This is a genomic window from Cupriavidus malaysiensis (genome assembly GCF_001854325.1).
In the GTDB taxonomy this organism is placed as follows: domain Bacteria; phylum Pseudomonadota; class Gammaproteobacteria; order Burkholderiales; family Burkholderiaceae; genus Cupriavidus; species Cupriavidus malaysiensis.
In genome coordinates, this window is the sequence record NZ_CP017755.1 from 1,365,165 (window position 1) to 1,418,403 (window position 53,239).

Here is a 53,239-nt window from a genome sequence, read left to right on the forward strand (position 1 = left end):
GGTGCGTGCATTCGCTGGCGACGAAGGCTCCCGCGTAGCCGCACCAGTCGCCCTCGGGCTCGGTGCGGAAACCGAAGCGGCCCCGCAGGGCGATGGCGATCTGGTGCGCATGGTGGCGGTGCCACTGCGTGCGGCCCCGGCTTTCACCGATCCAGAGGCTGCCGCCATGCCAGAAACAAGGGCGGCCGATGGCCGCGATGGCCGAGAAGCCGGCGCGTGCGGCGGATGCTTGCGCGGATGTGCCCTGCTTCGCAGCCACTGCGTTCTCCTTCAGGTCAGCCGTTTCGTTCAAGTGCCGGATGCCGGCGGCCGGGACAATCGCGCCATCCTAACAGCCTCTTGATTCCGCATGATGTACCGCTCTGCTTTTGCCCGGCACGCCCGTCCCTGCCGCCAGGCGGAACCCGACGCCGCCCGCCACCAGCGCTGGTCCGCTGGATGATTGAAATGGCTGGCGCCGACCGATTTCAGTGATTCAGTGGACTCGCTGTCGCGCGCCGTGCCCTGTCGCAATGCGGTGCTCCCGGCCAGTGCTTCGGCCGGGGGCCCCCCTCCGGGTCCCATCGACGCGGATTCGTTTCTCATCCCTCACCCAGGACACTATCCATGTTCAAGCCATTGGCGCAGACCGTGCTGGTCTCGCTCGCGACCGCTTGTCTCGCTGCCTGCGGGACGCCACCCGCCGATCTCGATCTTTCGCTCCAGCATCCGACTGCCGAGGGCAGGTTCATCGTCAGCATGGTGCCACCCGCCGCGGGCGCGGCCATCCGCCAGATGCATGCCTGGCAGGTGCGCGTGGAAATGCCCGACGGGCGGCCTGTGCAGCATGCCGCCATCGGCTTCGACGGCGGCATGCCGCAGCACGGCCATGGCTTTCCCACCGCGCCCCGCGTCACCGGCGAGCTTGCGCCGGGCGTCTATGCGCTGGAAGGCGTGAAGTTCAGCATGTCCGGCTGGTGGGACATGCGCCTGGCGATTCGCGCCGGTGACCTCAGCGATACCGCGGTGTTCAACGTCATCGTCGGCGATGACGGATTGCGCCGCTGAGCCGCATCGGCCAGGAGACCGTTTGATGGACCCGATTGTTGGAATCAAGGGGCTTGCGCTGCCGCGCGCGGGCCGGCGTGCGCGGCGGCTGCGGGCGCCGGCCGCGGTGCTCATCTGCCTCGCGGCGCTTGTGCGGATCGCGCCCGGCCTTGCCGGCGATGGTGCCGATGCTGGCGATCCCTGGACGAAGGGGGAGCGTGCCGTCCTGTCTACGATGCACCTGAGGCAGCTGCCGTCGCCGTCGCCCGATCCCTCGAATGCGGTGGCCGATGTGCCGGCGGCGGCGGCGCTCGGCAAGCGGCTCTTCTCGGATGCACGCCTGTCGCGCAACGGCGCGGTGTCGTGCGCCACCTGCCATGTGCCTGAGCGGCAGTTCCAGGATGGCCTGGCGGTCGGCAGGGGGATCGGCGACGGCCGCCGCCGCACCATGCCGGTTGCCGCGACGGCGCATAGTCCTTTCCTGTTCTGGGATGGCCGCAAGGACAGCCAGTGGTCCCAGGCCCTGGGCCCGCTGGAAGATGGCGTCGAGCATGGCGGCAACCGGCTGCAGCTGGCCCGGGTCGCGCTGGCCCACTACCGGCGTGAATACGAGTCCTTGTTCGGGCGCCCGCCGGAGCTGCCGTCATGGCCGGCCGATGCCTCGCCGCTGGGCAGCGAGCGCGAGAAGCAGGCGTGGTCGTCGCTCGCGCCCGCGCAACGGGATGCCATCAACCGCGTATTTGCCAATCTCGGCAAGGCCATCGCAGCCTACGAGCGGACCGTGGCCTACGGCGAATCGCGCTTCGACCGCTACGTCGAAGCCGTGCTCGCCGGAGACCGCGAGGGCAGGCGCATGCTTTCGGCGCAGGAGATCAAGGGCCTGCGCTTGTTCCTCGGCAAGGCGCAATGCGCGACATGCCACAACGGTCCGCTGCTGACCGACCAGGCTTTTCACAATACCGGTGTGCCGCCGGGAGCGCGGCGGCTTCCCGACCCCGGGCGCGCGGCGGCCACGGCAGGCGTGCTGGCCGACGAGTTCAATTGCCTGGGGCGCTATAGCGATGCGCCGCCGGAGCACTGCCGCGAACTGCGCTTCATGGCCGCAGGCGGGCCGGACCTGGCGGGCGCCTTCAAGACGTCGGGCCTGCGCAACGTGGCCTTGCGGGCCCCTTATATGCATGGCGGGCAGCTCGCCACCCTGGATGCCGTGATGGCGCACTACATGCGATCGCCGGCCGCGGCGGTGGGACATTCCGAGTTGTCGGCGGAGGAGGGGGGCCACGCCGGGCACCTGCGTATCCGCTTGACGGAGACCGAGGCAGGCGACGTGGTGGCGTTCCTGGGCAGCCTGTCGGGGCCCATCGTGGAGCGTCCCGTCGGCGCGAGGCCGGCGGAGCCGGTGCGCTGAGCGGGCCGGGCACAGGCCGGGTTCCATGGCTGCGCGAGGCAGTGGACTAGCCTTCGACCTCGATCCGCCGGTAGACCCGGTAGCCCTGTCCGCGCACCGTGGCGATCGGCAGCCGCTGGCCGCTGGCCTGTTCGATCTTGCGGCGCAGCCGGTGCATCTGCGTATCCAGGCGGCGCTGGTCGTAGTGCAGGTAGTCCTCGCCGAGCGCCTTGACGATGCTCCTGCGGGTCACGTACTGCGCGCCGTGGGCGCCGTCGGCGAGCGCGCGCAGCACCGTGTAGTCCTGCGCCGACAGCGGCACGGGCGCGCAACCCGGCGGCATCAGCGCAGGCGGCGCGGCGGACAGGCGCCATGCCGCGGGCGCATCGGCCGGCGCGGCCTGCAGTGCTTCGTCGGGCAGCGCCTGCTGGCGCGCGGAGATGTCGCGCGCCACTGCCACGCGGTGTGTCTTGCACTCGGACAGGCGCGCCGACCACTCGATGGTGGCGAGGCTGCCGTCCTTGCGGACGTAGCGGTTCTCGAAGTGCCGCTGCTGGTAGCCGGCCTCGATGCGCGCGACCGCCTGCAGCGTTCGGTCGAGGTCCTCGGCGTAGAGGAAGTCGAGCATCGATCTGCCGACCATCTCCTCCGGCCGGTAGCCGAAGATGGCTTCGCAGGCGCCGCTGATGGACAGGAAGCGGCCTTGCCGGTCGACCACGCAGATTGCGTCGAGCAGCAGGTCCATGACGTGCTTGGGTGGCTGGATCGCCATCTTCGTTCTTGCAGGCATCTTGCAGACATCGGGTGCCACCACCGCCGGCGGCCCCGTTCCAGGCGCCGATTTTAACCGGCGGCGCGCAACCCCGCTGCCGGGTGGGGCGCCGCGGGCGCGGTTGTCTCGCTTGCTAGGCGCCGTCCCCGCCGCCCCCGCCGCCCCCGTTGTCCCCGTCATCGTCGTCGCGCGCTCTGCGCCCGCCCGGCCTGGACGTGGGGCGCCCCTGGCGACCGAGCGGCAGTTGCGGGTATTGCATGGCGGCGTATTGCAGTGCGGCGTCCTCGGAGGCGAACGGCAGCGGGCTGTCGGTGGAGTCGTCCTCGTAGACCGGAGTCAGGTAGACCTTGCCGCGGATCACCTTGCTGAGATTGAGTCGCTTGAGCGCTTTCATGCCGGACGGAATGGATTGGCCTGCCGCGCCGCAGGCAGCCCGCAGGAGGCGCCGGGATGGCGTCATGCGGGTGAGGTGCCGGCGTTGGCGTGCACGTGGGCGTCGCAGCTTGAGCCTACGACGCAGTAGCGTGCGTCGCATGCCCCTTTCGGGGGGCGCGGGTGCGCTGGCGCACGCAGGTGGGCGGGCCGGCGGCGCCGGGTTCAGTCGGGCCGCGGCAGGTCGCCCGGGGCGGCGTGGCCGATGGCCGGAGACTTGATGTGGCGCAGGGCGTCGCGGAAATGCTCGTGCCGGGCGCTGCGCAGCCATTCGAAGGCCACCATCTCGACCGTGGCCGGCAGCGCGCCGGCGGCGGCCAGGCGTGCCACCGCGGTGTCGTGGTCGATGGCCTTGCGCGAGCCGGTGGCATCGACCAGCAGGGTGACCTCGCGCCCGTGCCCGAGCAGGCCGAGCGCGGTCTGCAGCACGCAGACGTGGGCTTCGCAGCCGGCCACGATGACGCGGCGGCGTGTCGCCGGCAGGATCTCGCACAGGCCGTCGGCGCAGGCATCGAAGCTGTCCTTGGCGAAGGTGCGGTCGCACAGCGCCGTGACTTCGGCGAGGTTGGCGCCCAGGCTGCCGGGGCTCTGTTCCGTGCCGATCACCGGCACGCCGAGGCGGCGCGCGATGGTGGCCAGGCGCACGCATTCCCTGACCACCTGCTCGCCATGGCGGATGGCCGGCATCAGGCGGGCCTGCAGGTCGACCAGGACCAGTATGGAATCGGCGGCATCGTGCAGCATCGTCATTCTCCTGTGGGGCCGGCATGGGGCCGGCATGGGGCCGGCATGGGCGCGAGGGCACAGCGCCAAGGCTGCCAGTGCCGCGCCGGGATGGCAAGCGCGCCGCCGCTCGTGCCGGCCGGGCGCCAGGCCCCTGGAAGGCGGATGCCGGACGTTGGGCGTTAGACATTCGGCGTTAGACGTTAGACTTGAGCCCTTCGAAGCCAAGCCAGACAGCGTTGTTCACCATGAGCCTGCAATCCGTCAGCGATTTCCTTGCCCGCCACGCCCCCGACATCCGCATCGTCGAGAAGGACACCAGTACCGCCACCGTGGCCGAGGCGGCGACGGCCCACGGGGTGGAGCCGGCTCAGATCGCCAAGACCCTGTCGTTATGGCTGAAGGACGAGGTGGTGCTGCTGGTGATGGGCGGCGATACCCGCATTGACAACCGCAAGTACAAGGATCGTTTCGGCGCCAAGGCCAAGATGCTGAACGCGGACGAGGTGCAGCAGTGGACCGGCCACCCGGTCGGCGGGGTCTGCCCTTTCGGCCTGCCGCGCGATCTCCGCATCTTTGCCGACGTGTCGCTGCAGAAGTTCGAGGAAGTGCTGCCAGCCGCGGGTGCCACCCATGCCGCGGTGCGGATCGCGCCGGCGCACCTGGCGCAGTTGGTCAAGGCCGAGTGGGTGGACGTGGCACAGGAGCAAGCGCAGGCGCCTGTGCCGGCCTGAAGCGCGGCCGAGGCCGCGCGCCCGCAGCGCGCCGGCCTAGCCGCGAGGCGTCGTGCGGGAGCTTCCGTCGTCCGCTCGCTTGCGCCCGTGGATCATTGCCGCCACGAGGTTCTCACCGTGCATCCGCCCCATGACGATGGCCGCCACGACGTGCACGCCCACCAGCACCATCAGGCAATCGGCCAGCGCGGCATGCAGGTCTACCGGCCAGTCTTCGCCCCAGAAGGCGTCGAGCCGGGACAGCCATCCGGTCGCGGCAAGAGCGAGGATCAGTGTCCACATCGTCACCATCATCAGGGCGCCCAGCGGCGTGTGGCTGAGATAGCGCGGCGCGCGCCCGGCGAGCAGGGCGCGGCTGTAGGCAAGCGCGCCCGATGGCGACGGCAGCCACGCCGAGAAGCGCGCCGGCGGGCTGCCGACAAAGCCCCACAACAGGCGCAGCAGCACCAGGCCAGCGGTGGCATAGCCGAGTGTGCGATGCAGCGGGCCGCCGGAGTTTTCCACCAGTTCCCACAGCACCAGTGCTGCTACGCTCCAGTGAGTGAAGCGGACCACGGCATCCCAGACGCGCACCGTGGCCTGCGTGCCTGCCGGCATGCTCGGCTTCTTCATCGCTGCTTCATGTGAGGCTTCTTACTTGCCGATCTCCGACTTCACCACCTCCAGGGTCTTGGTGTCGTAGTAGATCTCGGCCTTCTTGCCGTCCTGGGTCGTGCCGTAGATCTCGTAGCAGTTGCCGTCGACCTTGAATTTCTTGATCTTGTAGCCTTCGGCTTCGATCTTCGCCCTGGCATCCGCTTCCTTCATCCACTCGGCTTTCGGGTGGGCGGTGCATTTGGCACTGGCGAAGGCGCCAGTGGAAAACAGGCCGGCCAGGACAAACAGGGTAATACGCTGCATGGGTTGTCTCCCTATCGGATAGATCAGTGGCGGAGAGGCTAATGCAAGCGAGAACGATTTGCAATTCTGGAATGTTCCTGCGCGGCCTCAGCCGGGAGCTCGCAGGGCCGCGTCGAGTCGATCCACTACCTCGGCCCAGTCCGCGTCTTCGAGAATCTCGTCGCGCAGCAGGGCGGCCTGCGCCGGGGTCCAGAAGGGCGCGTCGGCGAGGGCGATGCCAGCCGCCAGCGGTGCATGGGTAGCCAGGAAGGCACGGATGCCAGCGTCGTCGGCGGGCAGTCCCAGTTGGGCGAACAGTTCGGAAAAGCGGTGGAACGAGGCGTCCATGATCGGCTTGGCTTGGCCGCCCGGCGGGCGGCGGGTGGAAAGGAAGGGCCGTCTGCCGCAGGCGCGGCCCATGCCCTCGGAACTATAGCCTACCGAGATGGCCGCAGGCCCGGCGACGGGTCGACAGGCGTTCAGTCCTGGCCGCTGCGGTACTGCTGGTAGACCGCCTGCGCCAGCGCCAGCAGGCGCGCGCGTTCGAGCGTGCCGGCCAGCGCGAAGCCGAGATCGCGGTCGACCCAGTAGAAGGCCATCGGACGGGCCGCCGCCGCGGGCCGGCCGAGAGGGGCGTTGCCAGCCTGTTCCAGGCGGAAACCGGTTTCCGGCGTGCCGGCGGCCATGCGGCGCAACTGCAGCGAGACACGCGCGCCGTCCTCGGATTCGTACATCAGGATGGCCGAGGGGCCGCCCACGGCAACGCCCAGCCGTCCGCCGATCAGCCGGAAGCCCTCGGCGCGCAGGTCCGGCACGCGCAGCGGCGCGCCCAGGCGCTTGGACAGCCAGGCCACGAGATGGGCCTCGTCGGCGGCGTCCACCTCGACCACGTGGCGGACTTCGGGGGCATAGACCGCATGGCTGAGCAAGGCATCGCGCGCGAAGCGCTCCGCCGCCGCTTCACGCGGCGGGGGGCCGGCGTCGCCGCGGGCCAGCCAGCCGAGCGAGGCGCCGACCGCCAGGCAGCACAGGCCCACCGGCAGGGCCAGCCGCCAGGCGGGCGTGCCCGGCCCACGCCGTCCCGCCGGCCGGCCATGCAGCGCGGCGGGCAGCGCCGCCAGCGGCACGGCGTCGTTGAGCACCGGGTCGAAGGCATGGTGCAGCGCGCGCGCCTGGGTGCGCCAGGCGGCCACGCGCGCGGCATCGTCCGGGTGCGAGGCCAGCCAGGCCTCGATCTCGGCGCGCCGATCGTGGGGCAGTTCGCCGTCGGCGTAGGCGTGCAGGTCGGTTTCTTGGACGGAGGCCATCATTTCACTCGCTGCAGGCTGGTGTCGGAGGCCGCGCCCGTGCCGGGCGCCGTGCCGAGCAGCGCGCGCATGCGCTCGCGCGCGCGCGACAGGCGCGACATCACGGTACCCGGCGGGATGCCCAGCACGCGGGCCGTTTCCGCATAGGACAGTTGTTCCAGGCTGACCATCAGCAGGACCGCCCGCTGCGCCTCGGGCAACTGCGCCAGGGCCTGTTCCAGGTCGAGGCGCAGTCCGGGTTCGGTCTCGGGCGCGGCTACCTCGGGCGGGGTGTCCGTGTAGGCGACCAGATCCTTGCGGCGCAGGGTGTTCAGGCGCAGGCGATGCATGATGGTCAGCAGCCAGGGGAACAGGCCGTCGGCGCCGTCTCCCCACCACGTGCCGGGACGCAGGTGGAAACGCCAGCGGAAGCGCAGGGCCCGCTCCAGCGTGTCCTGCACCAGGTCGTCGGCCAGCGCGCCGTCGCCGGTCAGGCCGCGCGCATGGCGGCGCAGGCGCGGCGCCAGCCGGATCAATTGCTGCTCGAATGCGTCCACGGACGGGCGGCTCCGGTATGGGGAGGGCGGATGCGGGCGGCACGCAGGTGGCGTGCCGCCCGCGCGGCGGACTCGGGCATGGATTCGGTCTCTTTCGGTGCGGGATGCCGGGGGGCGGGATGCCGGCGGCGTCCTTCCACACGTCTAACACGCCACTGCCGCCGATTATTCCAGTCCATTCCCGTGCCCGGGCGGCACCCTGGGCGACCAGGGGCGGGGGACTAGGGCCCCTCGCAGACGATGGCGGTCATGAAGGGCGCGGCATGTTCGACGCCGGCCTTGCTGCCGGCCGCCTGCAGGGCCTTGCGGACCGTCTCCATGCGGGCCACCACGACGGCGCCGTAGACCGGCTTGCCGTGGGGCGTGCCCTTGCCGGCGCGGAAGGCGGGATTGCCGGCTTCGTAGGCGAAGATGGCGAAGACATTGAGGTCGAAGGCGCTCAGGGTGGCGTCGCGGGCCGGCCAGAATGCATTGACCGAATCGGGTTCCACATGCATCGGCTCCGGGTCGATCAGGTGCTGGTTGCGCAGCATGGCGAAGAACTGGCCCGGGGTCTGGCCGCACGCCAGCGCGGTATCGAGGGGCGCGGCGTGGACCAGGGCGGGGGCCGCCGCCAGCAGCAGGCCGAGGATGGGGTATTTCATGGGGCGTTACTCTACCCGACGCCGTGCGCCGCCGGCCGGCGGCGCCGCCGGTCAGGGCAGCACCAGTCCGTCGCCCGCTTCGGCGGCCAGGTCCCGCGCGACCGCCGCGAGCCGCTCGGGCGCCAGCACCAGTGCCTGGTCGACGGCTTCGGCAAGCTGCGCGGCCGTGACTGCGCCGGGGGCGCCGGCGCTCTCCCAGCATTCGGCGAAGGCGGCCGCCTTGCTGGCGGCGGGTGCCTGTCCCGGAAAGGCCAGGTTCAGGCGCGGCAGGCCGAATGCCATGGCCACGATGCGTCCGTGCAGGCTGCTGCCGGCATAGGCGCGGGCGTGGGCGATCACGGCGCAGATGTCCCAGATGTCGAGCGAGCGCAGCAGCAGTGGTGGCGCGGACAAGCGCTGGGCCAGGCGCGCGTAGACGCGCGGGTCGTCGTGCCAGGGTGCCGCGCCGGCACGGAACAGCACGATGCCGCAGCCGCTCGCGCGCGCGGCGCGGTCGAGGCCGGCGGCGAGGGTGTCGAGAGTGGTGTCGTCGCCGAAGTCGGCGCTGAACTGCACCGCGAGATAGCCGTGCGCGAACGCCGCCAGCGCACGCGCCGGTTCGCCCCGGCGCGCGCGCTGGCGGATGGCGTCGCCGAACAGCGCTGCCACCAGCGCGGCCGCGTCCGGCACCAGCCGTGCGGCGATGCCGTTGGCGGCGAGGATGGCGCGGGTGCGCGCATCGCGTACGCTGACGCCGGCCGCGGCGCGCAACTTGTCCAGCACCTCGGCGCGCAGGCCGGCCTCGCGCCGGTCCAGGTCGATGCCGCCGATCGCGTGGTAGAGGATGGCAGTCGATGCGGGGAACAGCGCGGGCGGGGCGGTGTAGGGCGCCAGCGCATCGGTGCCGAGCTGCGCACGCGCCCAGGCGCGGCGCGCCTCCGCATGCACGCCGAGCTTGGTGGCGGCCTGGGCGGCCGGCACCGGCGGCAACAGCATCACCGCCGCTTCCCAGCCCTCGCAGCAGAGGATCTCGCCGCCGACGTGGATCAGGTGCGCTGGTGGCGGCCCGGGCTGCGCGGCGATACGGGCGAGGGTGTCCACGCGGTGACCGCCGAACGGCGTCAGGTCCCGCTCGGCCAGGCCGGCGTGGCGCAACGGCCGGCCTGCCAGCAGGCGGTCCAGCACGTGGGGCAGCAGCATGTCGCCGAAGTTGTGGCGGTCGAAGGCGCCGAACAGGACGTCGGGCGGCCCGGCGGGAAGGAGGTCGGACACAAGGTCGGACACGGGGTCGGACAAGGGATGGGAGCACCGTGGAACTGCCTACAGCATACCCGCGCCGCGGCCGCGGCGCTGGCTCTCGTCCCTCCGCGCCTGCGCCGCCGCGGGCACTTCGGCGCGGCGGCTGCCGCGGGCCTACAATGATCCGCTTTCCGCCCGCGCCTTCGGTCTTCCGCTTTCCGCCCGATGAACCCGCACGATGTGACCCCGCCTCCCAGCGACGATGTCGTCGCCGACCCGGCCGCACGGACCACGCGCCCTTCGCCGGTGCAGCGCGCCCTGTCCATCCTGCGCGCGCTGTCCGACCCGCAGGTGCGCCGCCTGTCCGACGTGGCGCGCACCACGGGGCTGGATCCGGCCACCGCCTCGCGCCTGCTCGACATGCTGGTGCAGGAGGGCTTCGCCACCCGCGACGACAAGCGCCGCTACGGCATCGGACCCGAGGTGTTCCAGCTCGCCGACGTGGCGCAGCGCCGCGTCGACCTGCGCACGCTGGCGCGGCCGAGCCTGGAGCGGCTGGCGGACGAGTTCGAGGACACCGCCATCCTGACCGAAGCCAGCCGCGGCGAGGCGGTGTGCTCCGACATCGAGCTGGGTACCTATCCGATCCGCGCCAATTATGTCGAGATCGGCACGCGGCGCCCGCTCGGCGTGGGGGCGGGCAGCCTCGCGGTGCTGGCCTGGTTGCCGGCACTGGAGCGGGCGCGGCGCCTGCAGCAGGGGGCGCGCAAGCTGGCCGCCTTTCCGCGCCTGACGCCGCAGGGCCTCGCCGCCGAGATCGAGGCCGCGCGGGCGCGCGGCCATGTGCTGTTCCTCGACTGGGTGGTGGAGCAGATGGGGGGCATCGCAGTGCCGCTGCTGGACTATGAAGGCCGCCCGTTGGGCGCGCTCAGCATCGCCGCCCTCAGCGAGCGCATCCGCGCACGCGAGGCGCGCCTGGCCCGGCGCCTGAAGGAGGAAGCGCGGCGCGTCACCAGTGCCTGGACGCGGCGGGCGGGGCCGCGCTAGCGTCCACGCAGCAGCGGGGCCAGCGCATCCGGGATTTCCACTTCGAAGCGCAGCACGGCGCTGGCGAGCGCCTTGCCGTAGTTGTCGAGCGCGAGGCTGCGCGACACGCCGCCGCCCAGCGCGCCCTCGGCGACGAAATTGAGCACCTGCAGCCCGTCGACCGCGTAGCGCGTCACCGCGCCGGTGATCACGCCGCCGTAGAGCGCGCGGAAGGCATCCGCGCTGAGCTGCGCCTTCAGGTGGGGATAGAAGGCCGGGTCGTAGGCGATCACGGCCGTGTTGGAGGTATTGCCTTTGTCGCCGGAGCGGGTGTGCGCCAGGCGCCGGAGCGGGACACGCATGGGGGACCTCGGGGTTCGGAGGGTCAGAGGAAATGGATGCGGGACGTCACCAGGCCGCGCGGCACCAGCGCGGACCACACGCCGATGATCTCGCGCGTGCGGTCCTGGTGCGGCACGCGCTTGCCGGTCGAGGCGAGGCCGCACACCGCCATGCTGTCGATTTCGCGGCCGACCTTGGCGGCCTCCTCGCGGGTGCGGGTGCGCGCGGCCACGCGCACCGCGATCTCGTTGGGCTCGCAGGCGGGCGCGGGCGAGGCGGCGCCATGGATGGCGTTGACGCCGAGGAAGTCGATGCGCAGTTCGTCGGCCTGCAGGCCGGCCATGGCGAAGCGGTGCTCGAGGATGGTCTTGGCCAGGCGCGCCTTGTCGAGGCAGCCGGGCCCGGCGTAGAAGAACATGTCCTCGCCGATGAAGCCCTCGGTGCAGCCCAGCGAGACCTTGAGCGTATCGGTGCACGGGCTGCCGGAGACGCTGTGGATGCGGACCCGGTCGGGCCCGGCCTGCTCCAGCACGGCGGTGGAGAAGTCGACCACCACGTCGGGTGTGATGTAGCGGCCGGGATCGTGGACCTCGTAGAACATCTGCTCCTTGACCGTCTGCAGGTCGATGCGCCCGCCGGTGCCGTCGACCTTGCCGATCACGGCGCTGCCGTCGGCATCGACCTCGGCGATGGGGAAGGCCAGGTTCCAGGGCTCCGGCACATCCTTGTAGCCGGGATCGCCGAAATAGCCGCCGGTGACCTGGGCGCCGCACTCCAGCAGGTGGCCGATGGCGCTGCCGCGGGCCAGCCGTGCGGTGTCGGCGGGATCCCAGCCGAAATGGTGGATCATCGGCGCCAGGAACAGCGAAGGGTCGGCGACACGGCCGGTGACCACGATCTGCGCGCCGGCGCGCAGCGCCGCCACGATCGGCGCGGCGCCCTCGTAAGGCTCGGCGCTGATCAGCGTGCCGCGCAGGCTCGCTACCGGTGCGCCGCTTTCCAGCAGCGTCAGCGGCAGGTCGCAGATGGTGCCGGTCAGGTCGGTGGTGGTGATGGCGGCGATCTTCACGCCGCGCAGCCCGAGTTCCTCGCACAGCTCGGCGATGCGCCGCGCCGCGCCGAGCGGGTTGATCCAGCCCTGGTTGGAGATGATGCGCGTGCCGCGGGCGATGCAGTCCGGCAGCACCGCGCGCATGCGCTCGTCCAGGTAGCTGTCGTAGCCGGCGAAGGCGGGGTCGCGCCGCTTGCGCACCTGTGCCGCGGAGACCGTGGCCTCGGCCATGGTCTCGAAGCACAGGTAGTCGAGCCGGCCGTGGCGCGCGCTGAGCGCGGCGGGTTCGACGCGGTCGCCCCACCAGCCCGAGCCCGAGCCGATGCGCAATGGTTGGGTGGAGGTCATGGTCTGGTACGGAATCCGAGGGTTGCAGGGAAGATGGCGCGCGCTGGCGCGGCGGAGCCGGCCGGCCTCACTGCACCGTGATACCGGCCTGGCGGATCACGGCCGACCACTTGGCGGTATCGGCCCGCAGGATGGCGGCGAAGGCCGCCGGACTATCGCCGCCCGGCTCGGCGCCGAGCTGCTGGATACGCTGGCGCACCTCGGGCAGCGCCAGCACCTTGGCCACGGCCTGCTGCAGCTTGCCGACGCGCTCGGCGGGCGTGCCGGCCGGCGCCAGCAGGCCGAACCAGGAATTGACTTCGTAGCCTGGCAGGCCCGACTCGGCGAAGGTCGGCACCTTGGGCAGCACGGCCGAGCGCTGCTTGCCGGTCACGGCCAGCGCGCGCACCTTGCCGGCCTGGATCTGCGCCAGCGCCGACGGCAGGTTGTCGAACATCAGGTTGACCTGGCCGGCGAGCAGGTCCGTCATGGCCGGGGCCGCGCCCTTGTAGGGGACGTGCTGCATGGTGATGCCGGCCATGCGGTCGAGCAGTTCACCGGACAGGTGGGGCGAGCCGCCGGTGCTGGTGGATGCGTAGTTGATCTTGCCCGGCTCGCGGCGGGCCAGCGCGATCACATCGGCGACCGAGCCCACCGGCAGGGTCGCGTTGGTCATCAGCACATTGGGGGAGTTGGCCACCAGCGTGACCGGGGCGAAATCGCGCGCGCTGTCGTAGGGCATGCGCGCGTACAGGAACTGGTTGGTGACCTGGGTGCCGAGCGTGCCCATCAGCAGCGTATAGCCGTCGGGCGCGGCCTTGGCCACCACCTCGGCGCCGATGTTGCCGCCCGCGCCGGGGCGGTTGTCGATCACCACCGGCTGGCCCAGCGCATCGCCCAGTTTCTGCCCGACCACGCGCGCCAGGATGTCGGTGGTGCCGCCGGGCGTGAACGGCACCACCAGCCGCAGCGGCTTGTCGGGGAAGGTTTCGGCACGGGCGCCGGTGCCGGCCAGCGTGGCGAGGACGAGCGCTGCCAGCAGCGCTGGCGCGCGGCGCGGGAGGTTCTGCATGGTTGTCTCCTTGCCGGAGTGTCCGCGGCGCCTGGGCCGGGTCTCCGGTCTGTTTCGATCAATGAAATCGTTGCCGGAGATGGTAGGCAGAGTCCTGCCGCCAGGTCAAAAAAGGCGCGGCTTTTTTCACTGAACGAAAAAAAGCCGCGCCGATCGGGGAGCGGATCGGCGCGGCGGGGGATCGAAGCGGGAAGGTTGCCTGCCGCAGGTGGCGGCAGGGACGGAGCAGGCCGGGTCGGCAGAGCCCTGGCTGCCGCCGGCGCCATGCCGGCGGGGCAAGGCGTTCAGTAGCCGTAGGAGACGGGGGCCGGATAGTAGCCCTGCGCTTGCGGCGCGCAGGGGACGTAGGCGCCCTGGTAGCCGTTGTAGCAATAGCCCGGGGGCACCTGTGGCGCGGCGTAGGCGACCGGCGCCGGCGGCGGGGCGTAGGCCGGCGCGTAGGCGACAGGAGCGGGCGCGATCACGGCCGGCGCGGCGACGGCCGCGCCGACTGCCAGGCCGACCAGGGCACCCACGGCCAGCGCGATGCCGGCGCCGCCGCCACCACCACGATAGCGCTCGTGGGCCGACGCCGGACCGGCGGCGAGCAGGGAGGTGCAGACCAGGGCGGCGGCGGTGATACGGATCAGGTTGCGCATGGCAGGCTCCTTCAAGAGCGGTGGGGCGATGATTGAATGATGGCCCAGGAACCGGCCGCGAGGTGTTTCCGCCGCGTGAGCAGGTGTAAGGCTTGTAACGGCAGCCTGCAAGACGGCGGGAGCGGGCCGGGCCGCCGCGCGCGCTCGCCGTCACCGGCCATCGTCAGTTCTCAGTTGCCATTGACGTACGGCGACGGCGCGCCGTAGTACGTCGCCGGCTGGGCCGGGCAGGGCACGTAGTCGGACATCGCATTGCTGTAGCAGTAGCCGTAGGGCGCTTGCGGCCCGGCGTAGTTGGCCGAGGCCGGGGCGGGCTCCGGCTTCGACGGCCCGGTCACCGCGGACAGCACTGCCGCGCCGACCAGCAGGCCCAGGCCGATGCCCAGCACGGCACCGAGGCTGGGACCGTCGCCACGGCGGTGCTGGCCGTGGCGATCACGGTCACGATTACGATCACGATCACGGTCGCGGTCGCGGTCGCGGTCGCGGCTCCAGTCACGGCCACGGTCGCGGTTCCAGTCGCGGTCGCGGTCGTAGGCCGAGGCCGATCCCGCGGCCATCATCGCCGCGCAGGCCAGGACAGTGGCAGTGATGCGGAACGGGTGCGGCATGGCGGTCTCCTCGGGGTCGGCCAGGCTTTGTCTTGTTCAAGTGCTGGATGGATCATGGGCCACGCTTCGGGTGTCAGGTGTTACCGACATGCGAATAGATGTAAGCAGGGCGGCCATGTCTGTAACAGATTGCTAGTACCTCACCCGGACGAGGGGAATGAAGCAGGGGAAAAGCGCCGGAGAGTGGCTGCAGAGGGGGGGCGATGCGGAGCGCAAGCGGCAGCGGAAGCGGGTCGACGGGGCGCGACGCAGCCAGGATTCAGCGCAGCGGGCCGCGCGCCTGCCGCCAGTCGCCCGCGGGTGCGGCGCCCGCCTGCCGTCCGCCGCCGTGCCGTTCGTGCCAGCGGCCCAGCCACCAGCCCAGTGCGGCCCAGGCGAGGGCCAGGCCGGCACCGGTCAGCGCCACCACGGCGGGGTGGCCGGAGATGGCGTCGATGGCGGTCTTGGCCCAGGCGCTGACCGCATCGCCGGCACGGTAGATGGTGGTGTCGATGACGTTCTTGGCCTTGTACTTGGTCTCGGCATCGACCACCGTGAACAGCATTTCGCGGCCGGGCCGCAGCAAGGCGTACTCGCCGACGCGGCGCAGCACCATGGCCCCGGCCAGCACGCCGAAGGTGGGCCACCAGGCCAGCACCAGGAAGCCGGCGGCGACGGCCAGCGGCACCGCTGTCAGCAGCACGCCCACGCCGTAGCGGCGGGCGATGCGGCCGGAGAGGAAGAGCTGCACGGCGATGGTCAGCGCCTGCACGGTGGCGTCGATGGCACTGAATACCTGGGTCTGCCGCACGCGGCTGGGGAAGGCCTGCGCCACCAGCCGGGCCTGCTCGAAGTAGAGGAAGGTGCTGGCGGTGGCCAGCAGGATCACGAACAGGCTGATGCCCAGCAGATAGGGCGAGCGCGCGACCAGCGTCAGGCCGCCCCACAGGCCGCCGCCGATCGGCCGGCCCGGATCCTGGGGCGCGGCACCGGCATCGCCCGCCACGGCACCGGCACCGGCACCGGCACCGGCGCGCCCGCGCCAGCGGAACAGCCAGCCGGTCGCCGGCACGGTGGCGGCCAGCAGGGCCGCGCAGCACAGCATCAGTCCGGTCAGGCCGATGCGCGGCACCAGCCAGGCGCCGGCCAGCGGGCCGGCCAGCCCGCCGGCGCTGGCGCCGGCCGCGAGCAGGCCGAACAGGCGCCTGGCCTGTTGCGGGCGGAACACGTCGGCCATCAGGCTCCAGCCGACCGAGACTACGAACAGGTTGAAGACCGACAGCCAGACGTAGAAGGCGCGCGCCAGCCGGACATCGTCCGGCGCCAGCCGCGTGGCCAGGGCGAAACCCAGCAGGTTGGCGACGAAGAAGGCATTGACCCAGGGCACGAAGCGCTGCCGCGGCAAGTGCGCGCTGCAGGCGCCATAGAGCGGGATGGCCGCCAGCATCACCGCGAAGGTGGCGGTGAACAGCCACTGCAGGTTCTGCACGCCGCCGGCGATACCCATGGTCTCGCGCACCGGCCGCAGCATGAAGTAGCCGGCGAACAGGCAGAAGAAGAACAGGAATCCGGCTGCCACCGCCGCGCCTTCGCCCGGCGCGATGCCGAGGCCGCGCCCGCGGCGCGGCGGTGGCGCGGGAGCCGGCGGGCCCTCGGGTGCGCCGGCGCCGGCAGGAGAAGCGGGGTCGCGCATGGCGGGGGCGGGGAGCCGGCGCTTCAGCCCAGCAGGGCCGCGATGCGCGCGCGCTCGCGCGCGTCCGGCATGCGGCCGCTGCCGGCGCCCAGGTTGTCCGCCATATTGCGCGCCTTGCCGGTGGCGGGCACGGCCGCCGTGACCGCCGGATGGCCGACCACGAGCTTGAGGAAAAGCTGGGCCCAGGAGGCGCAGTCGATCTCGGCCGCCCACGGCGGCAGCGGCCTGTCCTTGACCGCGGCGAACAGGCGGCCGTCCTGGAAGGGGCGGTTGACCAGTACCGCCACGCCGCGCTCCTGGCACAGGGGCAGCAGGGTCCTCTCCGCGCCGCGCTCGCCCAGCGAATAATTGCATTGGACGAAGTCGACGGGCTCGCTGCGCACGATGTCGGCGAGCGCATCCTGCGCGTCGTCCCGGTAGTGGGTGACGCCGGTGTAGCGGATGCTGCCCTGCTCCTTGAGCTGGCGCAGCCAGCGCAGGTTGTTGCGCCAGTCGATCAGGTTGTGCACCTGCAGCAGGTCGATCTTGTCGGTGCGCAGGTCGCGGCGCGACTGCGCCCACTGCGCTTGCGCGGGCTCGCCGGCCGGCGCCGAGATCTTGGTGGCCAGGAAGACCTTGCCGCGGCCGTGGGCGGCCTGCAGCAGGTCCCCGATGACCGCTTCGGCGTTGCCGTAGCTGGGCGCCGTGTCGAGCACGGAGCCGGCCTGTGCCAGCAGCAGCGCCATGACCTCGGCCAGCGGTGCGCGCTCGGCGGCGCTGCCGCCGACATCGAAGGTGCGTGCGCTGCCCATGCCGATCACCGGCAGCCGTTCGCCGCTGGCCGGGATGGCGCGCCGCAGGGGCCCGGCCGCTGCCGCGCGGCGCGGCAGGGCCGCGCCCAGGCCGCCGCCCAGGGCGGTGGCGAGGCCGGTGCAGAGGCCGAGGAAGCGGCGGCGGTCGACGGGCATGGTCTCCCTTGGCGCGGCGGCGATGCTCTGACCATAGCGGCTGCCGGCAGGCAAGTAAACCTGGGCGGGCGGGTGGCTCCGGGTCAACTCTCGATTGCCAAACCGGTTATCCAGTAGAACAATCGCGATCCAGAACGAGGCGAGGCCGGCACCACCCGGCGGGCCGGACGGAACGGGAGAGATGGATGGAATATTGCCAGCGGTCAGGAGCCCTGCCGCCCCGGCTTGACAACGGCCGTCGGCGCGCCGGGCCAGCGACCCGGTCCGCGCGGAGGGCCGGGCCGTGATACTGACCCGCATGCTCGGCGTGCTGTTCGACGGGATCGCCTACGGCAGCCTGCTGTTCCTCGTCAGCGTGGGACTGTCGGTCACCATGGGCCTGATGAACGTCGTCAACCTCGCCCACGGTGCTTTCGCCATGGCCGGCGGCTACCTGGCGGTGGTGCTGATGAGCCGGGCCGGGGTGCCGTTCCTGGCGGCGCTGCCGCTGGCCTTCGCCGGCGCCGCCGTGCTGGGCTGGGTGCTGGAGCGCACCCTCTACCGCCGCCTCTACCAGGCCAGCCACCTCGACCAGGTGCTGTTCTCGATCGGCCTGACCTTCGTCGCCATGGCCGGCGCCACCTACCTGTTCGGGCCGGGCCAGCAGCCGGTCGAGTTGCCTGCCATGCTGCGCGGGCAGGTGCGGCTGGGCGCGCTCGAGCTGGGTGTGTACCGGCTGTTCCTGATCGCACTGGTGGTGGTCATCACGGTGCTGCTCGGCTGGCTGGTGGCGCGCACGCGCTTCGGCGCCCAGGTGCGCGCCGCGGTCGACAACCAGCAGGCCGCGCGCGGGCTGGGCATCGACGTGGGCCGGGTGTTCAGCCTGACCTTCGCGCTGGGCTCGGGGCTGGCCGGGCTGGGCGGCGCGCTCGGCATCGACGTGCTGGGGCTCGATCCGGCCTTCCCGCTCAAGTACATGGTGTATTTCCTGCTGGTGGTGGCGGTCGGCGGCGCGGGCACGATCCGCGGGCCGCTGCTGGCCGCGCTGGTGCTGGGTGTGGCCGACGTGGCCGGCAAGTACTACGTGCCGGAGATCGGCGCCTTCGTGATCTACGCCATGATGGTGCTGCTGCTGGTGCTGTTCCCGGCCGGCCTGTATGGGAGGCGGGCATGAGTCCTATCGATGGAGGGCAGGAAACCGCCGCCTCCGTGGGCGGGCGCCGTGGCGCCGGCGCGGCGCCGGAGCTGCCGGATGGCCGCTGGCATCCCGCGGAAGCCGTGTTCTGGCTGCTGCCGGTGGCGGCCTTCTTCCTGCTGCCCGACTACCTGATGCTGGGCAGCCAGGTCCTGATCACCGGCCTGTTCGCGCTGTCGCTCGACCTGATCCTCGGTTATGCGGGCATCGTCTCGCTCGGCCATGCGGCCTTCTTCGGCCTGGGCGCCTATACCGCCGGCCTGCTGGCGGCGCATGGCTGGGGCGAGCCCTTGAGCGGCCTGCTGGCGGCGGCGCTGGCGGGCGCCGCGGCGGGTTGGGGCAGCAGCTTCCTGGTGGTGCGCGGCGGCGACCTGACGCGGCTGATGGTGACGCTGGGCATCGGCCTGATGCTGTTCGAGGCGGCCAACAAGGCGGCTTTCCTCACCGGCGGCGTCGACGGCCTGTCCGGTGTCAGCATGGGCAAGCTGTTCGGCCTGTTCGAGTTCGACCTGTTCGGCAAGACCGCCTACCTGTACAGCCTGGCAGTCACCTTCGGCTTGTTCCTGCTGCTGCGCCGGCTGACCCGGTCTCCCTTCGGGCTGTCGCTGCGCGGGCTGCGCGAAGGCGCGCGGCGCATGCCGGCGCTGGGCGTGGACGTGCCGGCGCGGCTGCGCGCCGTCTATACGCTGGCGGCGGCCATCGCAGCGGTGGCCGGCGGACTGCTGGCGCAGACCACGCAATTCGTCGGCATGGATGCGCTGGGCTTTCCGCGTTCGGCCGAATTGCTGGTGATGCTGGTGCTGGGCGGCACCGGCCGCCTCTACGGTGCCCTCGCCGGGGCGGCGCTGTTCATGATCGCGCAGGACCTGCTGGCCGGCATCAACCCGGTCTACTGGCAGTTCTGGATCGGCCTGCTGCTGATGGCGATGGTGCTGTTCGCGCGCGGCGGCCTGATGGGCGCGCTGGACGCCTGGCGCGCGCGTGCACGGGCCGGCAAGGAGCAGGCATGACGCGCGAACTGCGGACCGAAGGCCTGTCGAAGTCCTGGGGCGGCTTCCTCGCCAACAGCGAGGTCACGCTGCGCTTTCCGCCCGGCGCGCGCCATGCCCTGATCGGACCCAACGGTGCCGGCAAGACCACCTTCATCAACCTGCTGACCGGGGTGCTGGCGCCCAGTGCCGGCCGCATCTGGCTCGGCGACGAAGAGATCACGCGCCTGCCCCAGCACGCGCGCGTGCGGCGCGGCATGACGCGCACCTTCCAGATCAATACGCTGTTTCCTGGGCTGACCGTGCTCGAATCGGTGGTGCTGGCGGTCGCCGAGCGCACCGGTGCCTCGCGCATCTGGTCGCGCACGGTGGCCTCGCAGCGCGCGCTGGCGGACGAGGCGATGGCGGTGCTGGCGGCGCTGGGCCTGGAGCGCGAGGCGGACACTGTGACCCGCGCCTTGCCCTATGGCAAGCAGCGGCTGGTGGAGATCGCACTGGCGCTGGCCACGCGGCCGTCCATCCTGCTGCTGGACGAGCCGGCCGCGGGCATCCCGGCGGGAGAGAGCGCCGAGCTGTTCGCCGTCATCGACGCGCTGCCGGCCGATATCACGGTGCTGTTCATCGAGCACGACATGAACCTGGTATTCCGTTTCGCGCGCCGCATCACGGTGCTGGTCGGCGGGCGCGTGCTGACCGAGGGCACGCCGGCCGAGATCGCCGCCGATCCGCGCGTGCGCGAGGTCTACCTGGGGGAGGCGGCCCATGGCTGAACTGCTGCGCGTCGAAGGGCTGGCTGCCGGCTACGGCGAGGCCACCGTGCTGGAAGGAATCGACCTGGCATTGCAGGCCGGCGACAGCCTGGCGCTGCTGGGCCGCAATGGCGTCGGCAAGAGCACGCTGCTGGCCACGCTGATGGGCTTCACGCACCAGCGCGCGGGCACGCTGCGCTGGCGCGGCGCCGACCTGGCGCGGCTGGCCCCGCACCAGCGTGCCCGCGCCGGCCTGGGCTGGGTGCCGCAGGAACGCTGGATGTTCCCCTCGCTGAGCGTCGAGGAGCACCTGAGCGCGGTGGCGCGCCCCGGCTACTGGAGCGTGGCGCGCGTGTACGAGTTGTTCCCACGCCTGCAGGAGCGCCGCGCCAACCTGGGCCACCAGCTGTCCGGCGGCGAACAGCAGATGGTGGCGATCGCGCGCGCGCTGATGACCAACCCGGCGCTGCTGCTGCTCGACGAACCGATGGAAGGGCTGGCGCCGATCATCGTGCAGGAACTGCAGCGCGTGATCGGCCGGCTGATCGCCGGCCAGCGCGCCGGCGAGGCCGGCATGGCCGTGATCCTGGTGGAGCAGCATGCGCGCCTGGCGCTGTCGATGACGGCCCGCGGCATGGTGCTGGAGCGCGGGCGCGTGGTGCATGCCGGGACCAGCACGGAACTGCTGGCGGATGCCGGGCGGCTGGATCGCTTGCTGGGGGTGGGGTAGGGAGCAGGGCCGGCGTTGGCTGCCGTCCCTGCTGCCGTCCCGCTACTTGCCGGAGTCCTTGACTTCCGGGAACTTGTCGAACTCGACGTTCTGCAGTTCGCCGCCGACCTTTTCCACGCGGCGGATGTACACCGTCTGCACCACGTCGCGCGTGGCCGGGTCGATGTAGATCGGGCCGCGCGGGCTGGCCAGCTTCATGCCCTTGAAGGCCGCCATCATCTTGTCTGCATCGGTGCTGCCGCCGTTCCTGCGGATCGCTTCGTAGATCGCGGCCATGCCGTCATAGGCGGCGACCGCCATGAAGTTGGGGCGCCCGGCGCCGGGGTTGGTTTCGGCGAAAGCCTTCAGGAAGGCCTTGTTCTCGGGCGAGTCGTGCGCCATCGAGTAGTGGAAGGAGGTGATCACGCCCAGGGTGGCGTCGCCCATCGCCGGCAGCACGTGGTCGTCGGTCAGGTCGCCGGTGGCGATCACGCGGATGCCCGCATCGGCCAGGCCGCGCTCGCGGAAGCCCTTCATGAAGGCGACGCCCTGCTCGCCGGCCGGCAGGAACAGGAATACGGCCTCGGGGCGCGCGTCCTTGATGCGCTGGATGAAGGGGGCGAACTCGGGGTTGCGCAGCGGCACCCGGATCGATTCCACCACCTGGCCGCCGCCGCCGATGAAGTTGGTCTTGAACGCGGTCTCGGCATCGATGCCGGGCGCGTAGTCGGCCACCAGGGTGACCACCTTGCGCAGTTTGTTCTTGACCGCCCAGGCGGCCATCGGCGCCGACACCTGGGGCAGGGTCATCGAGACGCGCGTGATGTAGCTGGATTTGGTGGTGATCACCGACGATGCCGCGTTCATGATGACCATCGGCTTCCTGGCCTGGTCCGCCACCGGGGCCACCGCCAGCGCTTCGGGCGTGAGCCCGAAGCCGGCCAGGATGTCGACCTTGTCGCGCACCACCAGCTCCTGCGCCAGCCGCTTGGCCACCTCGGGCACGGGCCCGGTGGTGTCTTTCAGGATCACCGTCACCTTGCGGCCCGCCACGCTGTCGCCATGCACCTTCTGGTAGGCCTTGATGCCGCCCTCCATCTGCTTGCCGTAGTCGGCGAAGCTGCCGGAGAAGGGCGCGATCAGGCCGATCTTGACCGGTTCGGCCGCGCCGGCGGCGGCTGGCAGCAGGGCGACGGTGCTGAGCGTGGCGGCGGCCAGGACGGCGGCCGCGCGCAGCAAGGGTGCAGGCTTCATGGAATGGTCTCCTGGTGGCGCGGCTCGCATGGCCGCATCGACCTCGCAGTGTAGGGGCGGGCGCGCCACATGACAATGCCGGCCTTGCCGGGGGGACGGGCCGTGCCAGTGCGCCATGCGAAAGCCCCCGGATCGAAAGACACCCCCGATCGGCCGCGCCTCCAGGCCGTATGCTCGGCTGTGCTTTCTCTGGCGCAATGGACTAACATGCCCGGCGGGACCATCATCTGCCACGCAGCGGGAGTCAGCCATGGCCAAGCGGGAACGCAGCGCGCGCGTGCTGCAGGAAGAAGCGAGCCGGCGCATCCAGAAGGTCGACGAGATCGCCGACGAGGGCGCCAGGATCCGGGTGCCGCTGCCCCAGGCGCATCCGCGCGACGCGCGCGGGCGCAACTGGGACATCAAGGGGATCGGCAAGGGGTCGGGCCACGAGCGTGCCGTGCGCGAGGTGGTCGACCGCCTGCGCGACGAGTTCGACCTGGGCGAGGCGCCCGCCGGCTCGGCGCCGAATCCCTTCGGCGACTGAGGCGGCCGCGGGGCGCGCCGGCGCGGGGCCTCAGCCCAGCAGCGTGGCCAGGCCCAGCGTCAGCAGCAGGGCCACCACCGAGATCACGGTTTCGCAGACCGTCCAGGTCTTCAGGGTCTGCGGCACCGTCATGTTGAAGTACTCCTTGACCAGCCAGAAGCCGCCGTCGTTGACGTGCGACAGGATCAGCGAGCCGGCGCCGGTGCTCAGCACCAGCAGTTCCGGGTGGGTGCCCGGCACGCTGGCGGCGATCGGCGCGACGATGCCGGCGGCGGTGGTCATGGCGACCGTGGCCGAGCCGGTGGCGATGCGGATCAGCACCGCGACCAGCCAGCCCAGCACCAGCACCGAGACGTTGGCGCCGGTGGCCACGTCGACGATGGCGTTGGAGATGCCCGAGTCGCGCAGGATGCGGCCGAAGCCGCCGCCGGCGCCGACCACCAGCGTGATGATGGCGACCGGCGCCACGCATTCGTTGGTGAACTTGAGGATGGTATCGCGGTTGAAGCCGCGCGCGCGGCCGAAGGTGTACAGGCTGACCAGCACGGCAATCAGCAGGGCCATCACCGAATTGCCGATCAGCTTGACGAAGTCGTTGGCGAAGGTCTTGGGCGTGGTGAACAGGTCGGCCCAGCTGCCCAGCAGCATCAGGAACACCGGCAGCAGGATGGTGAAGACGGTGATGCCGAAGCCCGGCAGCTCGTGCGAGGCCTTGACGCCTTCGTCCTCTTCGGTGAACTGCGCGGCGAGCGGGTTGACCTCCGGCAGCTTGACGTAGCGGTCCATCAGCTTGGCGAACAGCGGGCCGGCGATGGCCGCGGTCGGGATGCCGACGATCAGCGCGTACAGGATGGTCCGGCCGATGTCCGCGCCGTAGGCGGTCACGGCCAGCAGCGCGGCCGGGTGCGGCGGAATCAGGCCGTGCACCACCGACAGGCCGGCCACCATCGGCAGGCCGACCAGCACCATCGAGGTGCCGGTGCGCTTGGCGACGTTGAAGGCGATCGGGATCAGCAGCACGAAGCCGACCTCGAAGAACACCGGCAGGCCGACGATGAAGGCGATGGTGACCATTGCCCAGTGCACGTTCTTTTCGCCGAAGAAATCGATCAGCGTGCGCGCGATGCGCTCGGCGCCGCCGGACTCGGCCATCATCTTGCCGAGCATGGTGCCCAGGCCCACCACCAGCGCGATGTGGCCGAGGGTGCCGCCGACGCCGGCCTCGAAGGACTTGATGATGTCGCCCATCGGCATGCCGACGGCAAAGCCGAGCAGCACCGAGACCGTCACCAGCGTGATGAAGGGATTCAGTTTGTAGCGTGCGATCAGCACGACGAGCGCGATCACGGCGATCAGCGCATAGACCAAGAGCGTGGTTCCGGTGACGGCACCCATATTGTCTCCTTGTATGGCACGGCTCCCGGCCGTGCACTTCCGCTGCGGATGCGGCCGCGCCCTGCGCGGCGCCGCGCGCCGGCATGGGCGCCGTGCGCAGGGCGCCGCCCGGCGGGGCGGCTGCGATGGAAAGCTGAAAAAAAGAAAAAGAAAAGGCTCGAATCAGGCCGTGCCGGCGCCTGCTGCAAGGCTCCCGGGCCATCCGGGGCGCCCGGCACGGCTACGCCGCTTCAGGCTGCCGGCTTCTTGTAGGCGATGCAATCGACCTCGACCTTGCAGTCCACCACCATGCTGGACTGCACGCAGGCGCGCGCCGGCGGATTGGCGCCGAAGTATTCCTTGAAGACCTTGTTGAACGAGGCGAAGTCGCGCGCGTCGTCCAGCCATACGCCGCAGCGCACCACGTGCTCCGGCCCGTAGCCGGCCTCGGCCAGGATGGCGAGCACGTTGCGGATGGCCTGGTGGGTCTGGGCCACGATGCCGCCGTCGATGACTTCGCCGTCGACCATGGGCACCTGGCCCGAGACGTAGAGCCAGCCGTCGGCCTGCGTGGCGCGCGCGAAGGGCATGTGCTGGCCGCCGGTACCGGTGCCGCCTTCGACGCCGTATCGTTTGATTTCCATGAGGACTCCTGTGAGGCTGTGTCTGAATCCGAAACTGTGTCGGGATGGAGGGTGAAAGCGGGCAGGGCGCGCGTCAGCCGCGTCAGCCGCGGGGGGCGCCGATGCTGGCGCCGCCCTCGCTGCCACGCGCGAGGAAGCGGCCGGCCCGCGTGCCGGTGGGCTGGCGCTCGTGCCAGGACAACTCGCCGTTGACCCAGACCGCGGCAATGCCTTCGGCGGGCTGCATGGGGTCGGCGAAGGTGGCCGCGTCGCGGATGGTGTCGGCGTCGAACAGCACCAGGTCGGCCCAGCAGCCTTCGCGCACCAGGCCGCGCTCGCGCAGGCCGAAGCGCTCGGCCGGCAGGCCGGTCATCTTGTTGACGGCCACTGCCAGCGGGAACAGTTCGCGGTCGCGCGCATAGTGGCCGAGCACACGCGGGAAGGCGCCCCACAGCCGGGGGTGGGGCAGCGGATCGTTGGGCAGGCCGTCGGAGCCGATCACCGTGGCGGGGTGGCTGAGGATGCGGTCGACGTCGGCGTCCTCCATGCAGTGGTAGACCGCGCCGGCCGGCCGCAGCCGGCGCGCGGTCTCGTGCAGGTCCAGTTCCCACCCGGCCGCGATCTCGGCCAGCGACTTGCCGCCCATCTCGGGGTGCGGCTCGGACCAGGTCACGGTGATGTCGAAATCGCTGGTGACCTGCTTCAGGTCGAGCGTGGAGGAACTGGCGGTGTAGGGATAGCAGTCGCACCCGACCGGCTGCCAGCGGCGTGCGGCGTCGAGCGCGTCGAGCACTTCGCCGCTGCGGCCCCAGTTGGGCACGCCGGCGCATTTCAGGTGCGAGATCACCACCGGCACGCGCGCGTGGCGGCCGATGCGGAAGGCCTCGTCCATGGCGTCGAGGATCTCGGCGAACTCGCTGCGCAGGTGGGTGGCGTAGAGCGCGCCGGCCTGCGCCAGCGGTTCGGCCAGGGCCAGCACCTCTTCGGTCGGCGCGCAGAAGGCATTGGCATAGGCCAGACCGGTGGACAGGCCCAGCGCGCCATGCTGCAGGGCGTCTTCGAGCTGGGCGCGCATGGCGGCGATCTCGGCGGCGCTGGCGGCGCGGTCGAGGCGGTCCATCTGGTTGCTGCGCAGCGCGGTGTGGCCGACCAGGGCCGCCACGTTGACGGCCGGGCGGGCGCTGGCGATGGCTCGCACGTAGCTGGCGAAATCCGGGTAGCGGAAGGCATCGGCCTCGCCGAGCAGGTTCATCGGGTCGGGCGGGTCGCCGCGCAGCGCGACCGGTGCCGCGCTGATGCCGCAGTTGCCGACGATGACCGTGGTCACGCCCTGCGACAGCTTGGGCGTCATGTCCGGCTGGCGTACCACATTGGTGTCATCGTGCGTGTGCACGTCGATGAAGCCGGGGGCGAGCACGAGGCCGTGGCCTTCCACCACGTGCGCCGCGGCATCGGGGTCGATGGCGCCGGCGGCATCGATGCGGGCGATGCGGCCGTCGCGCACGGCCACGTCGGCCAGGCGCGCCGGCGCGCCGGACCCGTCGACCAGGGTCACGTTGCGGATCAGGGTGTCGAAGGCATGCGGCATCTCAGTCTCCCAGCGGTTGCCTGCCGTCGCCGCGGGGGCCGCGGTGCGCGTCCAGCACGTACTTCAGGCGGCGCAGCCGCTCTTTGTTCGGTTCCTGCTGCAACAGCGCCAACTGGGTGGCGAGCACGTCCATCACCAGCATCATGGCGTAGCGCGAGGCGGACGGCTTGAAGATGAAGTCCGTCTCCAGCGTGCGCAGCGGCAGCAGCACGTGCGCCCGCCCCGCCAGCGGCGAGCCGAGCGCGGTCACGGCAACCAGGCGCGCGCCATACTCCAGCGCGACATCGCAGCTCGCCAGCATTTCCGGCACCTCGCCGGTGGCCGAGAAGGCCAGCACCACGTCGTCGCGGTCCAGCGTGGCCGCCACCATCTTCTGCAGCAGCGCGTCCTGGTAGCTGGCCACCGGCCGGCCCAGCCGCGCCAGGCGGTAACGCGCCTCGTCCGCCATGAAGGTGGAGCCGCCGCCCATGCCGAAAGCGTAGATCATGCGCGCCCCGAGCAACAGGCGCGCCGCCTGCTCGATGCGTTCGGCGTCCAGCAGTTTCAGGCTGGCGTCGAGCGAGGCGACCGCGTCGGCGTGGATGCGGCCCGCCAGCGTGTCCTGGGCGTCATCGGACGCCGGCGCCTGCAGGAAGCGCTGGCCCACGGCGGTGGCCTGGGCCAGGCGCAGCTTCAGGTCGCGCACGTCGCGGCAACCGATGGCCTTGGCGAAGCGGGTCACGCTGGCCTCGCTGACGCCGGCCTGGCGGGCCAGTTCGTTGATGCTGGCGGCAGCGGCGCCGCCAAGGTCGGCGAGGATGACCTGCGCCACCTTCTGCTCGGCCAGGCGCAGCGCGGGGCCGCGCTCGGCGATGCGGGTGAGGATGTCGAAGGGGGCGGTCATGGCGGGGAGGGCGGCGCTTGCCGGGCGAGGCTGGCGCCGCTTGCGTGTTACTTTATAACAAGGATGAAATATCGTAATTTCAAGGCTATGATTACGTCAATCGGAAAATTGACGGACCCGCCTGGGGCCGTGCAGAGGTGACAGTCAGCATGCGTGAAATAAAGTACCAGACGGGCATGATCGACCCGCTCAACAAGGCGCTGGGCAAGCTCGAGGCGCCGCTGGCGCCGGCCGAGGCGGCCGCGGGCCAGGACTGGAGCCTGCTCGACGAATCATTGAGCCTGCCGGCGGCGGTGCTCTACGAGTCACGGCTGGCGCACAACCTGGCCTGGATGCGCGGCTTCGTCGAAAGCTACGGCATGCAGCTTGCGCCGCACGGCAAGACCACCATGGCACCGAAGCTGTTCGCGCGCCAGCTGGCGGCCGGTGCCTGGGGCATCACGCTCGCCACCGCCCACCAGACCGCCGCGGCCCACGCCCATGGCGTGCGCCGCGTGCTCATGGCCAACCAGCTGGTGGGACGCCGCAATATGGAGATCGTGGCCGACCTGCTGCGCGATCCCGGCTTCGAATTCTTCTGCCTGGTCGATTCGCCGGCGCTGGTCGACCAGCTCGGTGCCTTCTTCCAGGCGCGCGGCCAGACCCTGCAGGTGCTGCTGGAACTGGGCGTGGCGGGCGGGCGCACCGGCGTGCGCGACGCGGCCCAGCAGGAAGCCGTGCTGGCCGCGCTGGCGCGCTGGCCGCAGGCGCTGTCGCTGGCGGGCGTGGAACTGTACGAGGGCGTGCTCAAGGAGGAGGCCGATATCCGCGCCTTCCTGCAGCGCGCGGTGGCGGTCACGCGTGAACTGCTGGCGGCGGGACGCTTCGGCCGCAGCCCGGCGGTGCTGTCGGGCGCCGGCTCGGCCTGGTATGACGTGGTGGCCGAGGAATTCGCTGCCGCCGGCACCGGCAACGCGGTGGACCTCGTGCTGCGCCCGGGCTGCTACCTGACCCACGACGTGGGCGTCTACCGGGCCGCGCAGGAGCGTATCCTGGCGGCCAACCCGGTGGCCCGCCGCATGCAGGAAGGGCTGCTCCCGGCACTGCAGGTCTGGGCCTACGTGCAGTCGATGCCCGAGCCGGATCTCGCCATCATCGGCATGGGCAAGCGCGATGCCGCCTTCGACGCCGGCATGCCGATCCCCGCACAGCGCTATCGTCCGGGCACCGCCGCGCCGGTCGAGGCGCCGTCGCATTGGGCGGTCACCGGCATGATGGACCAGCATGCCTACCTGCGCCTGCAACCGGGCGATGACCTGCGCGTGGGCGACATGATCGCCTTCGACATCTCGCACCCTTGCCTGACCTTCGACAAGTGGCGGCATATCCCGGTACTGGACGACCGCTTGCGTGTGGTCGACGTCGTGCAGACCTTCTTCTGAACGGGACTGGCCGCGGGGAGCCCCGAGGAGTCCCTGTAGTCCCTGTGCAGGCCCCTTCGGGACCGACGCTCCGGCAGACCCCTGCGGAAGAACATCAAGGATGAGCGCATCATGAGCATCGACATACTCGCCTACGGCGAGCCGCTGGTCGAATTCAACCAGCAGCCCGACCGGCCCGGCCACTACCTGCAGGGCTTCGGCGGCGACACTTCGAATTTCTGCATCGCCGCGGCGCGCCAGGGCGCCAGCACCGGCTACCTGAGCGCGGTCGGCGAGGACGGTTTCGGCGAGCGCCTGCTGGCGCTGTGGACCCACGAGCGCGTCGACACGCGGCACGTGCGGGTCGACCCCGCGGCGCCGACCGGCGTCTATTTCGTCAGCCACGACCACCGCGGCCACCGCTTCGACTACCTGCGCGCCGGCTCGGCGGCGAGCCGCTACAGTCACGAGCACCTGCCGCTGGCAGCCATCGCCGAGGCGCGCTACCTGCACCTGTCGGGCATCAGCCTGGCGATCAGCACCAGCGCCTGCGACGCCGGCCTGGCTGCCATGGCACACGCGCGCAAGGCCGGCACCCGGGTCTCGCTCGACACCAACCTGCGCTTGCGGCTGTGGCCGCTGGCGCGGGCCCGCGCCATCATGCGCGAGGCTTTCGCGCTGACCGATGTCTGCCTGCCGAGCTGGGACGATATCAGTGTGCTGACCGGCCTCGACGACCGCGACGCCATCGTCGACTACCTGCTCGGCTGCGGCATCGGGCTGGTGGCGCTCAAGCTGGGCGAGGAGGGCTCCTATGTGGCGACGCCCGACGCGCGCACGCTGGTGGCGCCCCATCCCGTGCATCCGGTCGATGCCACCGGCGCCGGCGACTGCTTCGGCGGCTGCTTCATCGCGCGCCTGGCCGCCGGCGACGATCCTTTCGCGGCGGCGCGCTATGCCAACGTGGCCGCGGCCTTGTCGACCACCGGCTACGGCGCCGTCGCACCCATCCCCGCGGCGGAAGCCGTGCTGGGACGGCTGGGCAGCCCGGTGGCGCTGCCCGCCCAGCCCTTCGCCTGAGCCCGTCCGAGCGGACTTTCCCGCCCCCTAGACCGTAGACAGTAGACCGACCCAACCGACCGCCATGCAAGCCAATTCCTCCCCTCTGCTCACCCGCCTCGATGGCGTGCCCGTCATCCCCGTGCTCGAATTCGCCTCGGTTGACGAGGCGCTGCACGTCAGCGAGGCCTTGATCGCCGGCGGCCTGCCGGTACTGGAAATCACCCTGCGCACGCCGGTGGCGCTGGACGCCATGCGGGCCGTGGCCGCGGCCTTTCCGCAGGCTTGCGTCGGCGCCGGCACGGTGCTCAACGCCGCCCAGCTCAAGGCCGTGCGCGAGGCTGGCGCCCAGTTCGCGGTGTCGCCGGGTCTGACGCCGGCGCTGGCCGTCGCCGCGCAGGGCGAGGGCATCGCGCTGCTGCCTGGCGTGGCGACCGCCAGCGAGGCCATGGCGGCGCTCGAGGCCGGCTTCTCCTTCCTGAAGTTCTTCCCGGCCGAAGCGGCCGGCGGCGTGCCGATGCTGAAATCGCTGTACGGCCCCTTCGCGCAACTGCGCTTCTGCCCGACCGGCGGCATCAACGCGGCCAAGGCGGTGGAATACCTGGCGCTGCCCAATGTGGTCTGCGTGGGCGGTTCCTGGATCGTGCCCAAGGACGCGGTCGCCGCCGGCGACTGGGGCCGCATCCGCACGCTGGCGCAGCAGGCGTCGGCGCTGCGTTGAGCCGCGGGCAAGGGAAAAGAGAAAAAAGAGAAAAGAAAAGCCGGGCAGGAGCCCGGCTTGGCGACGCGTGCGCGGCCGATGCCGCTGCGCCTACTTGGAGCGGTCCGCCGCGCTTTCCAGCTTCTGGCCACCCTTCTGGATATCCTGACCCAGCCCGGCCATCGTATTGCAGCCGGCCAGCAGGGTTGCAAGCAGTACAAAGCCAATCCATCCTTTTTTCACGCCAGGCTCCTTCCTTTCGATGCGAACAGTGATTGGGCGCCGATTTTACCGTCGGCGCGCGGTCTCATTGACGCACGAATGTGCCAATTTGTAACTTGGCGGAAGACCGGCTGGACAATGGCGGCCGGACTGTGCGAGAAGGCGTTCCTTTCCGCTCAGCCGCCGCGGGCCGAGGCCAGCAGGTCGCGGGCACGCTGGTCGAGGGTGGCGTGGATCTGCGGCAGCCAGCGCGCGGGGAAGGGCTGGGCCAGCAGGTAGCCCTGCATGCTGGTGCAGCCCCAGCGGCGCACTTCGTCGAGCTGCGGGCGCGTCTCGATGCCTTTCGCGCAGGCGCCGTAGCCGGCGTCGCGCGCCAGGGCGCAGGCCGCCCGCAGGCCAGCCGCGACCTCCGGACCCTGGGCCGGGCTGCCGAGCTGGCGCGCGTCGAGCGTGACCAGGTCGGGACGCAGCAGGCCGAGCGCATCGCGGCAGATTTCCGTATCGGTGAAGTCGCCCAGGGCAAGCTGAACACCCGCGCGGCGCAGAACCTCGAAGCGGGCGCCGAGCAGGTCGCTGGCGCGTACCGCGTCCGGGCAAGGCACCTCGATGCAGACGCGCGCGCCCTGCACGCCCAGCCTGCCGATGGCGGCGCCGAGTTCCTCGATCAGGTGTTCCCGGTGGAGCTGGGCGCCCGGCGCCGGAAAGTGGAATTGCACCGGAACCGGAAAGGAAGCGGCCGCCAGCAGCGGCAGGGCATCGTTGAGAATCCAGCGCGCGACGTCGCCCATCAGGCCGAGCGCCTCCAGCGCCGGCAGGAAATCCTGCGGCGCGACCCGGCCGAATGCGGCGCTCTGCCAGCGCAGGCGCACCGTGTAGCTGTCGACGCTGGCCGCATCCGCATCCAGGCGCGCGCGCGGCTGCAGGTTGATGGCGAACTCACCGCGTTCCAGCGCCTGTGGCAGGGCGGCGAGCATGGCCGCCGGCAGCGGCGGCGCGGCCACCGAGCCGGCGCTGGCGATGGCGTCGCCCCCGCGCCTGGCCACGCCGAGCATGGTGTCGACTGCCCGCTGCAGGCAGCGTTCGGCGGGGCAGCCCGGCTCGCCCAGCGCCACGCCGATGCTGCAGGAAAGGAACAGCTCGAAGCCGCCGACGGCCACTGGCCGCGCCAGTGTGTCCGCCACGGCGCGGGCCAGGCGCAGCGCTTCCGGCTCGCCGCCATGCAGCGGGGTGGCGATGGCGAGGTCGGCTTCGCCCAGCCATTGCAGCAGCGCGTCGGCCGGGAGCACCGCGCGGGCCCGCTCCAGGATGCGCGCGCGCAGCTTGTCGCTTATGGCGGGTCCGAGTGGCAGGCGGGCATGGGCGAAGCGGTCGAGGCGGACGGCCAGCATGGCGAGCCGCGCCTCGGGGCCGGGCGAGCCCGTGCCGGGGCCGGCGGCAGGTGTCGGGCCCAGCCGGCATGCCGCCGCGAGAAAGGCGGCGTGCCCGCGGGCCTCGGCAAGGCCGGGCGCCATCCCGGAGGGGGACGGCGGGCAAAGCGATGGCGGATAAGGTGGTCGAGCGGCCTCGTCTTGAGACATGGCGGAATCCTGACGGCGGTGGCGACACCTGGCTGCGCGGGCTCGTGCACTGCAGGTTCCCGCCATGCCGCGCTGCCGCCGGGAGCCGCGGGCGCGCGTGGCGCGCCCGCTCTCCGATCATACGGCACCGGCGCTATTTCACCACGAGGGCTGGCCCGGATGGCGGAGGCGGAATGACGGGTTCCTGACCGTGGTCAATTCCTCCGGGCGGGGCCGCAGGGCGGGATCCTGGGGGCCGAAGCGCGGGGGCGAAGCGCAGGGCCGAACTCAGGCCGTGGTGTCGGACTCTTGCTCGGGCGGTACGGGGGTGGCCAGCACCTTGTCGATGCGCTTGCCGTCCATGTCGACGATCTCGAAGCGCCAACCGCCCCATTCCACGCTGTCCGTGGTCTGCGGCAGGCGGCCGAGCAGGAGCAGCAGCATGCCGGACAGCGTGTGGTAGCGCTCCTTGGCCTCCTCGGGGACATAGCGCAGGGCCAGGCGGTCCTTCATTTCCGGGATCGGGATCAGGCCGTCCAGCAGCCAGGAGCCGTCCGCGCGCTGCACGGCCCACTCCTCGTCGGCGCTGGTGGGCTTGAATTCGCCGGTGATGGCCTCGATCAGGTCCTGCAGCGTGACCAGGCCGAGCACCTCGCCGTACTCGTCGATGACGAAGGCGATCTGCCCGCCCGACGAACGGAAATTCTCCAGCAGTTCCATGCCGGTGACGCTTTCCGGGACGAACACCGCCGGTTGCAGCACCGCGGTCAGGTCGGTCTGCTCGCCGCGCAGGCGGCGCGCGAGCAGTTGGCGGGCGCTGACCACGCCCAGCAGGTCGTGCATGCCGCCGCGCACCACCGGGAAGCGCGAATGATCGGAGGTCTCGATGCGGCGCAGGTTTTCCTCCAGCGTCGCCTCGACGTCCAGGCAGACCACTTCGCCGCGCGGCACCATCAGCGAGGTCAGCTGGCGGTCGTCGAGGCGGAACACGTTGCGCACCATGGTGTGCTCCTGCTGTTCGATGACGCCGGCCTCGGAGCCTTCGATCAGCAGGGCGTGGATTTCTTCTTCGGTCACGGCGGGGCCGCGCGCGCCTTCGACGCCCAGCACGCGCAGCATCAGCCGGGTCGAACCCGACAGCAGGCGCACCAGCGGTGTCGAGGCCGTGGCCAGCCAGGAGATCGGGCGCGCGGCGATGCGCGCGATCGACTCGGGCGCCAATTGGCCGAGCCGCTTGGGTACCAGTTCACCCAGCACGATGGAAAAATACGTCAGGCCCGCGACCACGATGGCCGTGGCCACATAGCCCGCGGTGGTGGCGGGCAGCCCGAATCCCTGCAGCCAGACGCCGAACGGCTGGGCCAGCGTCGACTCGCCGACCACACCGTTGAGCACGCCGATCGACGTGATGCCGATCTGCACGGTGGAGAGAAAACGGGTCGGGTCTTCGCCCAGCTTGACCGCGGCGATCGCACCGCGATCGCCTTCCTCGATGCGGCGCTGCAGGCGCGCCTTGCGCGCTGTCACCAGCGCGATCTCGGACATGGCGAACAGGCCGTTGAGCAGAATCAGCGCCAGTAATATGGCAATTTCCATCAGGGTGCGCGCCCTTTGCGCGCGGGGGTGAAAAACGTCAAGGATACCATCCGCGCATGTCAGGCCGGAGTCATCTGCGGGCATGTCCTATGATGGCCGAGAGCGGACCCCTGGAGGAAACAGCCATGGAACGGCGTTTCGAGTATGGCGGCTATGCGGTGCTGGCAAGGGCGGTGCCGGCCGGGCAGGGCTATCTGGGCCTGGCGGTGATCGCAGATGCCTTCGGCGAAGAGGCTTCGGTGCCGACCCACAGCCAGGAGGTGGGGGTGGCGCCCACGGCCGAAGCGGCGCTGGCCCTGGCCGAGGCGGCGGCGATGCGCGCCATCGACGCGGGCGAGGTGGAGTGATGATGCCGGCATTGTGGCGGGCGGATGGCAGAAGAAGCGCCCCGGTTCCGGATGTGCACTGGCGGGGCGCTGAATCGCGGTGATTACCTGTCAGGTATTCGCCCAGCCTCACCCGGCGTGCTGTAATACCGCCATGGACACCCTGACACCCGCTTCCGAAGCGGCGCTCGACTTTCCCGCGCTGCTGCGCTACTGGCGCAACCGCCGCGGCTACAGCCAGCAGGCCCTGTCGCAGGTCGCTGGCGTGTCGCAGCGCCATATCAGTTTCCTCGAGTCCGGCCGCGCCAGGCCGAGCCGGGAGATGGTGCTGGCGCTGGCCGAGCGCCTGGGCGTGCCGTTGCGCCAGCGCAACCGCCTGCTGCTGGCCGGTGGCTATGCGCCCGCCTACAGCGAACAGGGCCTGGCGGCGCCGCCGGCCTCCATGGTGCAGCAGGCCATCGCCCTGATCCTGGCCAAGCAGGAACCCTATCCGGCCGTGGTGCTCGACCGCTTCTGGAACCTGGTGGATGCCAACCAGGCCTATCGCCGCATGCTGGGTCTGCTGCTGCGCGGGCGCGCGCCGGCGGCGCTGGAGCAGGGCAGCGGCCGCGTCAACCTGATGCTGACGGTGTTCGACCCGGCCGGGTTGTGGCCGTCGATCGAGAATGCGCGCCAGGTCGGGCGCTACCTGCTGCGCCGCGTCTGGCAGGAACTGCAGGTACAGGCGCACGACCGCACCGCGCGCGAGATATTCCAGCGCATCGCCGTCTGGCATCCTGACATGGTCGGGCCGGGCGGCGTGCCGCTGTTCGACGATGAGGCTGGCGAAGGCGTGCCGCCGCCGGTGCTGCCGGTGGTGGTGGCGGGGCCGGGCATCCATGCGTCCCTGTTTTCCACGCTGACCACGCTGGGGATTCCGCAGGACGTCAGCCTGCAGGAACTGCGCATCGAGTGCTTCTTTCCCGCGGACCGCGCCTCCGCCGCCGCCTTCGAGGCGCTGGCGCAGTCCGCGCCGGCGTAAGGTTCAGACCGAACGCACGTGTTTGCGGCGGCCGCCAGGGTTGCCGGCGTCGAGGCCTGTGCGACAATGCCGGCTGTTTTTCCCGTCTTTACGAGGGCCCGCCCATGCTGTTTCCACGATGTCTCCGTGCCGCCGCGTTGATCGCCGGCGGCGTCCTGTGCTCTGCCGCGCATGCGCAGACGATGAACAACGCGACGGCCACGCGACCGGTCGCCACCGGCCTGTACCAGTGCGAGAGCGCCAGCGGCGATACCGTGTTCCGCTCCACGCCGCGCGATGGCTGCACCCTGTTGTCCGCCCCGGATCCCTCGGCTCCCGATCCGCAACGCTGGCTGCCCATGATGGGTGCCAACGGCGTGGTGAGTTACTTCGACACCGCATCGGTGCGCCGCCGCGGCAGCGAAGTCGGCGTGGTGCTGATGCGCAATGCCCCGTCGGGGGGCGTGATCCGCACCACCGCCGGCGAGCCGATCGCCTCCTCCCTCAAGCGCATGGTGCTCGATTGCGCCAGCTCGACCTACCTCGTCGTCGAGCAGACGCTGTACGGCAAGCGCTATGCCCGCGGCGAACCCCTCTATACCATCCGCGCTCCCGAGTCGCGTGCGCCGCAGTCCGCATCCAGCGGCACCATCGCCGGCGACCTGATGAACCGCCTCTGCCATTGAGCGTGCCACGCGCCGCGCCGTCCTTGCGGCGGCGCGCGTTGCTTGCTGCACCCGTCTCCAGGCGCTAGTCTGCGGCCGTCGCCGCCGTGGCTGGCGCTTGTCTCCCCAGGTTGCTGCCAAGTGCCCCCGGCGAGGTGATGCGTCGCCCGCAAAGCCTTGTGGCAAGCGGCGTTCGGGCAACCCTGTAGGAAAATGTTGCAAACGTTTCCGGGGTGAAACGTGACTTTTAAGGCTCCGCTTGCTAAGGTAATTCTTGCGCAATGCAGCAAGACTAAGCTGAGAGCGTCTCACTTGTTGCTGGCACCGAGCGGCAGAATTTTCGTCTGCTGGCCTGCCTCTTGCAACGGCTTCCGTCATCCTTTCCGTTTCAGGACTCTTCCTCCGGTTTTCATGTCCGAACCCACAGTGCTGTCCGGCAGCCTGGCAGCGAACTTCCGTCCCGCGATGCCGCGCCGTGCCGGCGCGCGGCGTTGTCTCCAGGCCCTGGCCGCATTGGTGCTGGGGTGGGCTGCGGCCGCGCATGCCTTCGACTTCAACATGGTGGCGGCGCGCGCGCGCCAGCTGGCCAGCACGCCTTACAAGGCCCCGGGCTCGACCAATGTGCCGCGCGAGTTGCGCGAGCTGCCCTACGAGCGCTATCACGAGATCCAGTTCAAGCCGGAGCACTTCCCCTGGCGCAACAACCGGCTGCCGTTCGACTTGTCCTTCTTCCACGAAGGGATGGTGTTCGATCAACCGGTGCGTATCAACGAGGTCGTCAGCGGCAATGCGCGCGAGATCCGCTTCGATCCCTCTGCGTTCCAGTACGGCCCGGTCAAGGTGGACCCGGCCCAGTTGAAAAAGCTGGGCTTCGCCGGCTTCCGCGTGCTGTATCCGCTCAACCAGGGCAAGCGCAAGGACGAGGTGGTGTCCTTCCTTGGCGCCAGCTATTTCCGCGCGCTCGGCAAGGACCAGTGGTACGGCCTGTCCGCGCGCGGGCTGGCGGTGGACACCGCGCTGAATTCGGGCGAGGAGTTTCCCCGCTTCGTCGAGTACTGGATCGAGCGCCCGGCAGCGGGCGACAAGCAGCTGACCATCTACGCCTTGATGGACTCGCGGCGCGTCGCCGGCGCCTATCGCTTCGTCATCAAGCCGGGCGACGAGACCGCGATGGAGGTCAAGGCACGCCTGTTCCTGCGCGAGAACGTCACCAAGCTCGGGCTGGCGCCGCTGACCAGCATGTACCTGTTCGGCGAGAACCAGCCGTCGGCCCAGCCCGACTTCCGCCCCGAGGTGCACGACTCGGACGGGCTGTCGGTGCAGCTTGGCACCGGCGAGTGGATCTGGCGCCCGCTGGTCAATCCGAAGCGCCTGCTGGTCACCTCCTTCGCGGCGACCAACCCGCAGGGTTTCGGCCTGATGCAGCGCGACCGCAGCTTCGCCAGCTACCAGGAAATCGGTGCGAACTACGAGCACCGGCCGAGTGCCTGGGTGGAACCCAAGGGCAATTGGGGTTCCGGCCGCGTGGAACTGGTGCAGATCCCGACGCCCGATGAGACCAACGACAATGTCGTGGCCTTCTGGGTGCCCGACAATCCGCCCAAGCCCAGGCAGCCCTTCGACTTCGAGTACCGCCTGCTGTGGCAGAAGGATGGCGAGCGCACGCCGCCGCTGTCCTGGGTCACGCAGACCCGGCGTGGCCAGGGCCTCACGCGCAAGGATGATGACACCAGTTTTTCCTTGCAGGTCGATTTCGAAGGCCCCATCTTCAAGAGATTGCAGGCCGACGCGCGTGTCGACGCGATGATTTCGGCCGACAGCAATGGCGAGGTGCTCAAGAGCACCGCACAGCGCAACCCGGCGACCGGCGGCTACCGCCTGACGCTGGTGGTGCGCCGTAAGGATGAAGGCAAGCCGGTGGAACTGCGCGGCTACCTTCGCAATGGCAATACAACCCTGTCCGAGACATGGAGCTACATCTTACCCCCAGGCTGAAGCGAGGCCAGGCGGCATGTGAACGCTATGTCGAATGCCTGCCTGCCTCGCCCGAACAGCGCCGGGCGCTGCTCGACGATGCTACGCGCGCCGGCGGCGGCGACGCGCAGGCCACCATGCATGCCCTGCAGGCCCGCTTGGCGCGGGCCGATGCCGGCACGGCCGCGGCAGCCCCGGCCGGCGCATCCGCGCCGGACGAGGCTGAGCACGACGACGGCTATGGCTCGGTCGGGCAGCGCTTTACCATGGCGTACGGCGAGGCCGGCGACGCTGCCGGCACGGCGGCAGGTCCCGTGCTGCAGCGGCGCGCCGACGGTACCGTGCGCGTCGATACCGGGCCGCGTCCGCAGCGCGGCGCCATGGTGCCCAAGCCTTGGCCGCCGCACGTGCTGGGCCACTGGCTGCGCAACCTGGCGCGCCGCCTGAGCGGCCGCCCGCCGGTGCCGGCGGTATGGGATACGCTGCACGACGGCCCGGATGCCCTGGGCACCTGGCACCCGGCCGGCTCCCACCGGCGCTGGGTGCTGCTGGCGCTGGTGCTGGCGCAGACCGGGCTCGCCACCTATTTCATGGCGCATGTGCTGCCCTATCAGGGGCGGGACCTGCTCGAGGTCGCCATCCTGACATTGTTCACGGTGCTGTTCGCCTGGGTGTCCGCCGGCTTCTGGACGGCGATGATGGGCTTCCTGGTGCTGGCCAAGGGCGGCGACCGCCACCTGATCTCGCGCAGCGCCGCCGCCGACGGCCCGATTCCGGCGCAGGCGCGCACGGCCGTCATCATGCCGATCTGCAATGAAGACGTGACGCGCGTGTTCGCCGGCTTGCGCGCGACCTACGAGTCCGTGCTGCGCAGCGGGCAGATCGACGCCTTCGATTTCTTTGTGCTGTCCGACAGCGGCAATCCGGACCTGCGCGTGGCCGAGACCGATGCCTGGATGGAGATCTGCCGCGCGGTCGGCGGCTTCGGGCGCATCTTCTACCGCTGGCGCCGCCACCGCGTCAAGCGCAAGACCGGCAACGTGGCCGACTTCTGCCGCCGCTGGGGCAGCCAGTACCGCTACATGATCGTGCTCGACGCCGACAGCGTGATGAGCGGCGACTGCCTGGCCACGCTGGTGCGGCTGATGGAAGCCAATCCCGGCGCCGGCATCATCCAGACCGCGCCGCAGGCGGTGGGCCGCGAGACCATGTACGCGCGCGTGCAGCAGTTCGCCACGCGTGTCTACGGCCCGCTGTTCACGGCGGGCCTGCACTACTGGCAGCTCGGCGAATCGCACTACTGGGGCCACAACGCCATCATCCGTGTGAAGCCCTTCATGGAGCACTGCGCACTGGCGCCGCTGCCCGGCAAAGGGCCGCTGGCGGGCGAGATCCTGTCGCATGACTTCGTCGAGGCCGCGCTGATGCGCCGCGCCGGATGGGGGGTTTGGATCGCCTACGACCTTGCGGGTTCCTACGAGGAACTGCCGCCCAACCTGCTCGACGAACTCAAGCGCGACCGCCGCTGGTGCCAGGGCAACCTGATGAATTTCCGCCTGTGGCTGAAGCAGGGTTTCCACATGGTCCACCGCGCGGTGTTCCTGACCGGAACCCTGGCCTATGCGTCGGCGCCGCTGTGGCTGCTGTTCCTGCTGCTGTCGACCGCGCTGCTGGCCAAGCACGAACTGGTGCCGCCCGAGTATTTCACGCAGCCTTACCAGTTGTTCCCGACCTGGCCCGAGTGGCATCCCGAGAAGGCGCTGGCGCTGTTCTCGGCCACGGCGACGCTGCTGTTCCTGCCCAAGCTGGCGAGCGTGCTGCTGCTGATGCGGCAGGCGCGCCAGTACGGCGGCCGGCTGGCGCTGCTGGGCAGCGCCCTGGTGGAAATGGTGCTGTCAGCCTTGCTGGCGCCGGTGCGCATGCTGTTCCATGCCAAGTTCGTGCTGGCAGCCTATGTCGGCTGGGGCATCAGCTGGAAGTCGCCTCCGCGCGAGGATGCGCAGACCGGCTGGGGCGAGGCGCTGCGCCGCCACGGCGGGCATACGCTGGTGGGGCTGGCCTGGGGAGCGCTGGTGTACTGGCTCAATCCGTCCTTCATCTGGTGGCTGCTGCCCATCGTCGGCTCGCTGGCCTTGTCGGTGCCGCTCTCGGTGTTCCTGTCGCGTGTCTCGCTCGGGCGCGCGCTGCGCCGCGCCAACCTGTTCGTGATCCCGGAGGAGGTGAGCGTGCCGCGCGAGATGCAGGACACGCAGCGTTTCGTCGAATCCGCGCACGCCAGCCCGGACTTCATCGATGCGGTGGTCGATCCCGTGACCAACGCGTTGCTCTGCGCGACGGGCAGCGCGCGGCGCGTGCAACCCGAAGCCGCGCGCCTGCGCAATGAAGCCCTGCTGCAGCACGCGCTGACCTCGGGCCCGGCTGCGCTGACCCCGGCCCAGAAGCTGCAGTTGCTGGGCAATCCGCTGGCGCTGGCGCGCCTGCATGCGCTGGTGTGGGGCTCGTCGCTGGCGCACGAAGACTGGAAGCGCACGCGCGCGGTGCTGCGTCGTGTGGCCGATAACGTGGTGCCGTTGCGCCAGCGTGCCGCGGCCTGAGGGTCCGCAGGTCCGCAGACCTGTTTGCGCGCCGCGGGTGCAAGGCCCGCGCGCCGCGCTGGCCGGCACCGCCTCCAGCGCCCCGGCGTTCCAGTGGTCGAGCAGCCTCAGCGCTGCGCCGTCGCGCAGATCGGTGCGCTGATGTAGACGTCGCCGACGCGGCGCTCGCCGCGCTCGTTGCGCGTCATGTAGCGGAACATCATGCTGATCCCGAGCTTGGTCAGGATCTCGACGTCACGGTTGGCGCAGATATTGCGCTGCAGGGGCGCGGCGTAGTTCACCTCGAAGCTGGCAAGGTCGAGCATCGGGCCGCGGTAGTTGGTCAGTTCGAGCTGGAACAGCACATGCTTGCCCGGCACCGTCTGGCAGCGCCGCAAGCGGGTCTCGGCATCGATGTCGATCGGCAGCGCATCGTTGAGCTGGCGGCAGGCACGCGCCAGCACGCTGTCGGGCCGGTTGGTATTGCGCAGCAGTTCGGGCACGCCCGCCGCGCCGGTGTTCTGGCCCGTGGCGGCACCCTTGAGCATGCGCGCCAGCGGTTCGGCTTCGTCCGCCGGCGGCTGCGAGGCGGCCTGCGGCCGGGCTGCGGCGGGGGCCGCCGCAGCGGGCGGCATCCAGGGCCCCGGTGCCAGCGAAGCGGCCAGGCCGAGCACAGCGAGGAGCGGCGTTTGTCTTGTTCTCATGCAGAAAAACGTTGCCCGGACCAGGGCCGTCAACCGCCGGCCAAGCTCATATGGCAGTGCGGTCGTCGGCCACAGCGTCGTCGACAGGCCGCATTGTACCCTTCCGCCCGCCTGCCGTGAAAGCCGCGCCACACATGGGATCGGCGGCGACGGGGCGGCATCGCGTGGACAGCTCTTCTCCTGCCGGTTTCGTTATGCTGTGCAACAATTGCGGCTTCGCACCATGCGTGCGGGCGTGCCTGCCCGCCGCGGCCAACCGATTGCAGGGTTCCCGCTATGACGTCTTCCGCCAGCGCGCAGCAGGCCGCGCGCTTCCCCCTCTGGCTGCTGGTCTGCGCCTCGCTGACGGCGCTCGCTCCGCTGTCCATCGACATGTATCTGCCGAGCTTCCCGACGCTGTCGGCCGATCTCGGCGTCGACATCGGCCGCATCCAGTTGACCCTGGGCACCTTCCTGGTCGGCCTGGCGCTCGGCCAGGCCTTCTACGGCCCCTTGAGCGACCGCTACGGACGCAAGCCGCCGCTGTATGTCGGGCTCGGCCTGTACGCGGCCGCGGCAGCCGGTTGCGCGCTGGCGCGCGATGTCGAGGCGCTGATGCTGTTCCGCTTCCTGCAGGCGCTCGGCGGCTGTGCCGGCATGGTGGTAGCGCGCGCGGTGATCCGCGACCGGCTGGCGGCGCACGAGTCGGCGCGCGCCTTTTCCTCGCTGATGCTGGTGATGGGGCTGGCGCCGATCCTGGCGCCCATCCTCGGCGGCTTCATCCTGCAGACGCTGGGCTGGCGTGCGATCTTCTGGGTGCTGGTGGCGGCGAGCCTGTCCATCCTGTGGCTGGTGCACCTGCGCATGGAGGAGTCGCTGGATCCGGCGCGTGCAGCGCCGCTGCGGCTCGGCCATGTGCTCGCCGGCTATGGCGAACTGCTGCGCGACCGCGAGTTCCTCGGCTACTCCTTGTCCGCCGGTTTTGCCCAGGCCGGGATGTTCGCCTATATCGCCGGATCCCCCTTCGTGCTGATCGAGCTGCACGGCATCGCGCCCTCGCACTACGGTTTCGTCTTCGGCGCCAACGCCTTCGGCCTGATCGCCATGTCCCAGTGCAATGCGCGGCTGGTGCGCGGCAGGCCGCTGGACCGCGTCCTGCGCGGCGCCTTGCTGGTGCCCTGCGCGGCGGGCCTGGGACTGGCCGGCGCCAGCCTCGCGGGCTGGGCCACGCTGCCGGTGCTGCTGGCGGGCTTCTTCCTCTTCATCGCCGCGCTGGGCTGCATCCTGCCCAATGCCTCGGCCATGTCGCTGGCCCACCAGGGCCATCGCGCCGGCACGGCCTCGGCACTGATGGGTACGCTGCAGTTCTCGCTGGGAACGCTGGCGGGCGCCGCGGTCAGCCTGTGGCATGACGGCACGGCACTGCCGCTGGCGGTGGTGATGGGCGTGTGTGGCGTGGGTGCCGTGCTGATGCGCGCCTACGGATGCCGCGGGGCAGGGCACCCCTGACGGGGGCGCGCCGGGTAAGTCGAACGCGCGTTTGGCGCGGGCCCGCAGGCTCAGGCCGCGGCCTGTACCGGTACCGCGGCGGCGCCGTTCTGGACCACCACCATCTGCGCCGGCATCGGTGCCGCGAAGCCGGCCTGGCCGAAGGTGTCGCGGATCACGCGGTTGGTGTCGAAATAGACCTGCCAGTAGTGGTCGTTGTTGCAGTAGGGCCGTACCGCCAGCACCGGTCCCACCAGCGTGAACTCCAGGATTTCCACGTCGACCGGCGGCTCCGCCAGCACGTTGGGGATGGCGGCGAGGCGTGCCTTGAGCAGCGCGGCCGCTGCGGCCGGGTCGGTGCTGCCGGCGAGCTGGGCCTTGAGTTCGACGCGGCGGTAGGGGTTGGCGCTGAAGTTCTGGATGGTGTCGGCGAAGATCTTGTTGTTGCCGACTACCGTCAGCACGTTGTCGGGCGTATCGAGCGTGGTGGAGAACAGGCCGATCTCCTTGACCGTGCCGGTGATGCCGCCGACGGTGACGAAGTCGCCGACCTTGAAGGGGCGCAGCACGATCAGGAAGGCGCCGGCGGCGAAGTTGGCCATCAGGCCGGACCAGGCCATGCCGATGGCGACGCCGGCGGCGGCGATCAGCGCGGCGAAGGTGGTGGTCTGGATGCCGAAGTAGCCGAGGATGCCGATCACCAGCACGACGTTGAGCGTGACGGTGACGATGGAGCCGACGTAGCGCAGCAGGGTGGAATCGACCTTCTGGCGCGACAGGGATTTCTGCACCAGGCCGACGACGAAGTGGATCAGCCAGCGGCCGACGATCCAGAAGGCGAGGGCGGAGAGTATCTTGACGCCGAACTCGGTGGCGTAGGCGGTAACCGTTTCCTGAAATTTCTGCAGCGTTGCGGCATCCATTGGCGTGTTCTCCCGGCTGGCTGGACAGAGATCGATCCCGGATCGGCGGATCGATGCGGATTCCTGCCTGCCGCGGCGGTGCCGGGCAGGCAAAAATCATTATTGCGCTGCCAAAATCGGAAGTTCAAGCAAACAATGGTAAGGCGCCGGGCGGCCTGCCGCCGCCCGGCGCCTGCCTGCCTTTGTCTGCCGGTTCTCGTTTACCAGTTGGTCTCACGCTCCGCGGTGGCGGAGATGCGGTGCAGCGACAGATCGGCGCCGTTGTATTCGGCCTCGGGATCGAGCCGGATGCCGACGAACTTCTTCAGCGTGCCATAGACCACCGTGCCGCCGACCAGGGCGATGACGATGCCCAGTACCGTGCCGATCAGTTGGGCCAGCAGCGATACGCCGCCGATGCCGCCCAGCGCGCGGGCACCGAAGATGCCGGCGGCGATGCCGCCCCAGGCCCCGCACAGACCGTGCAGGGGCCATACGCCGAGCACATCGTCGATATGCCATTTGTTCTGCGCCAGCGTGAACAGGTAGACGAACAGCACACCGGCAACCGCGCCGGTGGCCAGCGCGCCCAGCGGGTGCATCAGGTCCGAGCCGGCGCAGACCGCCACCAGGCCGGCCAGCGGGCCGTTGTAGGCGAAGCCCGGATCGTTGCGCCCGGCCCACCAGGCAGCCAGGGTGCCGCCCACCATGGCCATCAGCGAATTGATGGCGACCAGCCCGCTGATCTTGTCGATGCTCTGCGCGCTCATCACGTTGAAGCCGAACCAGCCCACCGCCAGCACCCAGGCGCCCAGCGCGAGAAACGGGATGTTCGACGGCGGATGCGCGCTGATGCGCCCATCTTTCTGGTAGCGGCCGCGCCGCGCGCCCAGCAGCAGCACGGCGGGCAGCGCGATCCAGCCGCCCACGGCGTGCACCACGACCGAGCCGGCGAAGTCATGGAAGGGCACGCCGGTCAGCGTGGTGATCCATTGCTGGACGCCCAGGCGCTGGTTCCAGGCGATGCCTTCGAAGAAGGGGTAGACGAATCCGACCAGTACGAAGGTGGCCATCAACTGGGGCGTGAAACGGGAGCGCTCGGCAATGCCGCCCGAGATAATCGCCGGGATGGCCGCGGCAAAGGTGGCCAGGAAGAAGAATTTCACCAGTTCATAGCCGCTTTTCTGTGCCAGCACGTCGGCGCCGACCATGAAATTCACGCCATAGGCCACCGTATAGCCGATGAAAAAATACGCAATAGTGGAAACCGCGAAATCCACCAGGATTTTGACCAGGGCGTTGACCTGGTTTTTCTTCCGTACCGTGCCCAGTTCGAGAAAGGCGAAGCCGGCGTGCATGGCCAGCACCATGATCGCGCCTAGCAGGATGAACAGGGCGTCGGTGCCGCTCTTCCAGTTGTCCATGAGTCCCTCATGCTCAAAATAGGCGCATGGGTATGCAAAAAGCGTTCCAAGTTGGGGCCGGTCGCACCATGGCATGGTGCGGACGCACCGTAGTGGGGGGTGTGGCGGAAGTCCCGGGACAAGCCGCCGCATCGAGGCGGGTCCGTGCGCACCGATTCGGAGCGGCCTGCTTTGGCTTTGTGCACCTAATCGGGGCGCGGCGCCAGAATGGGGCGTGCGCCGGGCGCGCCGGAGCCGGTCCGGTGCATGGCCGCCGACGGGGAGACCAGACCAGGCGGGGAGACGCATGGCCTGCGTTCATCGGCGGACGCATCGGCGGCATCGGTCGCACCGGAGGCGCCGATCATGCCGGCGTCATTGCCATTGTTTGCATTCCGGGACGCGTGCGAATAGCCCTGCCAGCTGCCTAAATCCGCTACAAAGGCGCGCCGGCGAAGGATTTGCGGGTTTTTTTCGTTGCGTCGGTGCCACTGGGGATTGCTCTCGGCGCAAAGGGCAGATTAGACTGCGCCGATCGGTGAACTGCCGCCTGGAGGCGGGGCCGGTGAAGACGACCAACAAGGGAAATCAGCCATGAATAAAGGTGAACTGGTATCTGCCATCGCCGCGGACGCGGAACTGAGCAATGCTGCAGCAGAGCGCGCGCTGAATGCCGCGCTGGACAATATCAAGAAGGCAGTCTCCAAGGGTGACTCAGTGACGCTGGTGGGCTTCGGCAGCTTCAGCTCGGGCAAGCGCGCAGCGCGCACCGGCCGTAACCCGCGCACCGGCGAGACGATCAAGATTCCGGCTGCGAAGACGGTCAAGTTCGCGGCTGGTCAAGGCTTCAAGGACGCTGTGAACAAGAAGAAGTAAGCCGTCCGCGGTTCATGCTTCGCGATAGAGCGGCCTTTGCGGCCGCTTTTCATTTTGCGGCGCGATGACGCCGCGCCGTGTCACGGCCGGCAGCCTGTTCCGGCGGTACACTGGCCGGGCCGCGCCCTGCGGGCGCCGACCTTTCCTTGGCACCAGGTAGCATCATGAACGAATTGCCCCACCAGCTTTCCATGACCGTGCTGATGACGCCGGACATGGCCAATTTCTCCGGCAATGTGCACGGAGGCACGATCCTGAAGTATCTCGACATGGTGGCCTATGCCTGTGCCAGCCGCTATGCCGGCAGCTACGTGGTCACCCTCTCGGTGGACCAGGTGACCTTCCGCCAGCCCATCCACGTAGGCGAACTGGTGACCTTCCTGGCGGCGGTCAACTTCACCGGGCGCAGCTCGATGGAGATCGGCATCAAGGTGGTGACCGAGAACATCCGCAGCAAGCTGGTGCGCCACACCAACAGCTGCTATTTCACCATGGTGGCGGTCGACGACGACGGCAAGCCGACCGAGGTGCCGCCGCTGCAGCCCCGCGACAAGGTCGAGCGCGAGCGCTTCGCCGCCGCTCAGCAGCGGCGCGCGCTGCGCCAGGAAATGGAGGCGCGCCAGCACCAGATCAAGGCCGCCCCGGCGGCCTGAGGGAGACGCGATGCGCACCATTGCCAGCGTGCTGGCCGCCGGCTTCCTGCTGGCGGCCGCGGCGGCGCAGGCCGAGGAGATCGGCAGCGTCAGCACCAATTTCCGCGTGACCGGTTCCGACAAGGTCGTCATCGAGGCTTATGACGATCCGCAGGTGGCCGGCGTCACCTGCTATGTCTCGCGTGCGCGCACCGGCGGCATCAAGGGCACGCTGGGCATGGCCGAGGATCCGCCGGAGGCCTCGATCGCCTGCCGCCAGGTCGGGCCGATCGCCTTCAAGGCACCGCTGCGCCAGCAGGACAATGTGTTCTCGGAGCGGATGTCCATCCTGTTCAAGACCTTGCACGTGGTGCGCGCGGTCGACCGCAAGCGCAACACCCTGGTCTACCTGACCTATTCCGACCGCATCGTCAGTGGCAGCCCGCAGAACAGCGTCACCGCGGTGCCGGTCGAAGCGGCCACGCCGATCCCGGTCAAATAGCCGGTCGGCAGGGCCATCGCGCGCCGGCGCTTCCTGCCATTGGGGGGGGGGGCGCGCCGGCGGGTGCCGCCGTCCGTCCCATCCCGTCGCCCTTTATTGGCCTGCCGGCGCCGCAGCGGGCCACTGTGCCATGGCGGCAGCTTCCACGGCGCAGTCGCGCTCCGGCGCCAGGCCGCGCGTGCGCGCGGCGGCCAGTTCCTGCCGCGCCAGCGCCAGGTCGGCGCGGAACACCGGGTCGGCATGCAGGCGCGCGACCGCAGCGGCACCCATCACGCGGCCGGCATTGGCGTCGCTCTGCCAGTGGACATTGCAGACCAGGCGGCTGTCGCCGAAGGCGCGCCCGCGCGCGAGGATGGCGGTGGCGCGTTCCGGCGCCACTTCGGCTAGCACCAGCGCCCAGGCCCAGCCGACCGCATTGTGGCCGGAGGGATAGGAGCCGTCCTTGACGAGCTTGGCCTCTTCCTGCGGCGTGCAGGTCGGCTGCCCGTTGACCATGAACGGCCGCTTGCGCTGGTATTGGTCCTTGGCGCGGTAGGTTGCCAGTCCGGCATCGGCCAGCGTGCGGCGCAGCAGCAGGTAGAGGTGCGGCGTGTCCTGGGCGTTGACCGGGGCCCCCAGCACGCAGCTGAAGGCGCCGGCCGCCTTCGGGAAGCCGAGCTCGGCGTCCTCGCTCGCAAGTTGCCAGCGCGCGCTGCCGCGCAGCGCGGTGGCGCGGCGCGCGATGTCGTCGTCGAGCGCCTGGGCGGCGGAGCCCGGCGCGGGCGGCGGGGGCACCAGCACCAGGCTGTCGGGCAGGTCCTGGCGCGGCAGGTAGCCGGCCAGGATGCCCGGGCGGATTTCGGGAACCTGTCCGATCGGGCTGCCAGCGGCACCGGGGCCGGCGGCACAGCCGCCCAGGGCCAGCAGGGCGGCGGCGCCGAGCAGCGCCAGCGCCGCGCCGGCAGGGCGGGGGCGGACCGGCTGCGGCGGCGTTATCGTCGCGGGGAGTGATGGCATCGGGGTGGTCTCCTTTCTACTTCCTGTTTTTGTTCTTGTTCCCGGCCTGCCGCCGGGCCCGTCGCGAGCCGGGCGGCAGGAGGGCGGGGCGGTCTCAGGCTGCCGGCCCGAACATGGCCCGCAGCGTGGACTTCAGGATCTTGCCATTGGCATTGCGCGGCAGCATATCGGGACAGAACAGGATACGCACCGGCACCTTGAAGGCCGCCAGCCGCTCGCGCAGGTAGTCCTGCAGTTCGGCCTCGCTGACGCCGGCATCCGGCTTGAGGCTGACCACCGCGCCGGGCTCCTCGCCGAGCGTCTTGTGCGGGATGCCGACCACGGCAGCGTCCATCACCGCCGGATGGGAGTACAGGGCGCTTTCCACCTCGATGCAGTAGATGTTCTCGCCGCCACGGATCAGCATGTCCTTCATGCGATCGATGATGTAGAGATAGCCCTCCTCGTCCAGGCGCGCGATATCGCCGGTCTTGAGCCAGCCGTCGACGAAGGTCTGGGCCGTGGCTTCCGGCTTGTTCCAGTAACCGCGCACGACGTTGGCGCCGCGTACCCACAGTTCGCCGGCCTGCCCGGGCGGCAAGGCCTTGCCCATCTCGTCGACGATCTTCATCTCGCCGATGGGCAGCGCCGGACCGGCGCTTTCCGGCCGGTGCACGTACTCTTCCGCGCTGTGGCTGGTGAAGGTGGCCGAGGTTTCCGTCATGCCCCAGCCGATGCCGGGCGCGGAAGCCGGGAAGACTTCCTTGATGCGCCGTACCAGTTCCGCCGAGGCCGGCGCACCGCCGTAGTTGACGTTTTCCAGGGAAGACAGGTCGAAGCGCGCACGCTCGGGATGTTCGATGATCTGCCAGGCGATGGTCGGCACACCGCCGGCCGCGGTGCAACGCTCGCGCTCGATCAGCCCCATCGCGCGCACCGGGTCCCAGCGGTGCATCAGCACGATCTTGCCGCCGCTGGCGATGGTGGCATTGAGCACCGCCATGCAGCCGGTCACGTGGAAGAAGGGGACCGACAGCAGCGAGCCCTTCTGCGCAGCTTTGGGATCCGGCGTGGGGATCGGCTCGCCGCGGCGCAGGAAGTTGCGCATCGGGCTGAGCAGGCCCGCCATTGCCACCACGCTGGCGTTGCGGTGGGTACCGATGGCGCCCTTGGGTTTGCCGGTGGTCCCCGAGGTGTAGAAGATGGTGGCGTCGTCGTCCGGCGCGAGCGCAATGTCCGGCGGCGCGCAGGGCGGCAGGCCCTGCCAGTCGGACGCCGGGCCGAGCAGCGACTCCAGCGCGCGCACCTGCACGCCGGCCGGCAATGCAGGCAGCGCGTCTTCGCTGCGCGAGACGTAGATCTTCTGCAGCGCGGGACAGGCGCCGAGATGCGGCGCGATGCGCTCCAGGCGCTCCGCATCGACGATGGCGACGCGGCTGCCCGAGTCGGCCAGGCCATATTCCAGCTCGGCGCCGGTCCACCAGGCATTGAGCGGCGTGACGATGGCGCCGGTGAGCAGTGCGCCATAGAAGGCAACCGGCCACTCGGGCAGGTTGCGCATGGCCAGGGCCACGCGGTCGCCCTTGCGCACGCCGTCGCGCACCAGCGCATCGGCCACGGTCAGCGCGGCGCGGGCGAAGGCTTCATAGGAAACGCGCTCGTCCTCGTAGACGACGAAGGTCTTGTCGCCGTGGCTGCGGCCCAGCAGGAACAGCTCGCGCAGCGTCGGCGGCGCGTTCTTCCAGGTGGTGACGGGTATTCCGCGTACCGTCACCGTTTCGGTTTCGAACGGGGCACCGGGCGCGGTCAGGCGCGCGTGCGCCTCGGCCAGGCTGATGGCCGGCCAGGCGCCGGCGGGCGAAGGGCTAGTCATGACTGCCTCCCTGTCTGCAGGCAGGTTGGATGGGGCCGGGCACGCGGGCGCGGGGCCCGGTGCGCCGGGCCGCCGCTGCGGGACTGCCCGGATCAGGGATCAGATGGTGACGCCGCCGTCGACGACCAGGGCCTGCCCGGTCATGAAGGAACTGGCCGGCGAGGCCAGGTAGCAGGCCGCGCCGGCGATCTCCACCGGCTCACCGATGCGGCGCAGCGGCGCGCCCTGGGTGGATTGCTTGTAGCGCTCGGGATCCTCCCACAGGGCCCGGGCGAAGTCGGTCTTGATCAGTCCCGGGGCGATGCAGTTGACGCGCACATTGTGCGGGCCGAACTCGACCGCGAGATTGCGCGCGAGCTGGAAGTCGGCGGCCTTGGAGATGTTGTAGACGCCGATGGTGGGCGAGCCGCGCAGGCCGCCGATCGACGAGACGATGATGATGGAGCCGTCCTTGCGCTCGATCATCTGCGGCGCCACCATCTGGATCAGCCAGTGGTTGGAGATGACGTTGTTGTCCAGCACCTTGCGGAACTGGTCGTCGCTGACGCCGGCCATCGGGCCGAAGTAGGGGTTGGAGGCGGCGTTGCAGACCAGCACGTCGATCTTGCCGAAGGCGCGGTTGGTCTCGTCGACCAGGTTCTGCAGGTCTTCCTTGGAGGAGATATTGGCGGGCACGACGATGGCGGTGCCGGCGCCGTGGCGCGCGTTGATGGCATCGCAGACTTCCTGGCAGGCCTCTGCCTTGCGCGAGGAAATGACTACCTTGGCTCCCTGCACGGCCAGTTGCTCCGCGATGGCGCGGCCGATGCCGCGCGACGAGCCCGTGACGATGGCAACCTTGCCCGTCAGATCAAACAATGACATGTTGTCTCCTGATGATGCGCGGCCGTCCCGTCAGGGCGGCGCTGCTGGCTTTCCGCTTGGATTGGTCGGCGATGGCCCGGCGTCGGCGACGCCGCGGGGCACTGCCTTACCGACCGGTACATTATGTGTGAGGCGGCGCGGCCCAGTCCACAGCCGCGGGCGCGCGGCGGCGCGCATATCAGCATTCTTTTTGCCGGCAATGCGCGCGGTGCATGGTGCCGCCTGCAGTGCAGGACACGCCGGCCCGCGCGCCCCGGGCGGGCCGCGTCGGGACCTGCCGGAGCGCATCGGGACGTGCGGGAATCCCCGCCTCGTCAGGCCGGGCGGCCGCCGGCCAGCAAGGCCGGCAGCGCCTGCGCCAGTCCGGCGCGGCTGGCGGCGTCCAGCACGATGCCGAAGCGCGTGTCCAGCACGTCCAGCACCGCCTGCGCATCCGCCAGCCGCTCGCGCTGCACGCTGCCGTCGGCGGCGCGGGCGGCGAATTCGCCATCGCCCAGCGTGAGACGGGTGCTGCCCTCGGTGCGTGCCACCATCAGGCGGCGCAGGAAGATGCTGTCGGGATGCGTGGCGACGTACCAGTTGCGCGGCACGAAATCGAGCCAATGCTGCGGTGCGAGGTCGAAGCGGTAGACCTGGCGCCAGCCGCCGTCGCCGCGCGCTTCGAGATCGAAGGCCGGGTAGGCGCCGGTCGCGGCCGATGCCGGCACCGCGGCCAGGCGATAGGGCCGGGTGTCGTCGCGCTCGCCGTCGAGCGGCAGCGCGCGGTCCGGCGTCGGGCCGCCGAAGCCGACGTCGACGATGTAGCTGCGGTGCGCCGCTTCGACGCGCAGCAGCATGTGTGTCTGCAGCGTCAGCCGGTCCGGCGGCACCTGCCAGCGCACACGCGCCGCCAGCGGCGTGACGCGGAAGCCGAGCGCCTCGAGCGCGGCGGCCAGCAGCGTGTTCAGTTCGAAACAGTAGCCGCCGCGTGCGCGTGTCACCAGCTTGTCGAACACGCTGTCGGCATCGATGGCGACGGGCCGGCGCAGCAAGGGGTCGATGTTCTCGAAGGGGATGGCCGCGAGCTGCGCGGCGATCAGCGCATCGAGCGCGTCGCGCTCGGCCCGTGCCGGTGCATCGATGCCGACGCGGGTGAGGTAGGCGCGCAGGCGGGCGGGGTCGAGTGTCGTCATGGCGGCGGGAACGTTGAGCGGCAGCGCAGGGGCGCGTGCAGGGGGCGGGCGGCGTGTCGCCTAGCCGAGCGCCGCCAGCGCATCCGGGTCGAGCAGCTCGATGCCGGCGTAGTGCAGGCGCAGCAGGCCGCGCGCTTCCAGGTCGCGCAGGGCCTGGTTGACGGTCTGGCGCGACAGGCCGAGCATCTGCGCGAGTTGTTCCTGCGGGATGCGCAGGGTGCGCGGGGCCGGCGCCGCCTGGCTTGCGCCGGTGCCGCCGCCATTGCCCTGGGCCAGCGCGGCCAGCCGGCGCGCGGTGCGCGCCAGCGGCGCCAGCAACTGCGCCTCCTCGACGAAACGGAAGGCCTGGCGTGTCTTGGCCGCCAGCAGCCGGCCGAATTCCGGCCACCACTCGGGGTGGGCCTGCAGCCGCCGCAGCAGCTTCTCGCGCGGCACCAGCAACACGCTGGCGGCGCTGACGGCGTGCGCGTCGTGGGTGCGCTGCAGGCCGTCGAACAAGCAGATCTCGCCGAACCAGGTGCCCGCTTCCAGCAGCCCCAGCAGGGCGGCCTTGCCGGCAGCGCTGACGGCATCGACCTGCACGGTCCCGCTCAGCACGCAGTAGAGGCCGTCGAACGGGTCGCCGCGCGAGAACAGCGCCTGGCCGGGGGCGAGCGAGCGCGTGGCGGCATCTTCGAGCAGTGCCTCGCGCAAGGGCGCGGGCAGGGTGCGGAACCAGGCGCCTTCCTGCACGGTAGCGAATGCCGGCGGCGCCAGGGTGGGATGCGGGGGCCGTGAACGGGTGGGCTGCGATGCGATGCCCATGGTCGATATCTCCAGTCTTGGCGGCCGGGCAACTGTCAAAAACCGGACAGACCCGGCCGGTGCTGCCTAATACTATACGGCCAGCCCGAATGGCGCGCCCGCTTCCGATCCCGGCGGGACCGCGCCGAGCCTCAAGGAGACCTGGATGAAGACACTGATCGAGCACCTGGCCGGCTATGCCGCCTACCATCGCGATCCGCGCAACGTGCTGACGCATTTCGTCGGCATACCGATGATCGTGCTGTCCGTGACCACCCTGCTGGGCCGGCCGGCGCTGGCGCTGGGCGACGGCTCGGCCTTCGTGACGCCGGCCATGGTGGTGTACGCACTGTCCTGCCTGTTCTACCTGCGCCTTTCGCTCGGCTTCGGCCTGGCCATGCTGGTCCTGCTCGGCGGCTTCCTGCAGGCCGGCGCCTGGCTGGCGGGTCTGCCCACGGCACAATGGCTGGCGGCAGGCATCGGCCTGTTCGTGGTGGGCTGGATCATCCAGTTCGTCGGCCATTACTACGAGGGGCGCAAGCCCGCTTTCGTCGACGACCTGACGGGACTGATCGTGGGGCCGCTGTTCCTGGTGGCCGAGGCCGCCTTCTGGCTGGGGCTGGCGCGCGAGACGCGCGCAGCGATGGAGGCACGCGCGCACTGAGCGGCCGGCGGCGCAGCGCGCCGGCCGGTTCGCAGCATGCCAGCCGCTTCAGGTAGATAACGTCAGGCAGGCAACGTCAGGCGCGCGGCGAGCCCGCCGAGCGGGCTGCTGTCCAGCGTCAGGCGGCCGCCGTAGAGG

57 protein-coding genes (2 of these 57 only partly in view) are annotated in these 53,239 nt (G+C 70.5%); 22 read left to right on the top strand and 35 right to left on the bottom strand.

What is annotated here, in order from left to right:
- Positions 1-259 carry the beginning of a helix-turn-helix transcriptional regulator gene (locus BKK80_RS25630; protein ID WP_157903343.1) on the bottom strand. Its footprint begins 587 nt before the window's first position, so only the first 259 of its 846 coding nucleotides appear in the window; the start codon lies at positions 257-259; the stop codon falls past the left edge of the window.
- A 347-nt stretch (positions 260-606) separates the two neighbouring features.
- Between BKK80_RS25630 and BKK80_RS25635 the strand changes: the two genes are divergently transcribed.
- Positions 607-1,047, top strand: coding sequence for a FixH family protein (locus BKK80_RS25635; protein WP_071071833.1), 441 nt, complete (start codon positions 607-609; stop codon positions 1,045-1,047).
- Positions 1,028-2,434: a cytochrome-c peroxidase gene (locus BKK80_RS25640; protein ID WP_236903960.1), complete on the top strand. Its 1,407-nt coding sequence runs from the start codon at positions 1,028-1,030 to the stop codon at positions 2,432-2,434. Before BKK80_RS25635 ends, BKK80_RS25640 begins: the two co-directional genes overlap by 20 nt.
- 46 nt (positions 2,435-2,480) lie before the next feature.
- Here BKK80_RS25640 and BKK80_RS25645 read toward each other — a convergent pair whose 3' ends face one another.
- The 3 genes from BKK80_RS25645 to BKK80_RS25655 form a co-directional block, all read right to left on the bottom strand.
- Positions 2,481-3,185, bottom strand: a complete 705-nt coding sequence (locus BKK80_RS25645) for a PAS domain S-box protein (RefSeq protein WP_071039819.1) — start codon at positions 3,183-3,185, stop codon at positions 2,481-2,483.
- 133 nt (positions 3,186-3,318) lie between these two features.
- Entirely contained in the window at positions 3,319-3,579 is a 261-nt protein-coding gene (locus BKK80_RS25650; RefSeq protein ID WP_071039820.1) for a hypothetical protein, read from the bottom strand.
- Between the two features lie 203 nt (positions 3,580-3,782).
- Positions 3,783-4,361, bottom strand: a complete 579-nt coding sequence (locus BKK80_RS25655; protein ID WP_071039821.1) for an isochorismatase family protein — start codon at positions 4,359-4,361, stop codon at positions 3,783-3,785.
- A gap of 227 nt (positions 4,362-4,588) precedes the next feature.
- On the opposite strand from BKK80_RS25655, the gene BKK80_RS25660 reads away from it, so the two are divergent.
- Positions 4,589-5,074 carry a YbaK/EbsC family protein gene (locus tag BKK80_RS25660; RefSeq protein ID WP_071020848.1) on the top strand — a complete coding sequence of 162 codons (486 nt, stop codon included), beginning with the start codon at positions 4,589-4,591 and terminating at the stop codon, positions 5,072-5,074.
- Between the two features lie 36 nt (positions 5,075-5,110).
- Here the strand turns inward: BKK80_RS25660 and BKK80_RS25665 are convergent, their stop codons facing one another.
- From BKK80_RS25665 to BKK80_RS25695, 7 genes are all read right to left on the bottom strand, one after another.
- Complete coding sequence (locus BKK80_RS25665; RefSeq protein WP_232346361.1) at positions 5,111-5,686, bottom strand: cytochrome b/b6 domain-containing protein; 576 nt, start codon at positions 5,684-5,686, stop codon at positions 5,111-5,113.
- A gap of 21 nt (positions 5,687-5,707) precedes the next feature.
- Positions 5,708-5,974 (bottom strand): PepSY domain-containing protein, encoded by a 267-nt coding sequence (locus tag BKK80_RS25670; protein WP_071020845.1) that lies wholly within the window; start codon positions 5,972-5,974, stop codon positions 5,708-5,710.
- A gap of 87 nt (positions 5,975-6,061) precedes the next feature.
- Positions 6,062-6,301: a DUF2789 domain-containing protein gene (locus BKK80_RS25675; protein ID WP_071022686.1), complete on the bottom strand. Its 240-nt coding sequence runs from the start codon at positions 6,299-6,301 to the stop codon at positions 6,062-6,064.
- A gap of 131 nt (positions 6,302-6,432) precedes the next feature.
- Positions 6,433-7,263 carry an anti-sigma factor gene (locus BKK80_RS25680; RefSeq protein ID WP_071020843.1) on the bottom strand — a complete coding sequence of 277 codons (831 nt, stop codon included), beginning with the start codon at positions 7,261-7,263 and terminating at the stop codon, positions 6,433-6,435.
- The gene (locus tag BKK80_RS25685; protein WP_071020840.1) at positions 7,260-7,796 is read right to left on the bottom strand and encodes an RNA polymerase sigma factor; all 537 of its coding nucleotides are present in this window, start codon (positions 7,794-7,796) and stop codon (positions 7,260-7,262) included. The genes BKK80_RS25680 and BKK80_RS25685 overlap by 4 nt, the downstream gene beginning before the upstream one ends.
- Positions 7,797-8,017: 221 nt before the next feature.
- On the bottom strand, positions 8,018-8,440 hold the full coding sequence (locus BKK80_RS25690) for a hypothetical protein (RefSeq protein WP_071020837.1): 423 nt from the start codon (positions 8,438-8,440) through the stop codon (positions 8,018-8,020).
- A gap of 51 nt (positions 8,441-8,491) precedes the next feature.
- Complete coding sequence (locus tag BKK80_RS25695; RefSeq protein WP_071022684.1) at positions 8,492-9,691, bottom strand: polysaccharide pyruvyl transferase family protein; 1,200 nt, start codon at positions 9,689-9,691, stop codon at positions 8,492-8,494.
- A 207-nt stretch (positions 9,692-9,898) separates the two neighbouring features.
- On the opposite strand from BKK80_RS25695, the gene BKK80_RS25700 reads away from it, so the two are divergent.
- A complete protein-coding gene (locus tag BKK80_RS25700) occupies positions 9,899-10,705 on the top strand; it encodes an IclR family transcriptional regulator (protein WP_071022681.1) in 807 nt (268 codons plus the stop codon).
- On the opposite strand, the gene BKK80_RS25705 is transcribed toward BKK80_RS25700, so the two are convergent.
- The 7 genes from BKK80_RS25705 to BKK80_RS25735 form a co-directional block, all read right to left on the bottom strand.
- Entirely contained in the window at positions 10,702-11,046 is a 345-nt protein-coding gene (locus BKK80_RS25705; RefSeq protein WP_071020834.1) for an AtuA-related protein, read from the bottom strand. The genes BKK80_RS25700 and BKK80_RS25705 overlap by 4 nt on opposite strands.
- 23 nt (positions 11,047-11,069) lie before the next feature.
- A complete protein-coding gene (locus BKK80_RS25710) occupies positions 11,070-12,425 on the bottom strand; it encodes an acyclic terpene utilization AtuA family protein (RefSeq protein WP_071039824.1) in 1,356 nt (451 codons plus the stop codon).
- A 67-nt stretch (positions 12,426-12,492) separates the two neighbouring features.
- On the bottom strand, positions 12,493-13,476 hold the full coding sequence (locus BKK80_RS25715) for a Bug family tripartite tricarboxylate transporter substrate binding protein (protein ID WP_071071835.1): 984 nt from the start codon (positions 13,474-13,476) through the stop codon (positions 12,493-12,495).
- 284 nt (positions 13,477-13,760) lie between these two features.
- Positions 13,761-14,114: a mechanosensitive ion channel protein MscS gene (locus BKK80_RS25720; protein WP_071020826.1), complete on the bottom strand. Its 354-nt coding sequence runs from the start codon at positions 14,112-14,114 to the stop codon at positions 13,761-13,763.
- 170 nt (positions 14,115-14,284) lie between these two features.
- Positions 14,285-14,725 (bottom strand): hypothetical protein, encoded by a 441-nt coding sequence (locus BKK80_RS37245; RefSeq protein WP_071071837.1) that lies wholly within the window; start codon positions 14,723-14,725, stop codon positions 14,285-14,287.
- Positions 14,726-14,984: 259 nt separating this feature from the next.
- On the bottom strand, positions 14,985-16,397 hold the full coding sequence (locus BKK80_RS25730) for an NTP/NDP exchange transporter (protein WP_071071839.1): 1,413 nt from the start codon (positions 16,395-16,397) through the stop codon (positions 14,985-14,987).
- A 23-nt stretch (positions 16,398-16,420) separates the two neighbouring features.
- Positions 16,421-17,344, bottom strand: a complete 924-nt coding sequence (locus BKK80_RS25735) for an aldo/keto reductase (RefSeq protein WP_071071841.1) — start codon at positions 17,342-17,344, stop codon at positions 16,421-16,423.
- 289 nt (positions 17,345-17,633) lie between these two features.
- Here BKK80_RS25735 and BKK80_RS25740 point away from each other — a divergent pair, with 289 nt between their 5' ends.
- Genes BKK80_RS25740 through BKK80_RS25755 form a run of 4 tightly spaced genes read left to right on the top strand, consistent with a single transcriptional unit; the run spans position 17,634 to position 20,986 of the window.
- Positions 17,634-18,497: a branched-chain amino acid ABC transporter permease gene (locus tag BKK80_RS25740; RefSeq protein WP_197524079.1), complete on the top strand. Its 864-nt coding sequence runs from the start codon at positions 17,634-17,636 to the stop codon at positions 18,495-18,497.
- Positions 18,494-19,528: a branched-chain amino acid ABC transporter permease gene (locus tag BKK80_RS25745; protein ID WP_071020816.1), complete on the top strand. Its 1,035-nt coding sequence runs from the start codon at positions 18,494-18,496 to the stop codon at positions 19,526-19,528. Before BKK80_RS25740 ends, BKK80_RS25745 begins: the two co-directional genes overlap by 4 nt.
- A complete protein-coding gene (locus tag BKK80_RS25750) occupies positions 19,525-20,277 on the top strand; it encodes an ABC transporter ATP-binding protein (protein ID WP_071020813.1) in 753 nt (250 codons plus the stop codon). The genes BKK80_RS25745 and BKK80_RS25750 overlap by 4 nt, the downstream gene beginning before the upstream one ends.
- The gene (locus BKK80_RS25755; protein ID WP_071071843.1) at positions 20,270-20,986 is read left to right on the top strand and encodes an ABC transporter ATP-binding protein; all 717 of its coding nucleotides are present in this window, start codon (positions 20,270-20,272) and stop codon (positions 20,984-20,986) included. The genes BKK80_RS25750 and BKK80_RS25755 overlap by 8 nt, the downstream gene beginning before the upstream one ends.
- A 42-nt stretch (positions 20,987-21,028) precedes the next feature.
- Here BKK80_RS25755 and BKK80_RS25760 read toward each other — a convergent pair whose 3' ends face one another.
- Positions 21,029-22,219: an ABC transporter substrate-binding protein gene (locus tag BKK80_RS25760; protein ID WP_071039832.1), complete on the bottom strand. Its 1,191-nt coding sequence runs from the start codon at positions 22,217-22,219 to the stop codon at positions 21,029-21,031.
- Between the two features lie 250 nt (positions 22,220-22,469).
- Between BKK80_RS25760 and BKK80_RS25765 the strand changes: the two genes are divergently transcribed.
- Positions 22,470-22,745, top strand: a complete 276-nt coding sequence (locus BKK80_RS25765) for a hypothetical protein (protein WP_071020807.1) — start codon at positions 22,470-22,472, stop codon at positions 22,743-22,745.
- A 30-nt stretch (positions 22,746-22,775) separates the two neighbouring features.
- Here the strand turns inward: BKK80_RS25765 and BKK80_RS25770 are convergent, their stop codons facing one another.
- From BKK80_RS25770 to BKK80_RS25785, 4 genes are all read right to left on the bottom strand, one after another.
- Positions 22,776-24,140, bottom strand: a complete 1,365-nt coding sequence (locus tag BKK80_RS25770; protein ID WP_071020804.1) for a GntP family permease — start codon at positions 24,138-24,140, stop codon at positions 22,776-22,778.
- A 230-nt stretch (positions 24,141-24,370) separates the two neighbouring features.
- On the bottom strand, positions 24,371-24,763 hold the full coding sequence (locus BKK80_RS25775; protein WP_071020801.1) for a RidA family protein: 393 nt from the start codon (positions 24,761-24,763) through the stop codon (positions 24,371-24,373).
- Positions 24,764-24,845: 82 nt separating this feature from the next.
- Complete coding sequence (locus BKK80_RS25780; RefSeq protein ID WP_071071845.1) at positions 24,846-26,330, bottom strand: N-acyl-D-amino-acid deacylase family protein; 1,485 nt, start codon at positions 26,328-26,330, stop codon at positions 24,846-24,848.
- Between the two features lies 1 nt (position 26,331).
- Positions 26,332-27,213 carry a MurR/RpiR family transcriptional regulator gene (locus tag BKK80_RS25785; RefSeq protein WP_071020797.1) on the bottom strand — a complete coding sequence of 294 codons (882 nt, stop codon included), beginning with the start codon at positions 27,211-27,213 and terminating at the stop codon, positions 26,332-26,334.
- Between the two features lie 149 nt (positions 27,214-27,362).
- Here BKK80_RS25785 and BKK80_RS25790 point away from each other — a divergent pair, with 149 nt between their 5' ends.
- The 3 genes from BKK80_RS25790 to BKK80_RS25800 all read left to right on the top strand — a co-directional run bounded on the left by BKK80_RS25790 (position 27,363) and on the right by BKK80_RS25800 (position 30,393).
- On the top strand, positions 27,363-28,634 hold the full coding sequence (locus BKK80_RS25790) for an amino acid deaminase (RefSeq protein WP_071020794.1): 1,272 nt from the start codon (positions 27,363-27,365) through the stop codon (positions 28,632-28,634).
- A gap of 111 nt (positions 28,635-28,745) precedes the next feature.
- Positions 28,746-29,693: a sugar kinase gene (locus BKK80_RS25795; protein WP_071071847.1), complete on the top strand. Its 948-nt coding sequence runs from the start codon at positions 28,746-28,748 to the stop codon at positions 29,691-29,693.
- 64 nt (positions 29,694-29,757) lie between these two features.
- On the top strand, positions 29,758-30,393 hold the full coding sequence (locus tag BKK80_RS25800; protein ID WP_071020789.1) for a bifunctional 4-hydroxy-2-oxoglutarate aldolase/2-dehydro-3-deoxy-phosphogluconate aldolase: 636 nt from the start codon (positions 29,758-29,760) through the stop codon (positions 30,391-30,393).
- A 90-nt stretch (positions 30,394-30,483) separates the two neighbouring features.
- On the opposite strand, the gene BKK80_RS25805 is transcribed toward BKK80_RS25800, so the two are convergent.
- From BKK80_RS25805 to BKK80_RS25815, 3 genes are all read right to left on the bottom strand, one after another.
- The gene (locus BKK80_RS25805) at positions 30,484-30,615 is read right to left on the bottom strand and encodes an entericidin A/B family lipoprotein (RefSeq protein ID WP_071020787.1); all 132 of its coding nucleotides are present in this window, start codon (positions 30,613-30,615) and stop codon (positions 30,484-30,486) included.
- Between the two features lie 155 nt (positions 30,616-30,770).
- On the bottom strand, positions 30,771-31,982 hold the full coding sequence (locus BKK80_RS25810) for a GGDEF domain-containing protein (RefSeq protein ID WP_071020784.1): 1,212 nt from the start codon (positions 31,980-31,982) through the stop codon (positions 30,771-30,773).
- Between the two features lie 456 nt (positions 31,983-32,438).
- Complete coding sequence (locus BKK80_RS25815) at positions 32,439-33,746, bottom strand: hemolysin family protein (protein WP_071020782.1); 1,308 nt, start codon at positions 33,744-33,746, stop codon at positions 32,439-32,441.
- A 125-nt stretch (positions 33,747-33,871) separates the two neighbouring features.
- Here BKK80_RS25815 and BKK80_RS25820 point away from each other — a divergent pair, with 125 nt between their 5' ends.
- From BKK80_RS25820 to mdoH, 5 genes are all read left to right on the top strand, one after another.
- On the top strand, positions 33,872-34,093 hold the full coding sequence (locus BKK80_RS25820; protein WP_071020780.1) for a hypothetical protein: 222 nt from the start codon (positions 33,872-33,874) through the stop codon (positions 34,091-34,093).
- Positions 34,094-34,226: 133 nt separating this feature from the next.
- Entirely contained in the window at positions 34,227-35,093 is an 867-nt protein-coding gene (locus BKK80_RS25825) for a helix-turn-helix domain-containing protein (RefSeq protein WP_071071849.1), read from the top strand.
- Between the two features lie 104 nt (positions 35,094-35,197).
- On the top strand, positions 35,198-35,758 hold the full coding sequence (locus BKK80_RS25830; protein ID WP_071020775.1) for a surface-adhesin E family protein: 561 nt from the start codon (positions 35,198-35,200) through the stop codon (positions 35,756-35,758).
- 444 nt (positions 35,759-36,202) lie between these two features.
- The gene (locus BKK80_RS25835; protein WP_071073314.1) at positions 36,203-37,732 is read left to right on the top strand and encodes a glucan biosynthesis protein G; all 1,530 of its coding nucleotides are present in this window, start codon (positions 36,203-36,205) and stop codon (positions 37,730-37,732) included.
- Positions 37,705-40,305 carry a glucans biosynthesis glucosyltransferase MdoH gene (gene mdoH, locus BKK80_RS25840; RefSeq protein WP_071071851.1) on the top strand — a complete coding sequence of 867 codons (2,601 nt, stop codon included), beginning with the start codon at positions 37,705-37,707 and terminating at the stop codon, positions 40,303-40,305. The genes BKK80_RS25835 and mdoH overlap by 28 nt, the downstream gene beginning before the upstream one ends.
- A 107-nt stretch (positions 40,306-40,412) precedes the next feature.
- On the opposite strand, the gene BKK80_RS25845 is transcribed toward mdoH, so the two are convergent.
- Positions 40,413-40,988 carry a hypothetical protein gene (locus BKK80_RS25845; RefSeq protein WP_071020771.1) on the bottom strand — a complete coding sequence of 192 codons (576 nt, stop codon included), beginning with the start codon at positions 40,986-40,988 and terminating at the stop codon, positions 40,413-40,415.
- 276 nt (positions 40,989-41,264) lie between these two features.
- On the opposite strand from BKK80_RS25845, the gene BKK80_RS25850 reads away from it, so the two are divergent.
- Positions 41,265-42,476 (top strand): Bcr/CflA family multidrug efflux MFS transporter, encoded by a 1,212-nt coding sequence (locus BKK80_RS25850; protein WP_071020770.1) that lies wholly within the window; start codon positions 41,265-41,267, stop codon positions 42,474-42,476.
- Positions 42,477-42,526: 50 nt separating this feature from the next.
- Here the strand turns inward: BKK80_RS25850 and BKK80_RS25855 are convergent, their stop codons facing one another.
- Both BKK80_RS25855 and BKK80_RS25860 read right to left on the bottom strand, forming a co-directional pair.
- A complete protein-coding gene (locus BKK80_RS25855) occupies positions 42,527-43,378 on the bottom strand; it encodes a mechanosensitive ion channel family protein (RefSeq protein ID WP_071020768.1) in 852 nt (283 codons plus the stop codon).
- A 200-nt stretch (positions 43,379-43,578) separates the two neighbouring features.
- Entirely contained in the window at positions 43,579-44,781 is a 1,203-nt protein-coding gene (locus BKK80_RS25860) for an ammonium transporter (protein WP_071071853.1), read from the bottom strand.
- 573 nt (positions 44,782-45,354) lie between these two features.
- Between BKK80_RS25860 and BKK80_RS25865 the strand changes: the two genes are divergently transcribed.
- The 3 genes from BKK80_RS25865 (at position 45,355) to BKK80_RS25875 (ending at position 46,770) form a co-directional block, all read left to right on the top strand.
- Positions 45,355-45,636 (top strand): HU family DNA-binding protein, encoded by a 282-nt coding sequence (locus BKK80_RS25865; RefSeq protein WP_071020764.1) that lies wholly within the window; start codon positions 45,355-45,357, stop codon positions 45,634-45,636.
- A 164-nt stretch (positions 45,637-45,800) separates the two neighbouring features.
- Positions 45,801-46,289: an acyl-CoA thioesterase gene (locus tag BKK80_RS25870; RefSeq protein ID WP_071020761.1), complete on the top strand. Its 489-nt coding sequence runs from the start codon at positions 45,801-45,803 to the stop codon at positions 46,287-46,289.
- A 10-nt stretch (positions 46,290-46,299) separates the two neighbouring features.
- Positions 46,300-46,770 (top strand): CreA family protein, encoded by a 471-nt coding sequence (locus BKK80_RS25875; RefSeq protein ID WP_071020759.1) that lies wholly within the window; start codon positions 46,300-46,302, stop codon positions 46,768-46,770.
- A 93-nt stretch (positions 46,771-46,863) separates the two neighbouring features.
- Here the strand turns inward: BKK80_RS25875 and BKK80_RS25880 are convergent, their stop codons facing one another.
- The 5 genes from BKK80_RS25880 to BKK80_RS25900 all read right to left on the bottom strand — a co-directional run bounded on the left by BKK80_RS25880 (position 46,864) and on the right by BKK80_RS25900 (position 52,458).
- Entirely contained in the window at positions 46,864-47,766 is a 903-nt protein-coding gene (locus BKK80_RS25880) for an acid phosphatase (protein ID WP_084085420.1), read from the bottom strand.
- 94 nt (positions 47,767-47,860) lie between these two features.
- Complete coding sequence (locus tag BKK80_RS25885; protein ID WP_071071855.1) at positions 47,861-49,618, bottom strand: class I adenylate-forming enzyme family protein; 1,758 nt, start codon at positions 49,616-49,618, stop codon at positions 47,861-47,863.
- 99 nt (positions 49,619-49,717) lie between these two features.
- Complete coding sequence (locus BKK80_RS25890) at positions 49,718-50,482, bottom strand: SDR family oxidoreductase (protein WP_071020753.1); 765 nt, start codon at positions 50,480-50,482, stop codon at positions 49,718-49,720.
- Between the two features lie 314 nt (positions 50,483-50,796).
- Positions 50,797-51,654 (bottom strand): arylamine N-acetyltransferase family protein, encoded by an 858-nt coding sequence (locus BKK80_RS25895; protein ID WP_071020750.1) that lies wholly within the window; start codon positions 51,652-51,654, stop codon positions 50,797-50,799.
- Between the two features lie 60 nt (positions 51,655-51,714).
- Entirely contained in the window at positions 51,715-52,458 is a 744-nt protein-coding gene (locus tag BKK80_RS25900) for a Crp/Fnr family transcriptional regulator (protein WP_071020748.1), read from the bottom strand.
- A gap of 145 nt (positions 52,459-52,603) precedes the next feature.
- Here BKK80_RS25900 and BKK80_RS25905 point away from each other — a divergent pair, with 145 nt between their 5' ends.
- Positions 52,604-53,101, top strand: a complete 498-nt coding sequence (locus BKK80_RS25905; protein ID WP_071020745.1) for an Mpo1 family 2-hydroxy fatty acid dioxygenase — start codon at positions 52,604-52,606, stop codon at positions 53,099-53,101.
- Positions 53,102-53,163: 62 nt separating this feature from the next.
- Here BKK80_RS25905 and BKK80_RS25910 read toward each other — a convergent pair whose 3' ends face one another.
- Positions 53,164-53,239, bottom strand: the 3' end of a protein-coding gene (locus BKK80_RS25910) for a sensor histidine kinase (RefSeq protein WP_232346362.1). 1,346 nt of this gene lie beyond the right edge of the window; the window shows 76 of its 1,422 coding nt (coding positions 1,347-1,422); its start codon lies beyond the right edge, outside the window; the stop codon is at positions 53,164-53,166.

What these genes read in the sequence shown, in the direction of transcription:
- BKK80_RS25890 (WP_071020753.1), bottom strand. Translation starts at nt 50,482, where the DNA reads ATGTCATTGTTTGATCTGACGGGCAAGGTTGCCATCGTCACGGGCTCG.
- BKK80_RS25660 (WP_071020848.1), top strand. Translation starts at nt 4,589, where the DNA reads ATGAGCCTGCAATCCGTCAGCGATTTCCTTGCCCGCCACGCCCCCGAC.
- BKK80_RS25730 (WP_071071839.1), bottom strand. Translation starts at nt 16,397, where the DNA reads ATGCGCGACCCCGCTTCTCCTGCCGGCGCCGGCGCACCCGAGGGCCCG.
- BKK80_RS25710 (WP_071039824.1), bottom strand. Translation starts at nt 12,425, where the DNA reads ATGACCTCCACCCAACCATTGCGCATCGGCTCGGGCTCGGGCTGGTGG.
- mdoH (WP_071071851.1), top strand. Translation starts at nt 37,705, where the DNA reads ATGGAGCTACATCTTACCCCCAGGCTGAAGCGAGGCCAGGCGGCATGT.
- BKK80_RS25705 (WP_071020834.1), bottom strand. Translation starts at nt 11,046, where the DNA reads ATGCGTGTCCCGCTCCGGCGCCTGGCGCACACCCGCTCCGGCGACAAA.
- BKK80_RS25670 (WP_071020845.1), bottom strand. Translation starts at nt 5,974, where the DNA reads ATGCAGCGTATTACCCTGTTTGTCCTGGCCGGCCTGTTTTCCACTGGC.
- BKK80_RS25800 (WP_071020789.1), top strand. Translation starts at nt 29,758, where the DNA reads ATGCAAGCCAATTCCTCCCCTCTGCTCACCCGCCTCGATGGCGTGCCC.
- BKK80_RS25655 (WP_071039821.1), bottom strand. Translation starts at nt 4,361, where the DNA reads ATGCTGCACGATGCCGCCGATTCCATACTGGTCCTGGTCGACCTGCAG.
- BKK80_RS25810 (WP_071020784.1), bottom strand. Translation starts at nt 31,982, where the DNA reads ATGCTGGCCGTCCGCCTCGACCGCTTCGCCCATGCCCGCCTGCCACTC.
- BKK80_RS25860 (WP_071071853.1), bottom strand. Translation starts at nt 44,781, where the DNA reads ATGGACAACTGGAAGAGCGGCACCGACGCCCTGTTCATCCTGCTAGGC.
- BKK80_RS25780 (WP_071071845.1), bottom strand. Translation starts at nt 26,330, where the DNA reads ATGCCGCATGCCTTCGACACCCTGATCCGCAACGTGACCCTGGTCGAC.
- BKK80_RS25775 (WP_071020801.1), bottom strand. Translation starts at nt 24,763, where the DNA reads ATGGAAATCAAACGATACGGCGTCGAAGGCGGCACCGGTACCGGCGGC.
- BKK80_RS25875 (WP_071020759.1), top strand. Translation starts at nt 46,300, where the DNA reads ATGCGCACCATTGCCAGCGTGCTGGCCGCCGGCTTCCTGCTGGCGGCC.
- BKK80_RS25745 (WP_071020816.1), top strand. Translation starts at nt 18,494, where the DNA reads ATGAGTCCTATCGATGGAGGGCAGGAAACCGCCGCCTCCGTGGGCGGG.
- BKK80_RS25750 (WP_071020813.1), top strand. Translation starts at nt 19,525, where the DNA reads ATGACGCGCGAACTGCGGACCGAAGGCCTGTCGAAGTCCTGGGGCGGC.
- BKK80_RS25900 (WP_071020748.1), bottom strand. Translation starts at nt 52,458, where the DNA reads ATGGGCATCGCATCGCAGCCCACCCGTTCACGGCCCCCGCATCCCACC.
- BKK80_RS25820 (WP_071020780.1), top strand. Translation starts at nt 33,872, where the DNA reads ATGGAACGGCGTTTCGAGTATGGCGGCTATGCGGTGCTGGCAAGGGCG.
- BKK80_RS25720 (WP_071020826.1), bottom strand. Translation starts at nt 14,114, where the DNA reads ATGCGCAACCTGATCCGTATCACCGCCGCCGCCCTGGTCTGCACCTCC.
- BKK80_RS25665 (WP_232346361.1), bottom strand. Translation starts at nt 5,686, where the DNA reads ATGAAGAAGCCGAGCATGCCGGCAGGCACGCAGGCCACGGTGCGCGTC.
- BKK80_RS25770 (WP_071020804.1), bottom strand. Translation starts at nt 24,140, where the DNA reads ATGGGTGCCGTCACCGGAACCACGCTCTTGGTCTATGCGCTGATCGCC.
- BKK80_RS25885 (WP_071071855.1), bottom strand. Translation starts at nt 49,618, where the DNA reads ATGACTAGCCCTTCGCCCGCCGGCGCCTGGCCGGCCATCAGCCTGGCC.
- BKK80_RS25835 (WP_071073314.1), top strand. Translation starts at nt 36,203, where the DNA reads ATGCCGCGCCGTGCCGGCGCGCGGCGTTGTCTCCAGGCCCTGGCCGCA.
- BKK80_RS25855 (WP_071020768.1), bottom strand. Translation starts at nt 43,378, where the DNA reads ATGGATGCCGCAACGCTGCAGAAATTTCAGGAAACGGTTACCGCCTAC.
- BKK80_RS25640 (WP_236903960.1), top strand. Translation starts at nt 1,028, where the DNA reads ATGACGGATTGCGCCGCTGAGCCGCATCGGCCAGGAGACCGTTTGATG.
- BKK80_RS25675 (WP_071022686.1), bottom strand. Translation starts at nt 6,301, where the DNA reads ATGGACGCCTCGTTCCACCGCTTTTCCGAACTGTTCGCCCAACTGGGA.
- BKK80_RS25830 (WP_071020775.1), top strand. Translation starts at nt 35,198, where the DNA reads ATGCTGTTTCCACGATGTCTCCGTGCCGCCGCGTTGATCGCCGGCGGC.
- BKK80_RS25680 (WP_071020843.1), bottom strand. Translation starts at nt 7,263, where the DNA reads ATGATGGCCTCCGTCCAAGAAACCGACCTGCACGCCTACGCCGACGGC.
- BKK80_RS25895 (WP_071020750.1), bottom strand. Translation starts at nt 51,654, where the DNA reads ATGACGACACTCGACCCCGCCCGCCTGCGCGCCTACCTCACCCGCGTC.
- BKK80_RS25635 (WP_071071833.1), top strand. Translation starts at nt 607, where the DNA reads ATGTTCAAGCCATTGGCGCAGACCGTGCTGGTCTCGCTCGCGACCGCT.
- BKK80_RS25715 (WP_071071835.1), bottom strand. Translation starts at nt 13,476, where the DNA reads ATGCAGAACCTCCCGCGCCGCGCGCCAGCGCTGCTGGCAGCGCTCGTC.
- BKK80_RS25815 (WP_071020782.1), bottom strand. Translation starts at nt 33,746, where the DNA reads ATGGAAATTGCCATATTACTGGCGCTGATTCTGCTCAACGGCCTGTTC.
- BKK80_RS25785 (WP_071020797.1), bottom strand. Translation starts at nt 27,213, where the DNA reads ATGACCGCCCCCTTCGACATCCTCACCCGCATCGCCGAGCGCGGCCCC.
- BKK80_RS25795 (WP_071071847.1), top strand. Translation starts at nt 28,746, where the DNA reads ATGAGCATCGACATACTCGCCTACGGCGAGCCGCTGGTCGAATTCAAC.
- BKK80_RS25645 (WP_071039819.1), bottom strand. Translation starts at nt 3,185, where the DNA reads ATGGCGATCCAGCCACCCAAGCACGTCATGGACCTGCTGCTCGACGCA.
- BKK80_RS25870 (WP_071020761.1), top strand. Translation starts at nt 45,801, where the DNA reads ATGAACGAATTGCCCCACCAGCTTTCCATGACCGTGCTGATGACGCCG.
- BKK80_RS25765 (WP_071020807.1), top strand. Translation starts at nt 22,470, where the DNA reads ATGGCCAAGCGGGAACGCAGCGCGCGCGTGCTGCAGGAAGAAGCGAGC.
- BKK80_RS25880 (WP_084085420.1), bottom strand. Translation starts at nt 47,766, where the DNA reads ATGCCATCACTCCCCGCGACGATAACGCCGCCGCAGCCGGTCCGCCCC.
- BKK80_RS25865 (WP_071020764.1), top strand. Translation starts at nt 45,355, where the DNA reads ATGAATAAAGGTGAACTGGTATCTGCCATCGCCGCGGACGCGGAACTG.
- BKK80_RS25905 (WP_071020745.1), top strand. Translation starts at nt 52,604, where the DNA reads ATGAAGACACTGATCGAGCACCTGGCCGGCTATGCCGCCTACCATCGC.
- BKK80_RS37245 (WP_071071837.1), bottom strand. Translation starts at nt 14,725, where the DNA reads ATGCCGCACCCGTTCCGCATCACTGCCACTGTCCTGGCCTGCGCGGCG.
- BKK80_RS25650 (WP_071039820.1), bottom strand. Translation starts at nt 3,579, where the DNA reads ATGAAAGCGCTCAAGCGACTCAATCTCAGCAAGGTGATCCGCGGCAAG.
- BKK80_RS25760 (WP_071039832.1), bottom strand. Translation starts at nt 22,219, where the DNA reads ATGAAGCCTGCACCCTTGCTGCGCGCGGCCGCCGTCCTGGCCGCCGCC.
- BKK80_RS25735 (WP_071071841.1), bottom strand. Translation starts at nt 17,344, where the DNA reads ATGCCCGTCGACCGCCGCCGCTTCCTCGGCCTCTGCACCGGCCTCGCC.
- BKK80_RS25850 (WP_071020770.1), top strand. Translation starts at nt 41,265, where the DNA reads ATGACGTCTTCCGCCAGCGCGCAGCAGGCCGCGCGCTTCCCCCTCTGG.
- BKK80_RS25825 (WP_071071849.1), top strand. Translation starts at nt 34,227, where the DNA reads ATGGACACCCTGACACCCGCTTCCGAAGCGGCGCTCGACTTTCCCGCG.
- BKK80_RS25845 (WP_071020771.1), bottom strand. Translation starts at nt 40,988, where the DNA reads ATGAGAACAAGACAAACGCCGCTCCTCGCTGTGCTCGGCCTGGCCGCT.
- BKK80_RS25790 (WP_071020794.1), top strand. Translation starts at nt 27,363, where the DNA reads ATGCGTGAAATAAAGTACCAGACGGGCATGATCGACCCGCTCAACAAG.
- BKK80_RS25690 (WP_071020837.1), bottom strand. Translation starts at nt 8,440, where the DNA reads ATGAAATACCCCATCCTCGGCCTGCTGCTGGCGGCGGCCCCCGCCCTG.
- BKK80_RS25755 (WP_071071843.1), top strand. Translation starts at nt 20,270, where the DNA reads ATGGCTGAACTGCTGCGCGTCGAAGGGCTGGCTGCCGGCTACGGCGAG.